Genomic DNA, 57,671 nt, shown 5'->3' with positions numbered 1-57,671 from the left:
CCGGAGGAACAATAGCATTAAAGCCAGCAGTGGCAAAATCCACATGAGATTGATCAACAGTCCAACAGCAGCTCGACTCTTAGCAGAGGAAACTTCGCCAAAATCAACATTTTTCTCTTTGAGTATGTTAATTAACTCTGTGTTTTGTGCCAAAAGTGCCACCTGTTGCGGTGGCGTATTCTCCTTTTGCCCCTTTAGATAAACCCTTGCTAGCTGTTCGGTTTCGTCAATCTCTACTTTTTCAACTTGTCCCGCCTTCGCTTTTTTGAGCAAATCACCATAATTTAGAGAGGTGCTCTCAGCTTTTTGTGCCAAAACGGGAGTACTTACGAAAATTCCTGGCAACATAATCAAACTAGCTGCGAACGCACCAACCCAAGCAACGCGTTTTGAAGACTCCCTTTTTACCAATGCTTTTTTTCCCAAATTTGTCATAATAATTTACCCTTTGTCTGCTGGCACAAGTTGAGCGCTGGTTTTATGCCTATTCTTCTAGCAAAAATTGTAATAACTGGAAATTACACTTTTCTTATCTAGTCTAACTTCCATACAAAACCATTCCCAAATTTATTTCGGCTATTGCATGAAGTTGAGCAACCTGGATAAATATTCTGGCTCCTGACTTTTGACCAAAGAGGCACGGGAGCAGAGGGAGAAAAATTCTGGAATTCCCCTGACTTTAAGGGCTTCATTTTAATTTGACACATTCCGACACAAATCGTTAAAATAAGCATAGTCATAACGATTTCGTTTTAAAAAAGTTTGTTGATAGTAGCTAGTTAATAGTTTGTAGGTTAATTATGGTTAGAATTGTTGGCATTGGTGGTAGTTTAAGGCCCAACTCCTATACCCAGCTTGCTTTAGAAGTAGCAGTGCAAAGGGTTGAAGCTGTGGGTGCAGAGGTAGAAATTCTCGATTTACGGCAGTTGCAGCTACCATTTTGCACTGGTGCAAAGGAGTATCCAGAGTATCCAGATGTTCAACGGTTGCAAGATACAGTCAGTCGCGCTGATGGGTTAATTTTAGCGACACCTGAGTATCATGGTGGGGTTAGTGGTGTCCTGAAAAATGCCCTGGATTTGATGAGTTTTGAGCAATTGTCGGATAAAGTGACAGGACTAATCAGCGTCTTGGGTGGTCAGTCTAATAGTAATGCTTTAAATGAGCTCCGGCTAATTATTCGTTGGGTACATGGTTGGGTGATTCCTGAACAAATTGCGATCGGACAAGCTTGGGGTGCTTTCAGTCCTGAAAACAAGCTAGTAGATGAGAAACTCTCTCAAAGATTTGATCAATTTGCTCAGAGTTTAGTTGATAATACTCGCAAGCTGCGGGGCGTAAATTAGTTGTAGTTGTTGTAGGGTGTAGGGTGGGCAAAGCCTTGCCCACCCACCCCACTTAACTCAACTTAATGGTGGTGATGGTGGTGATGGTGATCCCCAGCTAGTTGGGGATTAACTGCCAAACTTTGTGACAACAGCTCTGCAATATGAGCATCAGCCCATTGTCCCGCCATAGCCAAAAATTCTGGATGGTCGTTGACGCAAGCCATTTGCACGTAGTTCGTACCAGGATGCTGTTTTTCTAAAGCATGGATGATGTGGTGGACATCTAATAAAGTTTCGTGGTTTTCTGTGGCAAAGCCAATTGGCATAAAAATTACCACTTTTGCACCTAATTGAATTAGGTTATTTGCTGCTTGTTGGGCGTTTGGCTGTGTCCAATCAATTAAGGGCGTGTCATGATTGAGCCAACCCACTGAGATTAAGGGATAGCGGTTAATCAACTTATCCCGAACTAAATCGTACATTGCTTCACTTTCGGCAATCCCAGAAGTAAAGCCTTTGGCTTTGTGCGGACAACCGTGATTCATTAACACAATGCCGATTTGAGAAGGTAGATAAGCTGCGGCTAACTCAGCAATTTTCTCCTCAACCAGATGAGCCATCAAATCGATGTAAGCTGGTTCGTTGAAGAAAGAAGGAATGTAGCGCTGTGCTTTAACCCAGTGTTCTTCACCATCAGTCAACTCAACAAGAGCATTATTAACTTGCTCGATCGCAATACCACTGGTAAAGATAGAATCAACAACCAGCAATGGGTAGATTAGCAGCTTATCAAAGCCTTGGTTTTTGATTTCTGCCAGGACTTGATTAGGTAGGAAAGGGGCGCAGAAGTTGAAAGCCTTAAAAACTTGAACATTCTCACCCCATTTTTCTTGTATATGCTTCTCGATCCCAGCCCGTTGCTGTTCAAAGATGGTATTATGTGGGGAGATAAAATCATGGTGTGTGTGTCCCCACTCGTGGCGGTCAAATAGCGCCAAAAGTTTTGCCAGAGGGGGATAAATCCAGGTTGGTACTGGTGCAAATTTTGCTGTCAGTAGATTTAAAGCCTGTTCGTTATAGTTGGCGAAATCTTCGTAGCTTTCGACTTCGCCGTAGCCCATAAGCAATACGGCTACACGGTCTTTACCTGATAGATGCTCGTGGGTGTGTTGTACTTTTTCCGGCGTGGCAACCACAATTAGTTCCTCAATATAACCAGAGTGCAGAAAAATTCTGAGTTAGGGAATAGTTTGCACATTTTCCCTACTTATAACTGATTATCCCATCCAGGGGGATAGGATAGGTGGGAAAATCAAAATAATACATCAAAAGATATACAAGATTTACGTGGGGCATTCGGTATTGGGCATGGAAAATTGAACCAATACGCCATCTGTATATATTGCTGAAATAACGAAAGCGGTTAAAATGCCGAAAAGCTGCATTCTCTGTGAAATTAATTTGGTGCAGCTTTGTGTAAAATGCGTCTATCAAGATTTAAGTCTTCAACAATTCCCAACATCAAGTTGAGAGATTCAAAATATTCTCTTAAAGGCGCAAAGCTAAACATACTTTTATGTAGATTAGGATTAAATATATTATTTTCTACTGCTTCATCTGATATTTTGGATGCTATGCCGCAGGTTTTACGAAACGCTCTGCGAACGTGTCCTTCGCTAATAGACCGCCACAGCAGATTTAAGTTATTAATAGGAAAAGCTGCTAGTACAATATACATCCGCAATTTTTAGAAGAGACAGATGAGTATAATTATTTGCCCTGGAATTCATGAGTCAAACTTAACTGAAAGCTTTAGAGTAGAATTGTTAGATTTAGTTTCTAATAGCGCGATCGCTTATAATGCCGCAAATATACTGATTTATCCGGGTAAAGATGTTTTGATTCTATCAGCATTTCATATCTTCCAGTTTTTGCGCGTTAGCTTGGGCGATCAGCTAAAATCGCCAATTATATTCATTAGCTTTAGTGCTGGCGTAGTTGGGGCAATAGGGGCAGCACATTTATGGCAACTCTTGGGTGGTCGTGTCAAAGCGTTTATTGCTATAGATGGATGGGGAGTACCACTACAGGGAAATTTCCCTATTCATCGGATGAGTCATGATTATTTCACCCATTGGAGTTCATGTTTGCTAGGTAGTGGGCAAAATAACTTTTATGCAGAGCCAGCAGTTGATCATTTGTCCATTTGGAAATCTCCCCAAACTGTACAAGGCTGTTGGGTAGATTCATCCATTGGGATTTTTCCACCCAAAGGTGATCTCACAGCATCTGAGTTTTTGCTTATGCTGTTAAAGCGCTATGAAGCAAATTAATCCGGACAATGGAGTAAGTAAACAGGAGTTAGGAGTGAGGAGTTAGGAATTATTCTCCCCTCTGCCCCATACCCCATGCCCCATGCCCCATCTACCCAAAGCAAAGTATCTAAATGTTTCCAACTGAACCAACTGCTGTTAATAACGGGTTTGGCGCACTGCTAAAAAACCGTGGTTTTATGCTCCTGTGGATTGGGCAACTGCTGTCCCAGTTAGCAGATAAGGTCTTCTTCGTTTTGCTGATTGCTCTGCTGGAGAACTACCCACCGCTTCGGGGGTTGGCACGAAACTCTATGTATTCAACCTTGATGTTGTCGTTTACAATACCAGCAATTTTGTTCGGTTCTGCTGGTGGTATCTTTGTTGACCGCTTACCAAAAAAGCTGATTCTGGTCGGCTCAGATGTCGTACGGGGAATATTAACGCTGTGTCTTCCCTTGTTACCACGAGAGTTCTTGATTCTGTTAATCCTAACTTTTGCCATTTCCACGGTGACGCAGTTTTTTGCACCAGCTGAACAAGCAGCCATTCCCTTATTGGTGAAGCGAGAGAATTTATTGGCAGCCAATGCACTGTTTAGCAGCACGATGATGGGAGCTTTAATTGTTGGCTTTGCTATCGGAGAGCCGATTTTGAGTTTGGCGAAAAGCTTGATGGGAGAAGAATACGGTCAAGAGCTTGTGGTTGGTGGATTATATATATTATCGGGTGCTATTATCCAGCCAGTTAGGTTTAAAGAACCCAAACGACCGACGGAGCATCGGGCATCAAATCACCCTTGGGCTGAATTCACCGAGAGCCTGCGCTATCTCAAGAAAAACCCTTCGATTTTGAACGCCATGCTGCAACTGACAACTTTATATTGTGTGTTTGCAGCTTTAACAGTGCTGACAATTCGATTAGCCGAGGAGTTTGGTCTCAAAGAAAAACAGTTTGGCTTTTTCTTGGCAGCAGCAGGGGTAGGTATGGTATTTGGTGCGGCGATTTTAGGTAACTGGGGTGATAAATTGCGTCAAAAGCCTCTACCTTTAATGGGATTTTTGATGATTGCACTAGTTTTAGGAGCGTTCACTTTTACGCACAACTTATTGCTGGCGTTAGGACTCTGTGCATTTTTGGGTGTAGGTGCTGCCTTAATTGGTGTACCCATGCAAACTTTAATTCAACAGCAAACACCACCTACGATGCACGGTAAAGTATTTGGCTTTCAAAATCATGCCGTCAACATCGCTCTGGCGTTACCTCTGGCGATTACTGGGCCATTAACTGATGCTCTGGGCTTGCGATTTGTGCTTGTAGGAATGAGTATTGTTGTCGTAGTTGTCGGTGTTTGGGCTTGGAAAAATACTCGCACAGTCTTGCAAGACGTAATTTAATTAATGTAGGCTAATAGTCTAACTTTATATTTAATATATAAAATTCTTAGAATTTGATTGTACTTTTCAATTAAAATGAAATCTTAACTACAGAATTCAGCATTTATTTTAGCTATAGTCTGAGGTTTGGCCGTGCGATCGCTTTCCCAAATTAGTCTGCCACAAACTGAGAATCACAAACAGTCTCGTACTTCTAGCCCACCAGTTATGCCCAAACGTGCATCTGGCGGTTTTGCTCTGCTTGACAGCCTTCAGCGCCACGGCGTTGATTATATTTTTGGTTATCCGGGTGGGGCAATTCTACCAATTTACGACGACCTGTATAAAGTGGAAGCAACTGGTGCTATGAAGCACATTCTCGTGAGACACGAACAAGGCGCAGCCCACGCTGCTGATGGTTACGCCCGTGCCACAGGAAAAGTAGGAGTATGCTTTGGCACTTCTGGGCCAGGAGCAACGAACTTGGTGACAGGCATCGCTACAGCCTACATGGATTCAATCCCGATGGTTGTGGTTACAGGACAGGTAGCACGTCCGTCGATTGGTACAGATGCGTTTCAGGAAACTGATATTTACGGGATTACGCTACCAATCGTGAAGCACTCCTATGTAGTGCGTGACCCCAAAGATATGGCGCGAATTGTCGCCGAAGCGTTCCACATCGCTAGCACTGGTCGTCCGGGGCCAGTTTTGATTGATGTCCCCAAAGATGTAGCTTTAGAAGAATTTGACTACATACCTGTAAAACCAGGTTCAGTGAAGTTACGCGGTTATCGTCCCACGGTGAAGGGAAATCCCCGGCAAATTAATGCCGCGATCCAGTTGATTACTGAAAGTCGCCGTCCGCTATTGTATGTCGGTGGTGGTGCGATCGCAGCTGGTGCCCATGAAGAAGTAAAAGAACTAGCTGAATTATTCAACATCCCTGTCACCACAACCTTAATGGGGATCGGTGCCTTTGACGAACATCATCCCCTAGCTTTGGGAATGTTAGGGATGCACGGCACCGCTTACGCTAACTTTGCCGTTAGTGATTGTGACTTGCTGATTTGCGTTGGTGCTAGATTTGACGATCGCGTGACAGGCAAGTTAGATGAATTCGCCTCCCGCGCCAAAGTAATTCACATCGACATCGATCCGGCAGAAGTCGGCAAAAACCGCATTCCCGAAGTGCCCATCGTCGGCGATGTGCGGAATGTGTTGGTAGACTTATTGCGTCGCTGCAAAGAAGCAGGCGTTAAGGCTACACCGAATCAAAATCAAGAGTGGTTAAATTTAGTTAACCGTTGGCGCGAAGAGTATCCTCTAATAGTGCCGCAACATCCCGACAGCATTTCACCTCAAGAGGTGATCGTAGAAGTCAGTAACCAAGCACCCCAAGCTTTCTACACCACAGATGTGGGACAACATCAAATGTGGTCAGCACAATTCCTGAAGAATGGCCCAAGGCGTTGGATTTCTAGTGCTGGTTTGGGAACGATGGGTTTTGGCTTACCTGCGGCAATGGGCGCTAAAGTGGCGTTTCCTGATGAAGAAGTCATCTGTATTAGCGGTGATGCCAGTTTCCAAATGTGTTTGCAGGAACTTGGTACACTTGCACAGTATGGGATAAATGTCAAGACGATAATTATCAATAACGGCTGGCAAGGGATGGTACGCCAGTGGCAGCAAGCCTTCTATGGTGAGCGTTACTCATGCTCAAACATGGAAGTAGGGATGCCAGACGTAGAGTTGTTAGCAAAAGCTTATGGGATTAAGGGCATGGTAATCAGCGATCGCAGTGAATTGAAAAATGCGATCGCCGAAATGCTAGCACACAAAGGCCCAGTGATCTTGAATGTCCACGTCACCAGAGACGAAAACTGCTATCCAATGGTAGCTCCTGGTAAGAGCAACGCTCAAATGGTCGGCTTGCAGAAGCAACCGCCGAAAGCAGCAGCAGAGCCAGTTTATTGTAGTCACTGTAGTGCAAAGAATGCTCCCACCCACAACTTCTGCGCTGAGTGTGGGACGAAGTTGTAACGCTTTTTGATAATTCTGACTAAAGAGGCCGGGGAGCAGGAAAGGGGAGAAAGATGCTGGAATTCGCCCTACTTACTGCCCCCTTTTTTCTTGCGTATACGTCGCTAAATCAACAATTGCGAACCCCAAATCAACAATTGCGAACCCCAAATCAACAATTGCGAACCCCGAATCAACAATTGCGTTCGCTGAATCAACAATTGCGAACCCCGAATCAACAATTGCGTTCGCTGAATCAACAATTGCGTTCGCTGAATCAACAATTGCGAACCCCGAATCAACAATTGCGTTCGCCGAATCAACAAATGCGTTCGCTAAATTAACAAATGCGTTGGCGTAGCCCGCCGCAGGCATCGCCAAAATAACATTAGATAGAGGAAATTAGAACATCTAATTCCCTCGCCTTTATAAGCTACGGTGTACACACAAGTCGAATTACCCCCCTTAATCCCCCCTTGTAAAGGGGGGAAAAAAGAAATCTATCTAGTTCCCTCCCCTTTACAAGGGGAGGGTTAGGGTGGGGTAAAAGAACTTTTCAAACATCCTCTTAGGCAACGGTGGCGTACACAAGTACTAAAAACCTTACTCGCTCAAGGCAACCTAAACTGTTTTTATACGCGGATAAATATATTATCTGCGTATTTTTTATCAAAAAAGATTCATCCCAATGTATATTTCCGCATTCTTTTGGGAATCATAAATCGAGGAAGAATTACAAACTGTAAGGTATGACTTCCTGAAATATCACGTAACTTTTAAAGGATAATTATGTCTAAACGCAAGTTGCCCAAAGGACGTAGCACCAGTTCAGTTGCTCTAGAACCAGAAGTTGCGATCGCAGTTATTGGAATGTTTTCCGCAGCTGCTGATGGTGAAGGTATAACCATAGAAGAACAATACGGTTTGAGTGAAATGTTGGGTGCTGTTTCCCAATTTGAAGATTACTCTGATGAAGACTATGAAGAGTTGACTAACAAAGTCGCCAGCTTGCTAGAGGAAGAAGAACCTGAAGTTTTAATTGAGCAGGCGATCGCATCCCTACCGAATAAAGGTTATCGCGAAGCTGCATACATCACCGCTATCTTGGTGGTAGGGATTGATGAGGAAGTACCCGAAACTGAACAAGATTATATCTCTGAACTTCAGGAAGCCTTGAAGATTTCAGACAAGCGAGCACAAGAACTGATAGACGAAGTATTCGGGGCAGATGAGGAAGAAGAGGAAGAAGAGGAAGAAGGAGAGGAAGAAGAGGAAGAGGAAGAATAGTGTTAATTTCTTCCAGTCAAACTGACGTTAAAAAAATGCTACACAAAGGTATTATCATCAAGTAGTTTTAAGAGCTATGTGATGACCATAAAAATTTCTCTTAGCTTAATGCTGCTGTTTATGGGGACTCAAATTAGTGTTACCCAGTCAGCAGCTAAAGCACAAACCCCAGTTGCACCAACAACCACCACAAAATCAATTTGCTCTACTCGACTGGGAACAGCTATAGATGCTGTAATCAATCGTCCTTTATTTAGTCGGGGGCGCTGGGGAATTTTGGTGCAACCCCTGTCAACCGGGACAACTCTTTACAGTCGGGATGCTCAGAAATATTTTACTCCCGCGTCTAACCTCAAGCTGTTGACAACGGCAGCTGCATTGCAGCAGTTGGGTGCTAATTTTCGGATTCGCACCTCAATTTATCAGAATGGCAATGGTGTTTTACGTGTTGTCGGTAGGGGAGATCCCAGCTTAAGTGATACTCAACTACAAGCATTGGCACAGCAGCTAAAACAGAAAGGTATTACCCAAATTCAGCGGTTAATAGCTGATGATAGTTATATTCAAGGTGATATTGTTAACCCCACCTGGCAATGGGAAGATGTGGAGTCAGACTATGGCGCACCAGTCAGCAGCTTTATTCTAAATCAAAATATTTTTAGCTTAAAACTTGTACCACAGGCTGTAGGTAAATCTTTACAAGTGCTGTGGACTGATGTTGGCGAGGCGAAACAGTGGCGGACAATTAATCAGTCAGTAACCGTTGCCCAAAATCAACCAACCTACGTTAACGTTACCCGCGACTTATCAGGAACAGTATTACGAATTCAAGGACAACTGACAACAAATTCTGAACCGTCTTTAATAGATTTGCCTGTAGTTGACCCTAATTATTACTTCTTACGGCGCTTTCGTACTGCTTTGGCAACAGAAAAAATTACCTTGGGGCAAACATTAGTAGTAAGTGGTGGTGTTAATCAAGAAGAAATAGCATTTGTAGAGTCGCCACCTTTATCTGAATTATTAATGGAAACTCTTCAGAATAGTAATAATCTTTATGCTGAAGCACTGCTGAGAGCATTAGCTATAAAAAAAATCAGAGTTAAAAATCAGACTAGCGCTGATGTAGGTTTGGAAGTTGTGAAAGCAAGTTTAACTCAATTGGGAGTTGATCCAGCAAATTATGTTTTAGTGGATGGTTCGGGTTTATCACGTCGTAACTTAATCACACCAGAAGCTTTTGTGCAAACTTTGCGAGGAATAGCAAAAACACCAGCAGCATATGTGTATCGCGCATCTTTACCAGTAGCTGGGAAAAGTGGAACCCTAAAGGGCCGCTTTCAAGATACACCTGCTGAAGGCATTGTGCAAGCAAAAACAGGTACTTTAACGGGTGTAATTTCCCTATCTGGATATATAAATGCGCCTAAATATGAGCCGTTGGTTTTTAGTATTATCGTCAATCAATCGGAGCAACCTGCAACAGTTGTGCGCCAAGCAATTGATGAAATTGTTGTGTTATTAACACAGTTACAACGTTGTTAACAAATGTTTAGAGATGCAAAAATTTGCGTCTTTAGATTCGCCTACTCTGGTAACCAGTTGAAGCGATCGCAGTATAGGATGTATCGGTAATAAACAGATTCACTCAAACCTTGTAATCCCACAACTTCAAGTTGTGGTAGTGTCAATAATTCGGAGTCCCATGATTACTAAGTCGCATTCAACGCTGTCAATTTCGGCAATTTTAGGTAAATGTCCCCAATGTTGAAAACCAAATGTTTCAAAAAGTTTTAAACTGGGTTGATTGTGGGCAAAAATGAAGCAGACTAGAGTTTTTAAACCCAAACTAGGACTTTCGCTAATTGCTTGTGCTAATAGTTGTCGTCCCAAACCACACCGATGAAAGTTAGGGGCTATGTAAATACTAATTTCGGCAGTTGTACTATAGGCGGGCCGCCCATAAAAGGATTGGAAACTAAGCCATCCAGCAATTACTCCCTTTACTTCGATTAGCCAAAGTGGGCGTTGTGAAGGCGATCGCGCCTTAAACCAAGTCAGGCGACTTTCCACAGATACTGGCTCTAAATCAGCGGTTGCTATGCGGCTAGGAATTGCAGCATTATAAATTGCCACAATAGCAGGCAAGTCAGTTTCAGTTGCATGGCGAATAGTCATTGCTACCGTCTTAAAGAAAATCTTGAGAAAATATTCAAAAATAATACAGCGTTAACAGCGTTCCGAAAGCCGTAATACAACGTTAGCTGCTACAACGAATAACGCAGCGTTAGTGAGTCAGTACCACAAGATTAGATCAATTATTTTTTACCCCTAGAATATAGATAGGTGCTTGACTTTTATTTCGTTTATTGCGTTTGTGTAATACAATCAAAACAAAATACCAAGCTAACCCTCTTTATGAATACCTTCCTATCTAACCAAAATCTTTCTACTGATTCCAGTCTTATTATAGAGGCCGAAGCTGAAGGCACTAAGCAACTTGAACACATACTCAATCAGGAAAATAATCAACTGAAATTAGTCGCAGCAAACGGCGAAGAAATGACTATTCCTGATTCTGTATTTCATGTATTACGGCAAGTAGTGCAGGCAATGGCATCAGGGAAAAATGTATCTATAGTTACATTTAACCCAGAACTAACAACACAACAAGCGGCTGATTTGTTGAATGTATCACGTCCTTATCTGATTAAATTATTAGAGCAGGGTGAGCTTCCTTACATTATGGTAGGAACTCATAGACGGGTGAAATTTGAGGATTTAAAAAAATATAAACAGCAAAAAGATACTAAACGTAGACAACTGCTAGATGAATTAATAGCCGAAAGCCAAGAGTTAGGATTTTATGAGTAGGGTGTTCTCATTATTTACTGAGTATTATGTATCGTGCTGTGCTAGATTCTTGTGTACTGTTCCCTATGTACTTACGAGATACACTATTGTGTGTGTCTGAGGCTGGGTTATATGTACCACATTGGTCGCAAGAAATACTTGATGGCACGACTCGTAATCTAGTAAATACAGGTAGACTCACAACTACCCAAGCTATGAGACTGGAAGCGAAAATTAAAGAAGCCTTTCCTACAGCACTAATCGCAGTTCCTGATAATATTGTTCAATTAATGACAAATCACCCTAACGATCGCCATGTTCTGGCTGCTGCTGTCACAGCTAAGGCTGATATAATTGTCACTTCAAACCTGAAGCATTTTCAAGATCAGGATTTAGCACCTTGGCAAATCAAAGCCAAATCTCCAGATGACTTTTTAACTGAATTATATAATCTTTATCCACAACAAGTGATTGAGGTATTACAGCGACAGTCTCAAAGTCTCAAAAAGCCACCCATGAGTTTTTTTGAGCTTCTAGAATTACTCAGTAGAGAAGCACCAGGATTTACAAACAATATTAAATCCCAAACTTGATAACCTAACCTGAACCACTAAATGTTACATCTAGTATCGTTGAGCGGGGAAAAACCAACGTGAAAGCACAAGTATTCAGAGGCGTCAATCAACTGTCTTACGAAGATATCCCAGTTCCAACCCTAGAATCAGATGAAGTGCTGGTACAGGTGCGGGTTGTGGGGTTGTGTCAGTCAGATATTAAAAAAATTCGTTATCCACTGTATGAACCGCCGCGCATTTTTGGACATGAAACTGCCGGCACGATCGCAGCATTAGGCAATGATGTTAAAGGTTGGCAAGTTGGACAACGAGTAGCGGTGATGCATCACATCCCCTGTATGCGTTGCTCGTACTGCCTAAATGATAATTTCTCCATGTGTGATGTCTACAAAAACATCTCCACAACCGCAGGCTTTAACGCCAGTGGCGGCGGTTTTGCTGATTATGTCAAGGTTCCCGGACATATTGTCCAAAACGGCGGGCTAATTCCCATCCCCGATCGCATCAGTTTTGAAGAAGCGAGTTTTGTAGAACCGACTAACTGCTGCTTGAAAGCTGTAAAAAAAGCCCAAATTGCCCCAGGACAAACTGTGTTAGTTACTGGTGCTGGGCCAATTGGGTTAATGTTTATCATGTTGGTGAAGTATTTTGGAGCAAAAGCGATCGCCACTGATTTACTGCCCTCTAGAATCGAAAAAGCCTTGAGTGTCGGTGCAGAAGCGGCTTTTGATGCTCGTGATCCCGATTTAACGGCAAAAATACATGCGCTAACTGGTGGACTGGGTGTTGATATTACCCTGCTGGCTGTTCCTAGTGAGAAAGCTTTCTTTCAAGCACTTGATTGTACCCGTAAGGGTGGCAAAATCTTGTTTTTCGCGGAATTTCCCGATGAGGTGGAAATTCCCATCAACCCTAATATCCTCTACCGTCGAGAAATTGACTTGATAGGAAGTTATAGCTCATCTTACCGACTTCAGAATTTATCAGCTGATATTGTATTTAATCAGCGGATTGATGTGCAAGCGTTGATTAGCGATCGCTATCCATTAAAAGATTTATCAGCAGCTGTGGAAGTTGCGATCGCACCCACACCGGATACTTATAAAATATTGATTTATCCGTAAAACAGAGATGAGGGGGATCTCTTCAATTTTGAATTGTGATCTCCCCCTACTCCCTCATCTCCCTGCTAGCCCAAACAAAATGCTTATTACCTTAGTTGCAGTTGCTCTACTAGCTTTTTACGTCGCTTGGAATCTTGGAGCAAATGATGTCGCTAACGCGATGGGAACCTCTGTAGGTTCTAAAGCTGTTACCCTCAAACAAGCACTGATAATTGCTGGGGTTTTAGAGTTTACGGGTGCTGTGTTGTTTGGACATGAGGTAACGGAAACCTTGGCGACGAAAATTGCTAATCCCGCTTTATTCGCTGCTACACCCCAAATATTCGTTGTTGGGATGGTAACGGTGCTAATTTCCTGTGGTGTGTGGTTGCAAATTGCCACATCGCGCGGTTTACCTGTATCCTCTTCTCATGCAGTTGTTGGTGCGATCGCTGGATTTAGTTGGGTAGCTTTGGGAGTAGGTGCTATTGATTGGTCATCAATTGGCTTAATTAGCATTGGCTGGGTTTTGACGCCGTTAATTAGTGGTGCGATCGCCGCTTTATTCTACAGTCAAATCAAGCACTGGATTTTGGATCAACCCAATCAATTAGTGCAGTTAGAAGAGTGGATTCCCTGGTTGAGTACTCTACTGCTAGGTGTATTCGGCGTAATTGTATTACCATCGCTGACTGAACCGCTAACTAATTTTGTAATTGAGCTTGGTTTTCCAATCCCTGCTTACGACATCCCACTCTTAACGGGTGCAATCGCAGCAGTTGGACTCACAATCATTAGTTGGCGACAATTGGAAGATTTGGGGGAAGTGGAGGAAAAATTCCCACCCCAGACTCAGGAATTACCATCAATCCAAAATCCAGTTGAGCGCTTATTCGGACGATTCCAACTGCTAAGTGCTTGCTTTGTAGCCTTTGCTCATGGTTCTAATGATGTGGGAAATGCGATCGCTCCTTTAGCTGCGATCGTCTACATCAATCGCACTGGTAGCGTACCTACAGATGGGATCACTATCCCCATTTGGATTTTAATCCTTGGTGGTGCTGGTATTGTTGGTGGTTTAGCTGTCTGGGGTAAAAAAGTCATTGCCACTATTGGCGAAAATATTATTGCCTTACAACCTAGTAGTGGATTTTGTGCCGAACTTGCTACTGCTACCACCATCCTCATCGCCTCCCGGCTAGGTTTACCAGTTTCCACATCCCACGCTCTCGTCGGCGGTGTAGTTGGTATTGGAATAGTGCAAAATATCAAGTCGATTAAGTTCAAAACACTACAAGGCATTGCCGCCGCATGGCTAATTACAATCCCCGTGAGTGCTGGCCTGTGCGCTGCCATCTTTAGCATCGCTCGAATTTTATTTTTGTAAGAATTATTAATATTTTGCTAACTTTTTCCTCTACTGCATCTACTCGCAACCAAACATAAACTGCAACAACGCCATAAAAGCAGGTTTTTGCAGAATTGCTACTGATTCATTAGAATGTTGTGCAGGGGATAGCGTAACTTTGAATTTCCACAGAAAGATACTTTAATCTCTATTTAGAGATGTAAACTGTCACACAAGTTACATTCCACACAAATTTACAGCTACTTTCGCAACTCAGACAATTTTGTGGCGGTAGGGCACGCATCTGCAAGTATTTGATAATTCCTGTTGGCAGCAAAACAATAAATATTTATTTGGAGTGAGATTTCTTTCAAAGTAAAAATCTCATTGGCGAATAATTGATGTAAATTAAACTGATCAAATACTTTTGTCAATGCTGAAGAAAACACCGTAGATTAAGCAGTATCGCAAATTTGATGCTATGCCAAGTTGTATTCAGTATCACAGAATTACGTTGAAATGCGGAAGTGCTGTTAAAATTTTTAATTTATCTGGCAAAATACAGGAAATTAAGATGAGCGCCAAGAAATTGTACGGGAAGCAGCTTTATCGTCAAGGTGTTAGAGGTTAGAAGCTAATGGGGCGATTCGAGAAGCAACCAGAAAACCCGAGAGTCAGAGGCGAGCTATCTAGAGCAGCAGAAAATGCTCTTTGGGCTGTAGTTGAAGACTTAGAAAATCTTCAGCAGAATGTCCTGAGAGTGTTGCAAGAAGACGTGAAGCGGCTTCAGTCAGAAAAAAATCGGTTATCTGATGACATTCAAAGCTTGCTAGAGGAAAAAGAGCATTTACAACAAGTGCGCCAAATTACTGAACAGCAAGTGTTAATTCGTCAACTGGCAGAAGTTCTGGCAAAGCATATATCTTCACAATTGCAATCCTCTCTGGCGACTTTAGCTAACCAAACCATAGAGGGCAAGTCTTATGATCAAGCTGCGCTAAAATCCGCCCAAGTCAGCAGCAATGTTGTAGTAGGTGAAATCAATGAAAAAGTTGAACACATGTTTGACAACTTGGATGACACCGTTACTGTTACCTTTAACTCGCTGCAACAGGAGCTGAAGAACTATCAAAGTAATCTTTCCCAACAGTTGTCACGGATGTATAGCCAGCAGCAGCAAGGGGAAACGATTTTGGCGGAGTTTGTTAATCGCCTGCATGGAGAACTAGAAAAAACTATAGAAGAAACTTCACGCAAACCAGCAACAGCAGGTACACCTACTGTTTTGCAGTTTACTGAGCCAGAGAAAAACAGTTCTTTTGAGACATCCCCGCCACCGTTTGGCGAAGTAGTAAAAAATTCCCCTGAGCCAATTTCCCCGATCCCTAATAAATTTTTAGAAAGGGAAACTAAATCAGAGCCGACGATTGTTAAAGAAAACGCCGCGAACCCAATTTCTGTCCCCAGCAAGGACTTGTTTCAAAAGGAAACTAAATCAGAGCCGACGATTAAAGAAAACGCCGCGAACCCAGTTTCTGGCCCCAGCAAGGACTTGTTTCAAAAGGAAACTAAATCAGAGCCGACGATTAAAGAAAACGCCGCGAACCCAGTTTCTGTCCCCAGCAAGGACTTGTTTCAAAAGGAAACTAAATCAGAGCCGACGATTAAAGAAAACGCCGCGAACCCAGTTTCTGTCCCCAGCAAGGATTTATCCCAAAGGGAAACTAAATCAGAGCCTCCTGCTGCTGTCGTTTTGCCACCAAAGGACAATGCTACCGAACCAATTTCTATCCTCAATAAGGACTTATCGGAAAGCGAAACTACATCAGAGGCTGCGATCGCATCCGTGCTACATCCGAGAGCAATACAACCTTCACAAAAGAGAAACCCTGCTGATCCAATTTCTGTCCTCCGCAGGAACGGATCACACAGCAAAGCTAAATCTTCACCTTCTACTGCGCTAGAGTCGCCGGGATCAAAACCTCCACAACCGCGATCGCCTAATTCCTCAGGCTTATCACCCATCCAAAAAACCGGTTTCTTGCTGATTGTCTTATCGGCAGTGGTATCGTCGCTTTACAACATAGCCATCAAGGTAATTTTCCACGAGGGTTCCCAGATTTTTGGAGTATTAGAGGTAGAGCGGTTGCTACCACCGACTTTAGGCAATATTCTGTTAATTTTGACACTACGATTTATGGTAGTAGTACCACTGATGGTACTGTTGTCTCCTATATTGCATCCAAGACTGTGGCAAGATCTGGAAAGCTTGGCTAATTCAGTCCGAGGAAATCCCACATCTGCTAATGCAGCTACCAAGCAGATTTTGCTGTTCTCGATTGTGAGTGGGTGCTTTTTGTTTTTGTCTCAAGTACTCATATACATTGCGATCGCTCAAGTCACAACTGGAATGGCGATCGCCCTATTCTTTGTCTATCCGATGGTTAGTGGTTTATTGTCGTGGTTTCTGTTTCGCGATCGCCCTACCATATTCCGTATCGGTGCGATCGCCGCGATTTGCTGCGGTGAATTGTTGGTTTTAGGGGGTTCTGCCACGATCGGCACGAGTAATATTTCAATGGGAAGCAGCACCGCTATTCTTTCGGGTGTGGCTTTTGCTGCCTATATAATTCTGACGCGGGTTTGTGCTAGCAAACTGCATCCCGTGACTTTTACTTTAATTAACTTCGCTACTATGTTGTTATTGAGCTTTATCTGCTTGATGCTACCTTTTTGGAACTTGGTAGTTGACCCCTCTAAGATGCTGGAACTGGTTTTAAGCGCGTTTATTTTGGGTGTGCTGACTCTTGCAGGCTATTTGCTTAACAATGTTGGTATTAGTAAACTAGGTGGCTCACGAGCGGCGCTCATCGGTGGTACCATCCCAGTTTTAACCGTGATTTTCGCTGGGTTAATCATTCAAGAAAATTTGGATTTTGTGCAAATTCTGGGAGTGTTGTTAGTAACCTTTGGCGCGGCTGCTTTCAGCTTTGAAACAATGCGAAATCAGGTTAAATCGTCTAGTCCCACGAATTAAATGGCTTCAATCAGTTTAGCTGAACTGCCCCACGGATAAATCCGGGGGGTTCTAACTCCACTAACTTCTCTAAACTAATGCGATCGCAGGTATTCTATATATTTTAGATCCTAAATTTCTATATCTATCAAGACTTACGCATTGAAAACCTGAAACCCTGATTCCCCCTTAAAAAGCTACGCTATGTCTCCCCTAAGAGCAAGCTCTTAGGGGTTGGGGATGGGGTGTTAGGGACTTTTTTTTGCAAGAAGTCTATTAGACCTCTTGCAAAAATCCTTGAATCACCCCTCCCCAACCCTCACGCCACTTGCTTCAAGTCGGCAGAGCCGCCCAACGCAGTGGCTCCCCTTATGAAGGGGAGGGGGCAAGATTTAAAGTTTCCCCCCAATATATCGGGGAGCCACTGCGTTGCGGTGAGGCAGTCGCTCAAAGGGGGTTTCCCCCATGAGGAACTGCTGAACCCGAAGGGAGGTTCCCTCCGTTGTAGCAAGTGGCGTGGGATTAAGGGGGGTTTATTCGACTTATGCAAGAGGTCTATTGATTATTAATAATATATTTTATGAACTTAGCCTGATATAGGTGAGGAAAACACCTATATATAAGCAGTAATCAGAATAACTTGACTTGTAATATATTTTTATGAATTTTGCCTGATACAGGTAGGGAAAACACGTATATATAAGCAGTACGAGTAATACTAACTCAAGCAAATGAGCGTGAGTATTTGCTCAGAGGAAAGATTTACAAGGAGTTACAGCGATTGCAACACGTTTTTGAACTTGGAGATGAAAAAGCAGCACCGCGAACTAGACTAACCCCTTTTTTAAGCGTGAGGGATTATTGTCGCTACATGAGTATATGGAGCGATCGCCCGTGAAAAGGCTAATAAAATTATTCTCCGGTAACCTCTGCGATCGACGCAAAATTTAAAATGCCTCATTTCTATGCTCTTGAGCTTGACGAGATGGTATCTTTAAGTAGGTCGGCGTAAATATTTGTAGTTGAGATGAGGCAAAGGCAGGAGACAGAAGGTAGAAGGGAAAAGGGTTTTAGCTCTATTCATTTTTATTCACATAGTTACGTTTATTTGTGCCTTTCTAGTTATTTCTGGCATTTTATAGGAGTCAATTTAGTCTACAATTGCCCAGATGCCTGGAAAATGATTGCTTATATCGTAGCTTGCTGCGGATTCTCCTGCTTTTATGGCAATAAACTGTCCACGCCATTCAAGTCCTTCAAACATCTAAAACAGCGGGGTAAAAATATACTTGAAAGTAGCCAAGGAATTAGTTAAATGATCAAATGATAATATTCTTTCATGAAAAAAATATAAATCCCTTGAGAAAAATTATCTAAATAATTATCAAGTGGAATCCAATCTGTTTTATTATATATCTGGCTAATAAGTAAAATTTTAGCCGATTAGCATTATCAAGAAAGCCTGATGGCTATGCGATTAATTCGGACTGAATCGCGGCTTTCTGTGTCAGCCCATCAACAGAAAAGGATAAATGAAACTGCAACTGAGTAGGATATTTAGAAATATCATCAAACTTTGATTTAGGCGAATGTAACTTACTTAAATACGGTTCATTTCTCAAATCAAAAAAACATAAACTTCTGCAAGAGAGAAAAACAATGATATGATCAATAACGATATTTGAAAAACTAGCAGGTATTTTGAAATTGGAATTATTTGCTCTAGTTGAAGTCTACTATCTGCCCTCAAGCCTATGGCCTATACTGCCTAGATATGACTTGAGATTGTGAAGGAGATGATAGTTAAGAACGCTCCGTGTGGCTCAACCTCTGAATGTGACTACACCTGATAAGCGATTTCTTTTTAGACCAATCCCAATTATTTCTAGCTACCTGTGTACTATAAATAATTCGCCAAAGCTGAATAAAAACCATCTTTTTCGAGTAAGAGATATTCTAAATGAACCGCACAAACTAATTCTTACTCCGAGTCGGCATAGTGCCATAATTAGATGTAAGCGGCTTGACATTGTTGCTCTTGAAAGATGAGAAAACCCCAGAAAACTTAAAGGCTTTGTAGATTACTAACAACACAGTTGACTTTTGGGAAGTTAACCGCCGTCCAGCTGAACTTTGTGATGTCTATAATTTTCCGGTCAGATGCAGGGACAGTTACAGTAACAACCACTCTCATCTGCCTTTGTACCAGAGAATATGCGAAAATGGTAGTTTGCGCTACCACCGATTTCATAGTTATCGCATACTAATATAGTTTGAAGTAAAGACATTGCCTTCAGCCAAGTGTATACTACCTATTTTCATTCGATTAAAAACTGTATAAACGTGCTATTCAATTGTCTGTAATATGAGTAACGACATAGATCTGATCAAACGTCTTGACCCCAGTGCGATGGATCAGATCATGCTTTATCTGGCTTTTAGTGCCATGCGGACGAGTGGGCACAGGCATGGGGCATTTTTAGACGCAGCCGCAACGGCAGCAAAGTGTGCAATTTACATGACCTATTTGGAGCAGGGACAAAACCTGCGGATGACAGGGCATTTGCACCACCTAGAGCCAAAACGGGTAAAAATTATTGTAGAAGAAGTCAGACAGGCACTAACAGAAGGCAAACTGTTAAAAATGTTGGGTTCTCAGGAACCTCGCTATTTGATTCAATTGCCTTATGTCTGGCTAGAAAAATATCCTTGGCAACCGGGGCGATCGCGCGTTCCTGGTAGCAGTCTGACAAGTGAAGAAAAAAGACAAATTGAGCAGAAACTGCCAAGTAATCTACCTGATGCCCAGTTAGTTAGCTCGTTTGAGTTTCTGGATTTGATTGAGTTTTTGCACAAGCGATCGCAAGAAGACTTGCCACCCGAACACCAAATGCCTTTGAGTGAAGCCTTGGGTGAGCATATCAAGCGCCGTCTGCTCTACTCAGGAACTGTAACACGCATTGATTCTCCTTGGGGAATGCCTTTCTACGCTCTTACCCGTCCTTTTTATGCCCCAGCAGACGATCAAGAACGCACTTACATCATGGTGGAAGATACCGCTCGATATTTCCGAATGATGAAAGATTGGGCAGAACGGCGACGAAATGCCATGCGCTTGCTGGAAGAACTTGATATCCTCCCAGAAAAAATGCAGCAGGCTATGGAAGAATTAGATGAAGTTATCCGTGCCTGGGGAGATAAATATCACCAAGACGGAGGTATTCCAGTGATTTTACAGACGGCTTTTGGCGAAAGAGAAGACTAGTACCGCAAGGCGGAAGTCACTCATTCAAAAGTCAAAAGTCAAAAGTATTATGGAAGGGCTTTTTAGGGATTTTAAATGGTTGCTCTATTTACGCCGTGACGTACTAGTAACGCTACGCGAAATTCAAAATTTGAAAAGCTTAGAAAGTAAGCTTTTCACTGGTTTTGTACCTTGCTTAAAAGTCTTGTCATTACCCACATTTTTGTAACAGTCAAACTGTTGCACTGACCGAATCCCGCCAATAAGTTAAGTTCTTAGCTGATAGCTAAAGTCTAATTAAGTGGACTGAAATTTTCCCTTTTACATTGGATAAACATGTAGATGGCTGAAAATTTTATATTTAGTCATCTTGAGAGGAATGCAAGCTTATTAGCCTCGAAATTTATTCCGAGGCGGAATGGTAACGAAGTAGAAGATTTAAAAAATGTTAGTAATCATAAAGCTTAAAAGTAGGGGCATAGTTCGTCTATTTACACTGTAAATACTCTACTAGAGCATCGATTCACTAATCAAAAACCTAACCCCCCACCTCCCTTGAGCAAGCCAAACTCACCTCTATGCTATGCCTAACGGCAGGCTCACGCCAAGGTCGAGGGGTTGGGGAAGAGGTTCTTCCAGGAAGGATTACTGAATTGGTGTTCTAGTTGTATAAAGGTCACAAAACTGCTTGTGACTTTTGTCTTGTAAGTATTTAGTTTGCATAATTTCCAAGCAAAGGGCAATTATGGCAGGTTTTATATACAAAAATAAAATATTGTTGTTCAAGTCATAGTAGAGTGGGCATTATAATGCCCACTCTACTAATTAACCTGTATTTTCAGTCAATTACAATCAGGATTTACGCAAAAATGCAGTGAAAGCCTTGATTTACCGTAGGGGCAATTCATTAATTGCCCTTACATTTCGTACTTGATGCGTAAGTCCTAACAATTACAAAACACTGTAATTTAATTAGTGCCAGGTTGCGTTGGAACAATCGGTTGCGTTGGAACTGGGGTAGTTTCGAGACTTGGGCTTGAACCCGTAGGTATTATAGTCTGCGGTGTAAACGAAGATGAAGCACCAACAACACTATCACTAGCACTGATACAAGTATCTAACACCTGAGCAGGGGGAAGGTCGATTTGACTACCCAAGCCAACTACACACTGGCCAAAGCGCACGGGCAACAAACTACGTCCACAGTAATCTAAAACTGCCGGATTAACTGCTTCCTTAGTACTTGAACTGACGCCAACTACACAGGTGGCTAACTCCTCAGGACGCCGGGCCTTCCCACAATAAGAAAGCGCATCTGTCGCGGCAATTTGAGTTTTCTTATTAATTTTAACCACGCAAGAAGCCAAATCCCTTGGACGCAGTGCCGCTGCACAACCTTGTGATGCAGTTTCTGCCGTGACGCCCACTTTTAGGAGGCGACCCGCACAGACACTATAATCATTGCTGTAGGAGGCAGCAACAGCCATCTGAGGTAAGCTGGTTAACCATCCAGCTATAGCCAAAACTGATACTGTTAAAATCCTGGAGGTGGAACTGGCTTGTTTGTTCTTACCTCTATTAACCACTTTTTTGCTGTGTGACATTGCCATTCTCCAAACACCCAAGGTTATGCTAACTCAAATATTTTAAAAATCCTCTGCAATTAAAGAATTTCAGCAGCAGCAAGGTATAGACATAATTAATTATGCCCAAAACTATGTTAGTATAACTGTTTGAAAGATAAGTAGGCAACGTAAAAAGTATTTCAGAGTAAGAATACTGCGTGAACCAATCTGATGATTGAGTAGCCTACGAAACTAAATAAACACAAAAAACTTATTGGCAGGAGTCCGGCGGGGCACGTCGGAATTCAGGCTTGGAAGCCAGTATGTCGGGTTTACCGACTTAAAGCAACTGGCATAAAAGTTGATGCCTCTACTTTGGTAGGATACGTCATACCAAAGCAAGCAGCTTCAAAAAACCAAGAATCCCTTGATGATAAATCAGGGGAATGTCAGAATGGAACGTCTGGGTAAAGTTTAAACAGGATTAGATTAAGGAAACTCATGTCCCGATATAGAGGGCCACGCCTCAGAATTGTACGCCGCTTGGGCGATTTACCAGGATTGACTCGTAAAAGCGCCAGACGCGCTTACCCACCAGGTCAGCATGGTCAGAACCGCAAGAAGCGCTCTGAGTATGCTATCCGTCTAGAAGAAAAGCAAAAGCTCCGCTTCAACTACGGTTTGACTGAAAAGCAATTGCTGCGCTATGTGCGGAAAGCCAGACGTGTTACTGGTTCTACCGGACAAGTGCTGCTGCAATTGCTAGAAATGCGCTTGGATAATACGGTTTTCCGCTTGGGTATAGCCCCGACTATCCCCGCAGCTCGTCAACTGGTGAATCACAGTCACGTAACTGTTAACGGTCGTGTGGTTAATATTGCCAGCTACCAATGCCGTCCTGGCGAAGTAATTGCAGTCAGAGATCGGGCACAATCACGGAAGTTGGTGGAAGCTAACTTGCAATATCCCGGTTTGGCCAACCTCCCCAGTCATTTGGAGTTTGACAAAAATAAGTTGGTTGGTAAAGTCAACAGTGTTATTGAAAGGGAATGGGTGGCATTACAAGTTAATGAACTACTTGTGGTGGAATACTACTCACGACAAGCGTAAGCAGTTAGGAGAGACGCGATTAATCGCGTCTGTACAGGAGTTATGAGTTATGAGTTGAAAGACGATAATTCCTAACTCCTAACTATTTTCATCCGCCAATTTGCGACATAGTTCGCGTATATGTACCTACGATGCCAGAATCGCGCTCTTTAAAATTAATTTCTGGCTTGATTCCGAGTAAATGCCTCACCTGCTCTTGTAATTGAGCAGTGCTGATACCAGAACGCAGAGCGGTTTTTAAATCTATTTGACCAGTTTCATTCAATAAACAGGGACGCAGCCAGCCATCGGCACTTAGGCGCATCCGGTTGCAACGATCGCAAAAACATTCTGACATTTGACTAATAAATCCCAGTGTCCCCTTCGCACCGGGAATTTTAAAGATATCAGCAGGGCCAGCACCACGAACTTGAGATTCTGTCAAGCCCCAATGGGCGCAGATTTGTTGTCGTAAATCGGCTGAAGATACCCAACCGCGATCGCCAAATAAATGCACATTACCAATGGGCATAAATTCAATAAATCGAACGTGCCACTGTTTGTCAATTGTCAGGGCGGCTAAATCTAGAACCTCGTGATCGTTGACGCCAGGAATTACCACTACATTCAGCTTCAGTGGGTCAAATCCGACGTTATGGGCAGCTTGAATCCCCTGCCAGACTTGTTGCCAACGAGAACGACCTTGATTACCGATAATTTGGTCAAAAATGTCGGGATCAAGAGAGTCAAGACTAATATTAATTCGTCGCAGACCTGCATTATAAAGGTTTTGTGCCATCGGAGCCAGCAAAAACCCGTTGGTGGTCATTGAGAGGTCTTGAGTTTGGGGAAGAGAAGCGATCGCACTAACCAAATCCACCACACGCGGACGCAATAAGGGTTCACCCCCAGTCAAACGAAACCGATTAAAGCCGACTGGAATAAATACCTCTTGAATTAGGGTGAGCAACTCCTCATCAGTCAACAGCTGTTGCTTGAGAATATAGTCCAGTTCTACTCCCTCTGGCATACAGTATTGACAACGAAAATTGCAGCGATCAATTAAGCTAATGCGGAGGTAGTCTACCTGGTTCATCGTTTTATTTTTATTCTCTGTGATCAATTAAAGACTTCACAAAGGTGGCTTACTCCTTCATTCTATATTTTTGTAATTCAAAATACCGTACTCCCCCTTGAGTGAGAGTTCACAGATTGTGGCATAATAAGCCGATCGCATCCACTAGTTAGTCATCAATCGTGCAAGACACCGACTCCATCAACGACCTTGCTGCTGCTTTACAGCAGCCAGCAGATATTACCTTTGAACTGCCCGATCCAGAAGATGAACAGATTCTAGAGTCAGATTTTCAAGAGCAGCTAGAAATAGCTTGGCAGGTATGCGATCGCTTTGATTTGCAAACTGAAATCTGGCGGGGACGAATTTTACGGGCTATCCGCGACAGAGAGAAAGTTGGTGGTGACGGACGCGGTACTGGCTTTCTGCGATGGCTAAAAGAGCGGGAAATCAGCAAAAGTCAAGCTTATGCCTGGATTCAATTGGCGAATAGTGCCGATACTCTGATCGAAGACGGTAAACTTGATCCCGGATCTGTGAACAACTTCAGTAAACGGGCTTTTGTTGAAACCTCCAAAGCATCGCCCCAAGTGCAACAGATGGTGAGTGAAGCTGCACAAAAAGGCGATCGCATTACCAGGCGAGAAGTGCGACAACTCAACGATGAATGGACAGCCATGTCCTCAGATTTGCTACCGGAAGCAGTCAAGGAAAAAGCAGCAGATAACACTCTTCCCCCACGCTACATCGCCCCACTGGTGAAGGAAATGGAAAAACTGCCAGAATCGCACCAAAAGTTTATCCAAAAGGAAATTGCTGCTAACCCAGATGTGGATACCCTCAAACAAGTAACCACCGAAGCGCGTAACTTGGCGAAATATCTCAAAGGGGCGGCTCAAGTGCAGGCATTGACGCAGGAAGATGTTGACATTGAAACAGCCTTAGAAGAAGCGCAAAGAGTCGGTTGTTTGAGCATTGCTGCTGATTTGGTCAATCAAGCATCCCAAATTGAACAAACGATCGCTAAACTTTACATGACTTGGAAACGGATCAGTAATTTAGCAGATCGATTATATGTAGATACTGGCGCAAGTACACCCAACTTGCGATCGCTCCTCACTTGCTTGGAACCTCTGGGTGGTGAAATCATGGAATTGCAACTTAGTGGTGCGACGGAACACACTATTCGTTTGCAAATTCAGGAGACGAGTTAAGAGTATGATTTCGTTCCCATGCGGAACATGGGAATGCCCATCTGGAGGCTCTTTCTCTAGTCCAATTCGGCAAAGCCTCTAGATATAGCCATTTTCAATCCGGTGAGGTACAGGTATGCGAATAGACCTAACCCCCTAACCCCCTTCCCGAAGCGGGAAGGGGGAAAAATTCAAAGCCTCTGACACCACATGCAACAAGAGTGGATCGTCGGACGCTAGTCATCTTTCAAGTCCCTGCTGACTAGCGTAGGCGTAGCCCGGCTTCGGCATGGCTTATTCTTTTCCTACTTCCAGCACTACATTTATTGTCTAATTTGTCAATACGTAAGCTATGTACATTAGCCCTTTCAAGGTGAAGCTTTGTACTATGAAATAAATGATGTTTTAACCCAATTTTGGTATTTTGGCGATTGCGATCGCTTACAGCTATTTTCAGGTAAATAGACCACGCGGTAGGGGCACAGCAATGCTGTGCCCCTACGATAGATGTAGGTTCAAATACATGAAAACTGCTGTAATTTACAGTCAAAAAATTTGGAGTTTAATGGATAAATTCTTTGTTCAATTCCAGCCGATGCCTGAAATGCCGTAAAAGCCTTGATAGTACATATGCTCACCTTGAAAGGGCTAGTTATGTATAGCAAGGGACTGGGGACTAGGTGAAAAGCCTTTTTGTGTCTAAGTTTTATCATCTGTTAATATCCTAACCACCTTGGCTGTTGCTATACATTTACGATTTCGGCGTACGCATTTGTTATTTTGGCGTACGCATTTGCTATTTTGGCGTTCGCATTTGTTATTTCGGCGTACGCATTTGCTATTTCGGCGTACGCATTTGCTATTTCGGCGTACGCATTTGCTATTTTGGCGTACGCATTTGCTATTTTGGCGTACGCATTTGTTATTTCGGCGTACGCATTTGCTATTTCGGCGTACGCATTTGCTATTTCGGCGTACGCATTTGCTATTTCGGCGATGCCTACGGGTGGTCACTGAGCTTGTCGTACCCCTACGGAGAAGCAAGCTACAGCGTCTTGTAGAGAAGTGCTGGCTACGCCTACGCAATTGCTGATTGCGTTCTATCCTAAAACAACTTAAGACAAAGACCTCTTAGAGGTTTTACTACCAAAACCTGTCCTTTTCCAACTCAAAGAGGGACAGGCTTGAACTTTAGTTTAAGGTAGGGAGAATCGAAGGTTGGGTTGAGGAACGAAACCCAACCTTCGCGGTTTATGGTTTTTAACGCTAACCCAAGCGTATTGGTTTATCGAACTCATGTCTACTTAGCAGCGCAAGATGCAGTGTTGAGCCAAGAGTTATGAGGCGTCGCCGTGGGTACTTGAGCAACCAAAACCACGTTCCCATTGGCATCTATAACCCACCCTTGAGCTTCCACAATTTGAGTAGATTCATTGACAGAATTAACTTTCGGTGATTTTTTTTCTGTGTTTCGCTGTGCCTGAACAACCGCTCTTTTCGGAATACCGCCAGCACGATTCTGACTTTCTGGAGAGAGTGTGATCCAATCTGCCAGCACCGCATCATCAGCTATCAATGGTTGCGTGGGATCGGCTATTAGTCCTCCACGCCCAGTCCTAATAAATGAACTCCTGGCTATTTTTGTACCAGAATTACAATCAGCAACAATTTGCTTTGAAGCATCAACCAGATTTACGGGTAGTTCCACTAATCCCCTACTGGGGTCAGCATCTGGTGAGTTAATTTGTACTTTGCCGTTTAATCCAAACTCGGAACTGGCAGTAATGTCACTATAATTAGTCGGTTTTTCTCTATATTGCGTGCCTATGACAGCAAGAGCGTCGATTTTGACATTACCACCATTGCCACCGACAGCATTAGCACTAATATCGCTATTTTCACTGGGGACAGCGAAGATGAAGCCATTAGGTACATAGATGGTGATATTACCGCCATTTCCATTACCCCCTGCATTAGTGGTTATTTGACTGTTGCGCCGCATTCCTAATCCTAATAAATCCCGCACGTGTAGCGTAATATTTCCGCCCCCACCTGACTCACTATTAGATGTGAGTTTTCCTTCGTTGTCCAGCAGGATGGAACCAGCAGTTACATTTAGCTCGCCAGCTGATCCTAGATTGGGTGCTCCTCCTTTATAGGTTACATCTTTTAAAAGTTCACTGCTCACAGTTATTGTCGCCCCGTCTCGGACAATCAATTGCCCTGTGATGATTGTAATTTTCCCTGCCTCTCCGGAACCAAAAGTCCTAGCCAACAAGCTGCTGGCATTGCCTCTTGCTGAGGTTCCAATTAGCTCTACCGACTCAGACGCGTTGACAGTTAAATCCCCTCCTTTTCCTTTAGCTGATAGAAATTGGCTCAAATCGGGAAAATTGCTCATTCCAGTAGAGCCTACTGATATCTCTGCCCCATTTTGTACATGCAACCTCGCAGTAGTGATCGTAATGTTACCTGCATTTCCTTCACCAAAAGTTGTACTAAACAGTCCGCTCAAACTACCCTGTGAGGTTTTATTACGGATCACCTCTACAGATTCAGAGGCGTTTACAATTAAATTTCCCCCCGAACCCGTGCTCTTAGTAGAAGTAAGTACTTGTGCGCCATCCCGAACAATTAATTTTCTAGCAGTAATCGTTAAATCTTCGCCTTTTTGGTCACCCCTAGTCTGACTTATCAAGGACACATTGGAACCCTTTAGTTCTACTGTGCTACCGTGAAGCTTGATATTACCGCCTCCCTCGCCACTGGTATCCACAATTGATGGAATATCAGAACCGTTAGATGTTCGCTTGGTGAGTTGAATGTTCTGGAAATTCTGGACATTTTCATATCTTAAAGTCCAACCTTGGTTCGTTGGGTTGAGACTAACCAGACTATTACCAGCGACACTTCCTAGCTCAATTCGTCCCGACGCTGCTGTTAAATTTCCGCCTTCTAGGGTTATGTCACCGCCTACAAGCGCTAAAGTTTTGCCTGGTTTTACTTGTAAACCAACAGCCTTAATTGTGCCATCTAGATTTACTTGATTTACTTGGGATTGATTGCTGATAGGATTTGCAACTGCTCCAAATTGTAAGCCGATGGGAACACTTACTGTTAGCAGGGGTGTTGTTTGGCTATTTGTAGCACTAAACTTAGTACCATCGGCAAAGTTCAGACTACTTGCCGTACTTCCTAAAAATGATCCGCCAATTTCTAAAGAAGCATTCGGTCCAAAAATAATCCCGTTCGGATTGATCAGAAATAGATTAGCTTTGTCTTGGGCTTTAATAATGCCATAAATATTAGAAACATTATTACCTGTTACTCGGCTAATAATGTTCTGAACATCGGCAGCATTGTTAAACTCAGCCGTAGTTTTATCCAGTACAGAAAACTGATTAAAACTGTGGAATAAATTGCTTCCCACTTGGGTTCCACCATCAATAATTGTAATGTTACCCTGCTTGTTAACACTAGATATAGTAGGTAAAGTAGCATCCGGAGTGATTTGTGCAATAGCTGAGTTTACAGAGAAAGCTATTGCACCGCCAATTGAAACTCCTAGCGCTTGAGACCAGCCCCAAAGATTAGTCATATCAGAATGTTGCACCCTTCAAAAGCTGAAAATCGGTAATGAAGTACTTATATAGGGTAGGATTTGTACAAAGGCTATTATGTCATCCTGAACAAACCCGAATTTAGCGAAGCATCTTGGAGATTATTAGCTTCTTTATTGTTCAGTTATTGATACTTTACACAATATTGTTTTCACGGCATAATTATACAATAAAGCTTCGTCTAATCAAAGATGGACATAATAAACAATGGTTCTTTCAGTACGTATTATGCTTAAATTTTAATCAAAGTTCGTAATTTGCCTTGAAAACCAAGACTTACAGGCAGTCTTAGCTTCACTTTCATAATAAAGCCATAAACCCTAAGAATAACGACTGCTATTGTTGTCCAGTAAAGGTTCCAAGCTGATTTACAGACGTATTTAGCATATTATGTACTGAAGAGCCTAAACAATTATCTTATCAATTGAATTGTTAACAAGTGATATGAGTGAAAATAAAGTTAAACTATTATAAATTACTTATAATAAAATCGATATTATTATAAGTAATTTAATTATCTTTATTTTCAATAACTTGAGATCATCGCTACTAAGTTGACTATAGGGTTATCATGGCTTCGGGCAAGGACAATCATCTATGTGACCCGCACACCAACAATCCAATAGCACGATATGCTTACCTGGAATTAGCAGTGAATGATTAGTATCTCCACCTGGGAGTTTAGTTGGGTCGATACTGCACTGAATTTCCAGGACATCATCTCTAGATATATTATACTTTTCGAGCACCTTGCTCAAGTTAGAGTTTTTAAGGCTATCACGTATTTCTCGCTTAATCTCGTCTCCTAATTGCTTTAATGCTTCAGAGTCTAAGACTTTTGGCTGTGCTTTTTGAGATTCCATAAATTTTACTTTCCTTGCAGATTGGTAAATGTGTGAACTTATCTTGTGATGTCCTAAATGAATGTGACTTCGTATTAGTACAGTTTGGCAATGTAAGGAATCAATAATACAGAGTCGAGAGTGACACGAAAGCATTAGCATTCTAAAGCTCTTGTGAACTCCGATAATTATGACTTCAGCTTGGCTAGTAATAATTACGTATTGTGTTACAAAACTTCATATATTTCTGTTGGATTTCATTAAAGCATTGATGAATCTGGCTACTGACCATTAATCACTCAAGAGGATTGAGTAATTGATACCTCCTCAACTCTGACACTCTACTTACGATTTGGATAAACCCACAAGCTAAAGCCTTACCATTACTCATTTCATCTTTCTCATCCCGCCAGAAAATCAAATATGTTTTTTGTGTGGGTGTTGAGGATGATGGAATCTGCGATACCTTTCCTGCGGAACGCTACGCGAACGGTGGGCTACGCCAATGCACCCACAGCTTAAATTTATTACAAGGGGCGATCGCTTGTATAAAGGTCATTCCAGCGATGTCTACGACGGGCTATGCCAACGCACCCATAGCTGATAGTAGGAGGTGCGATCGCTTGTATAAAGGTCATTCCAGCGATGTCTACGACGGGCTATGCCAACGCACCCATAGCTGATAGTAGGAGGTGCGATCGCTTATATAAAGGTCATTTCAACGATGTCTACGATGGGCTATGCCAACGCACCCATAGCTGAGTTTAGTAGAAGGTGCGATCGCACTAACAAAAATTACGAGAATCTCAATTTTTAATTAGCAGCGCAAGATGCAGTGTTGAGCCAGGAGTTATGGGGCGTCGCCGTGGGTACTTGAGCAACCAGAACCACGTTCCCATTACCATCTATAACCCACCCTTGGGCTTCCACAATTTGAGTAGGTTCATTGACAGAATTAACTTTCTGTGATTTATCTTCTATGTTTCGCTGCGCCTGAACAACCGCTCTTTTCGGAATACCGCCAGCACGATTCTGACTTTCTGGAGAGAGTGTGATCCAATCTGCCAGCACCGCATCATCAGCTATCAATGGCTGCGTGGGATCGGCTATTAGTCCTCCACGCCCAGTCCTAATAAATGAACTCCTGGCTATTTTTGCACCAGAATTACAATTAGCAACAATTTGCTGCGAAGCATCAACTAGATTTACGGGCAGTTCCACTAATCCCCTACTGGGGTCAGCATCTGGTGAGTTGATTTTGACTGTGCCATTTAATGAAGGGTTTTTCTGAGAAAATGCCGTGATGTCATTTGTTGACAGGTTCTTTGGGTTTCTTTCGCCTGTTGGATCAAGCTTCTCTACGTCTGCACCTGTGCGCGGCACAAACCCAAAGATGTCCTTAGCGGTGATTGTGATTTTACCACCTGAGCCAGAGAAGGCATTGGCAGTGATATCGTTATTTCCCAAAGGAGCAGCGACGAGAAAGCCATTAGGTGCTTTGATGGTGATATTACCGCCATCTCCACCAAGTCCTGTCGTACCTGCGTCAGTGGTTATTTTACTTTCGCGGCGCATCAGTAATAAGTCCCGCACCTGTAGCGTAATATTCCCACCTTTACCAGACTCACTATTAGATGTGAGTTTCCCTTTGTTGTCCAGAAGTATGGAACGAGCGGTTATATTTAAATCGCCTGCTTTCCCTAAGTTATTTGGATCTCCGATATATATTACATTTTTTCTAGCTTGGCTGCTCACAGAGATTGCAGCCCCATTCTTGATAATCAATTGCCCTGTCGTTAGCGTCAAGTTTCCACCATCTCCAGGCCCTTCAGTTCCAGAAAACAAGCCACTGAGCCTAGAACCATTTGGTGAGGTTCCAATTAGTTCTACCGAGTCAGAGGCGTTCACTATCAAGTTTCCTGCTTTTCCTGTATTTGCTGGTGTAAGTTCGTTAAGAATATACTTATATATCCCCTCAGAGCTTGTTGATATTCTTGCCCCTCCTTGGATACGCAACTTTCCAGTATTAATTGTGATGCTGCCAGCGTTTTTATCGCCATAAGTTGCACTAAATAATCCACTGGATATTAAATCACTACCATCTCGGAAGAGAGGAATGGAGGTGCCGCCGATTAGTTCTACGGAATCTGAGGCGTTTATGGTCAATTGACCATACAATTGTGCTCCATCTCTGACCACCAAGTTTTTAGTAGTGACATTTATGTTTCCAGAGTTTCCGGTGGAGAAACTCTGAGCAATCAGTTGGGCATCTTGTCCAACTACTACAGACTCTGAGGCGTTCACTGTTAAATCCCCTGCTGATTGCCCTCCAGAGGGATCAACTACAGTTAGCGAACTGCCAGCTACCCACACAAGCCTGCCTTGCACGTGGATATTGCCGCCACCCTCTCCATGAGTATCTACAATAGATGGAATTTTATTTAACTGGATTAGTTCGACATTCTGGAAATTTGGAACATCTTTATATCCAAATGCCCAACCTTGGTTCGTTGGACTTAAACTGACCAGACTATTACCAGCGACGCTTCCTAACTCAACGCTTCCGTCGTTTGCTGTGATATTTCCTCCATCTAGCGTTATATCACCGCCGATGAGTGCCAAGGTTTTGCCTTGCTGCACTTGTAGACCAACGCCTTGTCTAAAGATATTAACTGCCCCATCTGGTTGTGCTTGGGATTGATTGCGGATGGGAGCCGCAGTTGTTCCGAATTGTAAACCAATGGGAACACTTACTGTCAGCAGGGGTGTAGTCTGAGGAGATATAGCACTAAATTTTGTCCCATCAGCAAAGTTCAAGCTACTCGCCGTACTGGCCACAAATGAACCGCCGATATTTAAAGAAGCATTTGACCCAAAAACAATGCCGTTAGGATTAATCAGAAACAGGTTGGCTGTGCCGTTAGCTTTCAGAATGCCATCTATATTGGAAATAGAATTGCCTGTTACCCGACTGATGATGTTTTGAATATCTTTTGCATTGTTAAAGTAAACTGTCCTTCCCGCAGAGACAGAAAACTGTTCAAAGCTGTGGAACAAATTTGTACCACGAACTGCCCCACCATCAATCTGGTCTGTAGGCTGACCATCGATTAGTTTTGGTGTAATGATTGAACTTTCAGATCCAAGTGTGCCATCCTTTTGTATTTGGGCTAAGGCAAAACTCTCAAAAAAAGTCAGCACTCCAGCAATTGCTAAAGTACTGACTATCCCTAACTCCCAGCACCAACTGCTTCGGTATCGAAACATCACAAACTTGCACCCAAAAAATAAGAGTATATTTAATCACTGCTCCTTGCTAATTAGGTAGAGTCATACTTGAGATTATTTCTGTAGCCTAATTAGTAAATGCAAAGTTTAGCATTTTTATACTCACTAGAATAAACTCTTTATGGTACGAAGACTAAATTATTTAGCAGTTACAACCGTAAGGGTTGCCAGTTGGGCAAGGGATACACCAGGAATTTTGCATTAGTACAATTTCCTGTTCTGTGCCTGCATTACCAGATTTGATTTTATTTGGATCAAGATTGCACTGCCACTGAACTACCAGAGCTCTATCATCTAATACTCCGTACTTCTCAAGCACTGCATATAAGCCAGCGTTATTAACGCTTTCAAGCAGTTTCTGTTGAACTTCGTCTTGTAACTGCTGTAATGTTTCAGGGTTCACGACTATTTCCATTTCCTACAGGATGTGTATAATTGTTGCTTCAGCTTGGCTAATAATAATTACGCTTAGTGTCACAAAACTTAATATTTAACTGCTGGATTTCCTCTAGGCATTGCTGATCTATAAGGGACTTCCAAATAAAAAAATATCTAACTACTTCTTGCGGGGTGGAGAGAAGTCTGAGTGGCGGAAATCTTTGCTCAAACTTTCCGCAAAATCTAAAATTTGGACAGCTTCCCCGACTAATTCTTAATCCCTGTGGTGGCAATACCCTGAATAAACTGACGCTGACCGATGAGAAATAGTACCATCACTGGAACTGTCGCGATCGTCACTGCTGCCATCATCAAAGGCCAATTATTCGTAAATTGCTCTTGAAACTCTGCCAACGCCAGCTGCACCGTCCTTAATTCGGGACGTGTGGTAAATACCAGAGGCTTAAACAAATCATTCCATTCGCCGATGAAGGTGAACAAAAACAGCGTTACCAAAGCCGGACGGGCTAAAGGTAACATCACTCGCCACAAAATTTGCAGTCGGTTCGCCCCATCTATGGCTGCGGCTTCCTCTAACTCCACCGGAATTGTCTGGAAATACTGACGTAACAAGAAAATCCCAAAGCCGTTGACAGCAGTGGGTAAAATCAGCGCCCCATAGGTATTTATCAAGTGTCCCCACTTCAAAACCAAAAAGATGGGAATCACCAATAACTGAAAGGGAATCACCAATGTTGCTAAAACCACCAATAGCAGTGCTTGGCGTCCCCGAAACTTCAGCCGTGCTAAGGCGTAACCAGCCAAAGCAGAAGTGACAATCTGAAACCCCGTCACAGCGATCGCTACCAAGGTAGAATTAGCAAACGCCAGCAAAAATTTTCCCTGTTGCCATGCAACGCGGTAATTAGCTAAAGACCAGTTATTTTTGGATAAATTTCCCAGACTGGCGGCGGTTGGTGCAAAGGAGGTGAAAAAGACTACAAACAGAGGGAGTAGAACAACAAATGCCCCTAGCAGTAAGACTACTAGGCTCAAAAAATCCCCAGATTTCAGATTTGGGTTTGGTTTGGGCATAACTTGAGCTGCAAAGCATTTATTTCGCTAGTACTAGAACATTGCCCCCAGCAACAATTAATCTATAAACATAGTCTACTTGTTAAGTTAAATTTAACCACAGTGATTATTACCCTCAGTTCATAGGGGAAATTGAATACTGGTATCAAATAATTCAATTTACAGGAGTAAACATACCATGCAGCAGCTTACAGACGAATTTAAAGAATTAGATTTCAAGAGCGAAACATACAAAGATGCTTATAGCCGGATTAATGCGATCGTGATTGAAGGCGAACAAGAAGCCCATGAAAATTACATCACACTAGCCCAACTGCTGCCAGAATCTCATGATGAATTGATTCGCCTATCGAAGATGGAAGGTCGCCACAAGAAAGGATTTGAAGCTTGTGGGCGCAATTTGCAAGTAACTCCAGATTTGCAATTCGCCAAGGAGTTTTTCTCTGGACTACACCAAAATTTCCAAACAGCGGCGGCATCCGGTAACGTCGTTACTTGTCTGTTGATTCAGTCTTTGATTATTGAATGTTTTGCGATCGCAGCATATCAAATTTACATCCCTGTTGCTGATGATTTTGCACGTAAAATCACGGAGGGAGTAGTAAAGGAAGAATATAGCCACCTCAACTTTGGAGAAGTTTGGTTGAAAGAACACTTTGCAGAATCCAAAGCTGAACTTGAACTTGCAAATCGCCAGAATTTACCCATCGTCTGGAGAATGCTCAACCAAGTAGAGGGTGATGCCCACACAATGGCAATGGAAAAAGATGCTTTAGTAGAAGATTTTATGATTCAGTATGGTGAAGCATTGAGTAACATCGGTTTCACGACTCGCGATATTATGCGCTTATCAGCCTACGGACTCATAGCCGCTTAATAAAAAGTTAGAAGCGGAGCTGGTAATGCTCCGCCTCCAGTGAGGAATGATCAGTAAAAAATTATGAATCGTACTCCTAACTCCTAACTACACGAAATTCACAAGCGCTCAAGACAGCATAAGCATAATAATCACTACATGTTTGGTCTAATTGGACATCTGACTAGTTTAGAACACGCTCAAGCGGTAGCTCAAGAATTGGGATACCCAGAATATGCCGATCAAGGGCTAGACTTTTGGTGCAGCGCCCCGCCGCAAATTGTTGATAGCATTATTGTCACTAGTGTAACTGGGCAACAAATTGAAGGACGGTATGTAGAATCTTGCTTTCTACCGGAGATGCTAGCTAGTCGCCGCATCAAAGCTGCAACACGCAAAATCCTCAACGCCATGGCCCATGCACAGAAGCACGGTATTAACATCACAGCTTTAGGCGGATTTTCCTCGATTATTTTTGAAAATTTTAAGTTAGAGCAGTTTAGCCAAGTCCGTAACATCAAACTAGAGTTTGAACGGTTCACCACAGGAAACACGCACACTGCCTACATTATTTGTAAGCAGGTGGAAGAAGCGTCAAAACAACTGGGAATTGATCTATCAAACGCGACAGTTGCTATATGTGGAGCAACTGGTGATATTGGTAGTGCAGTTACACGCTGGCTAGATGCGAGAACAGATGTCAAAGAACTGCTGCTAATAGCCCGTGATCAAGAACGTCTCAAAGAGTTGCAAGGCGAACTGGGGCGGGGAAAAATCATGGGTTTGACAGAAGCACTACCCCAAGCTGATGTTGTAGTTTGGGTTGCGAGTATGCCCAAAGGCGTGGAAATTGACCCCACGACTTTGAAACAACCCTGTTTGTTGATTGATGGTGGTTATCCTAAAAACTTAGCGACGAAAATTCAATATCCTGGTGTACACGTGTTAAATGGTGGAATTGTAGAGCATTCCCTGGATATTGACTGGAAAATTATGAAAATAGTCAATATGGACGTGCCAGCCCGCCAGTTGTTTGCTTGTTTTGCCGAATCAATGCTGTTGGAATTTGAGAAGTTATACACGAACTTTTCGTGGGGGCGAAATCAGATTACCGTAGACAAAATGGAGCAGATTGGTCGGGTATCAGTAAAACATGGATTTAGACCGCTGCTGGTTTAAGGTTAAGAGTTAAAAGTTAGGAGTTAGGAGTTAATAACTTTTATAAGTCCACACCTTTTAAAACTTTACTCCTCACTGATAACTCCTCACTCGAAAAAACTCCTCACTCATAACTCTGAAAAACTCATAACTCGTAACTATAACCCCTACGATGGCAACTACCGAGCGTAAACCGCTACTGTTAGATTTTGAAAAACCCCTAGCAGAACTCGCAACCCGAATTGATCAAATTCGGCAACTTGCAGAAGAAAATGGCGTCGATGTTTCTGGTCAAATTCGTCAACTAGAAGCACGCGCCATGCAACTGCGTGAGGAAATTTTCACTAGTCTATCCCCGTCCCAGCGATTGCAAGTCGCTCGTCATCCGCGTCGCCCCAGTACTCTCGATTACATTCAGGCTATTAGTGATGAATGGATGGAATTGCATGGCGATCGCTGTGGTGGTGACGATCCGGCTTTAGTTGGTGGTGTCGGTCGTCTGAGTGGGCAACCTGTGGTGATGTTGGGTCATCAAAAAGGTCGCGATACCAAAGACAATATTGCCCGTAACTTTGGAATGCCTTACCCTGGCGGCTACCGCAAGGCGATGCGGTTGATGGAACACGCCAACAAGTTTAGTATGCCAATACTGACCTTTATCGACACACCAGGAGCTTGGTCTGGGGTAGAAGCAGAACATCAAGGTCAAGGAGAAGCGATCGCCTACAACTTGCGGGAAATGTTTTGCTTAGATGTGCCAATTATCTGCACAGTCATTGGTGAGGGCGGTTCTGGCGGCGCACTCGGTATTGGTGTAGGCGATCGCCTCCTGATGTTTGAACACTCCGTTTATACCGTTGCCACTCCCGAAGCCTGTGCTGCCATTTTGTGGAAAGATGCCGGTAAGGCTCCCCAAGCCGCTGTTGCTCTGAAAATTATTTCCCACGACCTAAAAAAGTTGGGAATTATCGACCAAATATTACCTGAACCCACTGGTGGCGCTCATTCTGACCCTTTAAAAGCCGCTACTACTCTCAAGCAAGTGCTGCTGGAAAATTTGGACGAACTCAATCGTTTAACCGCTCCAGAACGCCGCCAACTGCGGTATGAAAAATTCCGCAAAATTGGTGTTTTTACAGAAGTTGCCCACTAACAGCACTACATAATCATTGATTAACCAAGCAGCAATGTTATAATTGCCTATGTGCTTAAAGATTTTTAACAATCTAGCCATAGGCATTTGCATGTTTGGCAAATATACTCAAGTTGATTGAATAGCTTTTGTATTATTAAGTAATCTAATTTGAGTGGACGGTGTGATTTTACGGGCGATGATTTGTTGTCTTTACTGGAAAAACCCATAAGATACCGACTATTGCACTGCATTATAGCAGTTGCTGAATGAAAATCATCAGATTTTTAGATTCCTTTAATCTATCCAAACCGAGAAGTGTGAATAATGGGGTGGTAATAGGCTTTGGGAACTGCCCAAAAATTGGGAGACACCATGAGTGTTGAGCAAAAACGACGCGCCCTGATTACTGGGGCCAGTAGTGGAATTGGGAAAGCAACGGCTTTAGCCTTTGCAAAAGCGGGAATAGATGTGGCTTTAGTCAGCCGTTCTTTGGATAAGTTGGAGGCGGTAAGAGAAGCTGTACAGCACACTGGGGTGGAAGCGAAAGCTTACGCTGTAGATTTAGCGCGGGTCTTTGAAGTCAAAGAAAAGATCCAAGCGATCGCCCTTGATGGTGATATAGACATTCTGGTAAACAGTTCTGGCATAGCCTATACAGCTACTTTGAGTCAAACCCCCCTAGAGGACTGGCAGCAGGTAATTAACTTGAATCTTACCAGCGTGTTTCAGTGCATTATGGGGATTTTGCCTTCAATGCGCGATCGGGGTACAGGCACAATTATCAACATTGCCTCAATTGCCGCCAAGCAACCGTTTCCCGGTTGGGGAGCATACAGCGTCAGCAAGGCTGGTTTAATTGCCCTCTCTCAAACCCTGGCACAAGAAGAACGCAGCTACGGCATTCGTGTCACGGTTATTTGTCCTGGGGCAGTCAATACCGAACTTTGGGACACAGAAACAGTCCATGCCAACTTAGACCGTTCCAAAATGTTAACCCCGGAAATTGTGGCTCAGTCAATTCTTTATACAGTTCTGTTGCCACAACAGGCAGTTATTGATGAATTGACCCTGATGCCCAGCGCTGGCGCACTCTAATTGCGAAGTTAGGAGTTAGGAATTAGAATTTTTAACTCATAATTCATAACTCATAACTAAATTCAAACTATAACCAAGACTCAATCATGACTATTGCTAGTTCCAACGGTTCCAATTATTCTCAATCACCTCTGATTCCCGATTTGGCAGAAGCCATAACTCCTAGACCCGATCGCAATACTAATAACGGGCGACAAGCGGATGTATTCCCGCCCAAAGAGGAACAGATGGAGGAAATGAAGGATGCGGTGCGGACACTAATATTGGGAGTTGGCGAAGACCCCGAACGCGAAGGACTCCTCAAAACACCCAAGCGAGTGGCCGAGGCAATGCGGTTTCTTACCAGTGGCTACAACCAATCCCTTGAAGAACTCGTTAACGATGCCATCTTTGATGAGGGGCATAACGAGATGGTACTAATTAGAGATATTAATTTCTTTAGTCTGTGCGAACATCATATGCTGCCGTTTATGGGTAGAGCACACGTTGCTTATATCCCCAACCAAAAAGTTGTGGGACTGAGTAAACTGGCCCGCATTGTTGAGATGTATTCCCGCCGCTTGCAAGTACAGGAAAGGTTAACCCGCCAAATTGCCGAAGCAATCCAAACCATTCTAGAACCTCAAGGTGTCGCCGTTGTGATGGAAGCTAGCCATATGTGTATGGTGATGCGGGGCGTCCAGAAACCAGGTTCTTGGACTGTCACTAGCGCAATGGTTGGTGTGTTTCAAGAGGATCAGAAAACCCGCGAAGAATTTTTTAACCTGATTCGCCATCAAGCAGCGTTCTTTTAAGGAATGGGGAATGGGCATTAGGCACAAGAGGTAGAAGGGCAAAGGGGAAAGACTTACTACAATCTTTTCCTCTGCTCAAGAACTGCTCCCCAATTTCTCAAACAACTTGGCTACTTTATCTAAATCTTTATTTCCAGGTGAACGTTCCACACCACTAGATAAATCAACGCCGCTAGGATTAACTTGACTCAGGGCTTCCAAAATATTATCTGCTGTCAGTCCTCCAGCCAAAAACCAAGGGCAACTAGGGCTAAATTGTTCTAGTATCGTCCAATCTAAAGTTTTGCCTGTACCACCCAGTTGTTGCGGATGGTAGGCGTCAAGTAGTAAAGTATCCACGTATTTTGTGTAATTATCTGCTGTGTCAAGATGCTCAAGACTACCAATTCTGAGCGCTTTAAGAATTTCGATATTGGATAAAGATTGACGTAACTGGTAGCAAAAATCTGGTGATTCATCTCCGTGTAACTGGACACCAGTCAACCCAGAATCAACAACAATCTGACTGATTTCGGGGATACTAGTGTTGGCAAAAACACCAATTGTGTCAATATTTGCCGGGAGTTCTGCCACTGCTGCCCGAATTTGGGATACCGTAACGTAGCGAGGTGAGGTTGGCACACAAATAAATCCTAATGCCGTTGCGCCCAGAGAGGCGATCGCTATAGACTGCTGTGGTTGAGTGATACCGCAAATCTTAATACGCATGAAAATCTAACAAATTTAAAATAATCATTTGAAAAGTCTAAACTATCTAAAAAACTTTTGGGCCTTGGTAATTTTATAATCTTGTAGGTCTAGATAAATTTTCTATTTAGGAGACAAAAGCTTGATTTCATCTATTTTACTAGCAGCCGCTGCATCTGTTCCGGCAACACCTGCGTGGAATCCTACAGTCGGTATCATTATCAGCATCAGCAGCTTAGTAGTAGTTTTACTAAGTACTAGGATTGAAAAACCCTTAGTTGGCCCCAAGTTCCCTATCCTGCCGATCAGTGTTCCAACATTCGTTGCAGCGATGGCTTTTGGTCATGTTATCGGTATTGGTATCGTTTTAGGACTGACTAACATCGGTCGTCTATAGTTTTGCGATGACAGCAGCGTTATAAGTAACGCCACGATCAATACAAAACTCCTAAAAACGATTTTGGGCAGGGGGGAGTAGGGAAGAAATAACTTATGCCCGATGACGCCACTTGCTTCAAGCCGGGAAACCCGGACAACGCAGTGGCTCCCCCATGCCCCACTCCAGAGTTTTGCTCACAGGCATTAATTGTCTATTCTAGAAATAAGAGCATTTCGTCACTCGGCACTACCGAATTGATGCTCAATATAAATGTGTATACAACTATGTGTAGTATCTCGGTATAAAAACTACTGACGATATCTAGTTTTAGGACAATGTAATGCAAACAAATTGGAAAATTGGGTCTTTATTTGGAATTCCCCTGTTTTTAGACCCGTTATGGTTTGTGATTTTAGGGTTGGCAACTCTCAATTTTGGGGTAGCTTATCAGGAATGGGGGAATGTCATAGCTTGGAGTGCTGGAATAGTTATGGCACTGTTGCTATTTGGTTCGGTGTTGCTACATGAGTTGGGTCACAGCTTGGTAGCCCGATCGCAAGGCATTAAAGTTAATTCAATTACTCTATTTCTGTTTGGCGGGATTGCTGCTATTGAAGAAGAATCTAAAACTCCTTTCAAAGCCTTTCAAGTAGCGATCGCTGGCCCTTTGGTGAGTATCATACTATTTTTCCTACTCCGGCTGGTAATTACCGTGATATCTGATACTAGTCCACTCAGTGTTATGGTTGGAGATTTGGCGAGAATTAACTTGGTGGTGGCTCTATTTAACCTAATTCCAGGCTTACCTCTAGATGGAGGGCAAGTGTTAAAAGCAGCACTATGGCAAATAACAGGTAATCGTTTTCAAGCCGTACACTGGGCTGCAAAGGCTGGGCAAATATTGGGTTATGGTGCGATCGCTCTAGGATTTGTTGTAGATTTTTTGACCAGAGAGTTAGTAGTTGGTTTGTGGATTGCGCTGTTAGGTTGGTTTGCTGTCCGCAACGCTAATAGCTATGACAATGTGACTACACTGCAAGAAAGCTTGCTCAAGGTGGTGGCGGCTGATGCGATGACCCGTGACTTTCGTGTTGTTGATGCTGACCAGACATTGCGTTCCTTTGCCGATTTATACCTTTTGGAAACCGCTCCCTCACAGGTTTATTTTGCTGCTTCTGATGGACGTTACCGGGGTCTAGTTTCCATTGACGATTTGCGTTTAATTGAAAGGAGTCAATGGGAAACCCAAACCTTGCATAGCATTGTGCATCCCCTGACAGAAATACCCACTGTTGCTGAAGCAACAACGATAGCTGAGGTAATTAACAAGCTAGAAAATGAGCAGTTACCTCGAATTACTGTGCTTTCTCCCGCTGGTGCCGTAGCTGGTGTAATTGACCGGGGAGATATTGTGCGATCGTTGGCACAGAAATTAAATTTGCGAATAACGGATGCTGAAATCAAGCGGGTTAAAGAGGAAGGTAGCTATCCGCCTGGGTTGCAACTGGGAGGAATAGCGAAGTCCATTACAAATTAAGTGTCATACGCTCGTCATAGTTTTGCAATAGACACGTCAAAAGCGTGTGTGATATTTAATTTGGTATTTGGTTACAAAATGCTTTTTTTGGGTAAAAGGTAGGACTTCCTACCTTTTTTATTTTTTAACCTGAGTTCGCCGTCAGAAAATGTCCCAAAACATTAGACCTCTTGCAAAAATCCTTGAATCACCCCTCCCCAACCCTCCCCTTATAAAGGGGAGGGGGCAAGATTTCAAGTTTCCCCCCAATATATCGGGGGGATTAAGGGGGGTCTATTCGACTTATGCAAGAGGTCTATTAGACATAAAGCTTTCGGGTGAAAAACCTACTCTTGTGTTATCAACAAGGTTCTCATAGCCAATTAGTGTCTGATTTTAAGATGCTCCACATTATCAAAGATTTTCAGCTTTATCTCGTCAATGTTTAGAGCGGCATATTCCTGAGGCACAAAAATTATCTTCTAAAATTACCGCTTGGGAGCAACAACGCAATCTTCAACGCACAAGTATTTATTGGGGCTTTAAAACTACCGATGCACGGAGAAAGAGAGTTAAAAATAGGGCATGGAGATGTCTACCAGTAAGAAAGTGTGATGAAATGGGCGATTTAGGTAGTAAATTCAACACTAGACTATGAGGCATACTTTCTCTTTTTGGTTGTAGACTGAGTGCTTCTTGACTCTACAGTGAACTCTGGAATTTCTTGGAGTTCAGCTTCACTCAAACTATACTGTTCACAAACTAAACTTAAGCGATTTCCTGGGGTTTTCACAGCATTAACAGAATGGGTTAAATCACCTTGAAAGTAAAGTAAAGTATTGATTTGTGGCTTAATTTGCCCAAGTTGACGTTTGTGCGATCGCAATACCAGTTCTCCCCCTTCCATATCCACAGGGACTCGCACATAGAGGACACTGACAACCGCAGGTGGTTCAATGGTTTTGGAGTAGGAACGCAAGGAGCGATCAATATGCGGATCGACACGGGAGCCTTCTTTTAGCTGTAAAGGATTAAGATAAAAAGCATTACAATTCGGCTGGAGAGCCAAATCTAGGTAAGGCTTGAAGTAGGGAAACTGCTGTTCTACTTTTGCTAATCCAGAACGCTGAAATACTACAGAAAATCCTTTGGTGGCAACAAAATCACGGTTGAGGTTGTTGATAGCAAAGTAAGAACAAGCTTGAATTTCTCCCCACAAGTTATTTAGGTAATCGCTGGGGAAGGCGTTGGATTGTTGTTGATAGTGTTTCACGATGGATATGGGGAGCGTACAGAACTAGCAGGGGTTAAAGATTGTAGCGTAATTTGTGACTGGGGAAAAGGTTAAAGACTATAGTAAAATCCTTTTAAACTGAAATAAACAGTTAGAGCGATGAGAATTGATGATTGCAATGCAGCAAAGGCACTCAAGCGATTTTGGATTTTAGATCAATATGAGTTCAACTTTCCTTCAACTCTTCCCTCTCCGACGGGCGAGAGGGACGTTTTGCGTAGTAAAACCTTCTTAGAGGTTTTTTATTTGCAAGTCTCTTAACATACAGCAGATTGTAAGTTAATGAAGTACAAAAATACCCCTCCCTAACCCTCCCCGATAGATTGGGGAGGGAACTAGATTGGGAATTTCCCCCCAATACATCGGGGAGCCACTGCGTTGCGGAGGTTCCCTCCGTTGTAGCAAGTGGCGTGGGATTAAGGGGGGTAAGGATGTACTTCATTTAGATGCAAAATGCTGTACTTGCAAAAGTACAGTTACATAAGATGCACTCATGTAGCCGTTATCTGCGATCGCCTATAGTCATCTACAATTTGTAGGTGGCACAAATGACGTGATTACAAGGTTTTCAGACATAAGTTTTGAAAATTAAAGAAAAAAATAATTACTAATTGCCTAAAAAGTCCGGTTTTTTTGGCTTTGTGATGATAAATAAAAATAATAGCGTTGAATGTCATGCTTCCTTCTGCGAAGGACTACTGAAATTCTTTGCTGCTTTCAGGATGACTACTAAACATCGAACAACATCTGCCGCCAATCAGTTTTTTGCTGGGAATGCTTCTGCGCCACAAACCTGGAGATGCAGCTATATCAAAAGGCTCTACCATAAAACTTGCTCTAAATGTATCTAAGTAGGGGTTGCTGATAAAGTGTAAAGATGTCACGCTATCTGGGAGCAAATTTTAAAGCAATTGTAAAGGACTTGGTGCCATTTTGGCAGGTTTTTATCCGAAAGATGGGATATTAGTAGATTGTACAAATCTTTATTGTTATTCACAGATTAGTTACTATCTACCGAGAACTGCTAAGTACAAGCAAATACCAACACAGATAAGTTTAAGTAATTTAGTGAAGTAGGAAATAATACATGGTATTATCACTGTCTTCTCATAACGTTATCCAGTATCTGCAAGATGCGGGGCTGTGTAATTTAGAAGATGGCGCATCAGACAAATCTGAGTTGCCAGGAAGTAGTAAGAACAATTTCAATTTACTAGCGACTCTAGCAGATAATCGCAAACTGCTCATTAAACAAGAACGGGACGTTAATAACAAAGACGCCGCGCCCCATGATTTGTTTCAGGAGTGGCTGTTTCACCAGTTGCTCCAGCAGTTTCCAGTTCTTGGCAATATTTCTGCGATTGCACCATTGGTAGTGCATTTTGACGAAGAAAATTCTATCCTCGTCCGCAATTACCTAAGTGAATATCTGGAGCTTGCGATATTCTACCACAACAATGATATTTTTCCACAACAAATTGCTTCTGCGATCGGTACTACTTTGGCGGGACTCCATCGGGCAACATATAACCGCCGAGAATATAAGGATTTTATGGCAACTGCTCCCCAAGGAGAGTTTCGCTATGGCTTTTACAATCCGGCGCAAGGGGTAGAGTCAATTGGGCCAGAGATTTTTGGAACGGTTCCCACGGATGCGCTGAAATTCTATCTACTTTACCAGCAGTCGGAGAGTTTGGAATCAGCGATCGCAGATTTGGCATACGACTGGAATCCTTGCTGCTTGACTCACAACGCTCTGAAATTGAACAACATTTTGGTTCATTCCAAATGGGATAAACTAGACAATTGCTTAATACGACTAATTGATTGGGAAGCTTGTTCTTGGGGAGATCCAGCCTTTGATTTAGGAACTTTACTAGCAAGCTATTTAGGAATTTGGCTCAATAGCCTCGTAGTAGACCCTACCATTGAGTTAGAAGAATCTCTACATCTGGCGTTGACACCTTTAGAGATTTTACAACCTTCAATTGTTGCCCTAATTAGGGCTTATATAAATGCTTTCCCGATGATTTTGGAATACCGCAGCGACTTTATTTTGCGCGTTATTCAGTTTGCGGGGTTAGCACTGATTCATCAAATTCAGGATATGATTACCTGCCGCAAATCCTTTAATAATGCTGATATCTGTATGCTGCAAGTGGCTAAAAGTTTACTCACTATGCCGCAGCAAGCTATACTGACTATTTTCGGGATATCAGAGTCAGAAATCCTGAATCCTGTGGCAAAAATCCATAAACTTCCTCAGCCTGTAAAGGAGCCACAGCTACTTCGGATTTATTACGAAAAGACTCGGCTTCGCGGTTGTTAATGGCAGGGAGCAGAACAATTTAAAAGCTGGGTTTAAAATAAAGTTAGACATTTTTAATGGTTCTGCGTGTTATTTCTCCCCTATCAAAATCTCAGAAGATTTTGCCCCAGAGTGGTTTTATAATTTTGGATTTTTAAATTTGAGCTTTGAATGGATTAATGCTAAATTACTCTATCAATCAACCGCTAAATTCTCTATTTGATATTGCTAAGAATATCCAGATTGAGTCAAATTTTTGTATTTACCATCCCAATTATCAACCCTTTGCTCTGCCAACTAAAATAGCTGACAGATTTCAGCACAATTCTGTAGATTTACAACAGAAATATCTCACTCTCCTGCTGCGAAACTTTCTTTATGGAATTTATTACAATGGCTCCCTGCAAAGTACTTTGGCAGTCAATACTAGTAGTAATAATCACCCGTCAAAGCATAATTTAGCAGATAATTCCATTTTTGAAATTGATTGGGACTTTTACGAACATCTGCACGCCAGTAATCACGGCATCGGTTACTTTGACCCTCGATGGCAGGTATTGCGGAAAGAACCTGATGGTACTATGGCAGTGACTAAAGGCGGTTTAACACTTTATGTTGAGCCAGACTGCCATCTAGAATCCAGTAAAAAATCTACCAAAGCGGGTGAGATGGTAGCAATCTGGATGCCCAAAAATCGACTACAAAATGGCTCTTACTTAGCAGTTAGTAATGTCGGACAGGAACGCCAGAGCAACCCCGATGCTGATTTGGGAGCAGGGCGAATTTACTTTAACTTTACGCCATCTGGTGCGATCGCTCTCATGGAAAGCCTGACACTGCAATTGAATGCAGCCTCGATTCCTTTTAACTTTCAGGTTCTTCATAATCCCTGTGCATACGGACGCTATGATTCGGGGCTACTCTACTTTGAACTCCCCGACTATCCAGCAATTCGCACAATCCTTCAGGCTATTTATCCAAAAAATCAATTCCATTTCCAGCCCGAAATTCCCTTGTTTACCAAATTTTTAGCACCAGGGTTAGGTTTAGCCGAAGAACCAATCCAAAAATTTGCAGCACAGGAAAGTTTTGGGATGAACCGCTGCCAAATTGTCGCTAATGCTTTATTAGAAGCTTGGCAAAAAGGTAAGAATGCGATGGAGGAGCGGATGAGGATGATTGACCAACACTTTACGCAACACCTAATAGATTTACAGCATCCTTATCTTAATCCAAGTTCTAAGGATATATATTACCCCTTAAATTGATTGACCGGGAATGGGGAGGTAGAGGGGCACAGGAGAATGATTTATAACTATAAATTGGTATAAATTAAGATACATGAATTAGTCTTTGATACTCGTGGACGAGTGTTTGGACTCCATTAATGAGTCTTTGATACTCGTTAATGAGTCTTTGAACCTCATTAATGAGTCTTTGATACTCGTTAATGAGTCTTTGATACTCGTTAATGAGTCTTTGATACTCATTAATGAGTCTTTGATACTCATTAATGAGTCTTTGAACCTCATTAATGAGTCTTTGATACTCGTGGACGAGTCTTTGATACTCGTGAACAAGCATAAAAACTCTAATCTTTTTTGCGCCTCTACCCAATGCCCAATGCCCCATTCAAAATTCTACAATTACCGGGGTATGGTCGCTGGGTTGGGTTAATTTTCTGGGTGCAACATCGATAATACAACTTTTAGCACGCTCATACAGCATAGGTGTGAGATAGTGATGGTCAATCCGCCAACCTAAGTTCTGACGGAAGGCAGCGGCGCGATAATCCCACCAGCTATAATTTCCACCTTCTGTGGTGAATTTGCGAAAAGCATCGGCAAATCCTAGTTCCAGAATATCCCGTAAGGCTTGGCGCTCTTTTTCTGTTGCCATAATGTGATTTTCTGTACTCACTTGCTCGTGAATATCCTTATCTTCCAGTGCGATGTTGAAGTCACCGCACACACAAATCGCAGGTTGTGACAGCACCAACAATCGCAAATACTCGCGTAGCGCTATCAACCAGCGCAGTTTGTATTCATATTTTTCAGTTCCGACTGCTGCGCCATTGGGAACATATAAGTTAACAATCCGAACACCATCAATTACACCTGTAATTACCCGCTTTTGCTCATCCCATTCAGGGTGTAAATCGGTCAAAATCGCCCTAAACCCGCTGCTTACGTCTAGAAGTGGCTGGTGGCTAATCAGGGCTACGCCGTTATAGGATTTTTGTCCAGATATATAAAGGTTATAGCCTAACTGCTCAAAAGGCGATCGCGGAAACTCGGCATCTACAACTTTGGTTTCTTGTAAGCAGAGAACATCAACCGGATTGTTAGTTAACCAATCGGTAACCTGTTCGAGGCGAGTGCGAATTGAGTTGACGTTCCAAGTAGCGATTTTCATTAGTTAGTTATCAAAGTTTTTATAAATTACTAATTACACATTATGTAATTTTTGTACAATTACTTAATATTTATAATTTCTGTTCCATTTCCCAATTTCGTTTAAACGAAGCTTTAATGATTTGATCCCATTGAAGATTTTAGTATTATCAGCTACAAAATATTCAATTTTGTAAGTTATGCTACCAAATATTCTACATCATTATGATACCCAAGACAGATGCAACAAGTAATTGATTTGCTATAGGCTAAAAGCAGAGATTTTAGTTGACTTTTGCCGATTGTTCTTAGATTTGTTGGTAGAGAATTTGCGGTACGGTTAGCCGTTATTGCCCTTTTGGTAGCCTATTAGATTAATTTAAATGTCAAAAGAGTAAGTACAAATTCTCTTTCCTCATACAATAATCATGTAACTCCTTATTGGATGAGGATAATTTCATAGACTGAACCAAAAAAACTTATGAAAATCGCTCAAGTTGCCCCCTTATGGGAAAGGGTTCCACCTCCAAATTATGGAGGAATCGAACTGGTAGTGAGTCGCTTAACTGATGAACTTGTTCGTCGCGGTCATGAGGTAACTTTATTTGCCTCTGGCGATTCTCAAACTTTGGCTCATTTACAAGCAGTTTATCCGCAGGCATTGCGCTTAGACCCAACTGTCAAAGAGTATGCAGTGTATGAAATGTTAGAACTGAGCCAAGTTTACCAAAGTGCTGCCCAATTCGATATTATCCATTCTCATGTAGGGATTTCGGCACTACCTTTAGCGAGTTTGATAACAGCAACTTCTACAGTACACACCCTGCACGGTAATTTTACAAAGGACAACCGTCATGCATTTAGCTACCACCAAAAGCAACCATACGTCAGTATTAGTAACTCGCAGCGTCAAATCGATCTGAATTATATTGGCACGGTTTATAACGGAATTGAGCTAGCAGATTACCCATTCGTAGCCCAACCATCAGAACCTCCATATTTAGCATTTTTAGGTCGTTTTTCGCCAGAGAAAGGACCACAACATGCGATCGCTATTGCTAAACAGAGTGGTTGGCGCTTGAAAATGGCAGGAAAGGTTGATCTTGTAGATTCTAAGTTTTTTGAACAAGAGATTGTCCCCCATATAGATGGTCAGCAAATCGAATATCTAGGCGAAATTAACCATGCCGAAAAGGCTGAACTTCTGGGCAATGCAGCCATAACTCTTTTCCCGATTAACTGGCAAGAACCTTTTGGGTTAGTAATGATTGAATCAATGGCAGCTGGTACACCAGTGATTGCCATGAATTTCGGCTCCGTACCTGAGGTAATTGCTCACGATAAAACAGGTTTTATCTGCAAAAGCTATGCAGAAATGGCAGCCATGATTCCATTAGCTTTGGAACTCAATCGTCAAACCTGTCGAGAATATGTAGAAAACAACTTTACTGTTAGCCAAATGGTTAACGGATATGAAAATGTTTACAGACAAATTATTAAAGACCGCATAGAATCGAATGGCCGCATTCATGCAGCTAACATTCAGTTTTAATCAACTGCTTTTTTATCCAGTTTAAACAATAACTTTTTTTAAGGAGAATATTAGTATGAGTACGAGAGCCGACACGTGCCCATGCTGCGGTGGTTCCCTGCTGCGTCATGCCCGTCATGGTGAACTATATTGGTTTTGTCTGTCATGCCGACAAGAAGTACCGCTATTAACTGTTACTCGCTTGGCGAATGTAGAAACCCGAAACACTGGAGTGGTTCCTCAGCCAGTGGTGAATTCTTAGTTTGACGGCATTTTAGATTAATAAAAGTCTACTAGAAATTAAGACTGATTTGTTTAAACCTATCAACTAGCTTCAACTGATAAAATCAGGTGGAGTTAATTGATAGGTTTAAAGCTTTGTTAGCAGCATTACTTTATGGTCAAGAAGATTTCCGCTTAGAGGAAGTTGCTGACCCCACTCCGGCGACTGGCGAAGTTGTGATTCAAGTGGGGGCGGCAACAACTTGTGGTACAGATTTGAAAGTCTGGCGGCGTGGTGGTCATGCCAAAATGCTAATACTGCCGACATTGTTTGGTCACGAAGCTGCTGGGCGAATTGTTGCCTTGGGTGCAGGGGTTACAAATTGGCAATTAGGCGATCGCATCGTCGCTAATAATTCTGCCCCATGCCATCGGTGCTTTTTTTGTCAACGTCAAGAGTATTCATTATGTCCGAATCTGACCTGGAATAATGGAACTTTTGCGGAATACCTGAAAATTCCCGCAGCTATAGTAGAGCATAATTTGTTACAAATTCCCGATGAGTTGCCGTGGGAATTGGCAGCGATGACAGAACCTCTAGCTTGTGTGTTGCATGGTGTAGCCCGTTCTAACGTCAAAGCCAAAGATAAAGTAGTCGTCTTAGGAGATGGGGCGATTGGGCTGATGTTTGTGGCAACGTTGAGTAGTCAAGCTGAGGTGTTGCTGTGGGGAGGTAATAACCACAGGCTAGAAATTGGTCAAAAATTGGGTGCAACCCAGACTTTTAATTATCATCAAATCCCAGATATTCCCAGTGTGGTGAAAGAACTCACCCAAGGATGGGGCGCAGATGTGGTGATTGAAGCAACTGGTGTACCGAGTGTTTGGGAAACTGCGATCGCCTGCGCCCGTCCTGGTGCAACAGTCAACTTATTCGGTGGATGTCCACGAGATACCAGCATTACTGTCAATACAGAACAGCTACACTACAGCGAACTGACCATCAAAGGCGTGTTTCATAATACACCAAAGTATGTGCGGGAGGCACTGGCACTGATCGCTAGTCGCAAAATTCCCTTTGAGTTACTTATTAGTGAACAGCGGCCATTAAAAGATTTAGAACAGGTGTTTTTTGAGATGAAGGCGCGTCAGGTAATTAAGGTAGCGATGATTCCTTAGTACAGTATTTCATTAATTGGCAATACCCTGCAATGTCAATGCATCGGCTTACATTGTTAATGCATTGCTTTGGAATGTTATAGCTATCGCCTGGTGGTTTAGAACATAAACTGCTCATAAAAGGCCGATACCAAGAGACTTTCTAGCTTGTTTGCTGTTATAGCAACAGCCAAGGTGGTTAGGACATTAACAGATGATAAAACTTTGACACAAAAAGGCTTTTCACCCAGTCCCTAGTCCCCAGTCCCCAGTCCCTTGCTATAAGAGTCCCTTGCTATAATACTGACTTTCTACAATCGATTTATATCTTTTGTAACTAACCTCCAGCCTTCAGCTTGGTCAATTAGCTTCATCGACTCTAATTCGAGATTGTTGAAAGCAGATGCATGAAGCAGGAAATAGGGTTGGCCGTTGTAGTGCCAATAATATTCCAGTTCGCCAACAGAAGCGGGAATGATGGTGCGATCGCTATAATAATCCAACGAGGGACGATGGTAGGGAAAAGATGTGTAAATCTTCCTCGTAGCTGGATTTGCCCGCACGATCATGGCGGCGACTGGTTTAACTGGATAGGCTTCAGACAATTCCCAAACCCAGTAGTTAGATTTCATTAACAGCAGCAGTGAAATATAACTTCCCCAAAATAAAATCTTCAGAAATTGCCCGTCGCCTCGCTCTGCCAAAATAGCTGCTAAAGTCATAGTTAAAGCTACTGCGGCAAAAATCAGTTGTAAGTCTGTTTTCGGGGTTATACCCCAACTGAAGTAAATGCTACCAGCAGAAGCGACTACAGCAAGGATCGCCAAACCAGCAACCCAAGCACGGGGATAGGATGAGAGTAAAGGCGAATTTTCTGTCTCTGATAACTGGATACCAAAAGCTAAGGCTAAACTAGGGTAAATCGGGAATAAATACCAGGGAACTTTGGTAATCATGAAAGAAATTACCAGCAGATAAACACCACTCCACGCCATTACTAGTTTTGCCCAGCTAAGGTTACGATTTTCCCAGGTTAAGCGGACAGTTTGCGGTAAGAATAATAACCACGGCCATGTGTATTTAAGAAGTTCAATAACATAGTACCAAGGTGGTTCAGAATCCCCTTCTACAACAGAGCTAATTCGGTCTAGTGATGGGTTCGCAAAGCCAATTTGAGCAAAAGTGTAACCATAGTGAATTAGTTGGGCACCGTACCAACCAGCTACAGGCAGAATACCAATTAAGATTGCTATCCACAGATAATAACAGGTGAGCAGTCGTGGCGTATCCCAAAACAGAAATACGATCGCGATCGCACCTAGTAATACGCCTAGCAATCCTTGAGTCAGGCAAATCAGCCCAAAACTAACACCAACACCAAGGCAATAGCGTAAATCTCGGCGCGATCGTAACACGCACAACATCATTAGCATCAAAAAACTTACCATCGCCCCATCCAACATTGCCAGCCGCCCATGACGCACCACAGGTAACATTGTTAGATAAATCAAGGCGCTATAAATCGCTGCCCAACGTTGGCGAAATATCTCTCGAGCAATGCAATACAGTAAAGGTACAGATGTCGCTGTTAAAATTGCTCCAGGTAGGCGCGTTGTCAACTCATTTTCGCCTCCTAGAGAATAAGCCCAAGCTATTAGCAAATGCATCAAAGGCGGCTTGTTATAATATGGTTCGCCTCCTAGCGTTGGATAAAGCCAACGCATTGAACCTGCTGGAGCGTGCCAAATTTCACGAGCAACCTGTGCCACAGTCCCTTCATCCCAATCTCGCAGCGGCAATCCTCCCAGATTGATGCTAAACAGTAACACTGCTGCCAACAGCAATACTATTAGCCATACCCAATCAATCCATTTGCCAACCGTGCGATGCTGTTTTTCTAGATGACTCCAAATAAAGCTTCCTTCTTGCATATTCTATGTTAATCATTTTACTTGCTGGTTTGATTACATAGAGACCAAAGCAAATCTCCAATGTTGCACCCAGTAACAACGTATGTTATTAACAATTGCTAGTTTCCAAGATTAACTCAACTTTTTCTAATTAGCGCTATTTTTTGAAAAATTTATCTTGGTTATTTAAAGAACATTTCATCTGATAAATGATAAAAATAATACAATATCTAAACTATTTATTACCTCTTCGGTAGTCCGTAGATAAACTTATATTTTGTTTTTAATGTGACGATTAGTTTATTTTTTATTTGGCTTAATTCAGAAAAATATGAAATAATTCTTACACATTTTCAGTAGCCTATTGAACATTTAAAATAATTAGTTGTTATCTTTGTATATAGTATTTGCTAACATAGTTAAATCTTCCACTTTGTTAGGATCCTACCTATAAATAAATTCTGAGGCTAATATTGCATTTCTTTCAAGAGGACTAAATACAATATTTTCAGCTTTCAAAAATAATTTATGATTATTATAGAGATGATTATTAATTAAAATTATTCCAAAATAGCAAGTTTTAGTATTTTAAATTTCATTAAGCAATTATTTCATTGAAATATGTGTGCTATACAATTTGCTAATAGCATTTTTTTGCCAAAAAAACACTAAAAAATTATTGGAGCCGATCAATGAATTTACCTGTTGTTGTGGATGTTACTCTTGGCTTAGTTTTTATTTACTTGATTTTGAGCTTGCTGGCTTCTGAAATTCAGGAGTTGATTACCACATTATTACAATGGAGAGCTAAACATTTAAAGAATTCAATTGAATTACTTTTAGCAGGTGGTAGCGAAAGTGAAGATTCAGATATTATAAAAGCAAAAAACTTGGTACAGCAACTTTATAGCGATCCTTTGATTAATACATTGAATCAACAAGCTAAAAATCAAGTAGAAAAGCAGTTACGAGAAGGAAGGAAAAATATTGGCAAAAAGAAAGCACTAGGAGAAAAACAAAGTGGGCCTTCCTATCTTCCTTCGGAAACATTTGCAATTAGCTTATTAGATGCCTTAAAAATTCCCCAGTTAATTAATTATGTGAAACATCCTAGTGATGAATCTCAAACTAACTTGCACATGATATTAGAATCTTACAAAGAACTTAAAATAGGAATTAATGATCCCAATAGTGAAAGTTACAAAAAGATTAAACAAGTTTATGGAGATTTTGACCAAAGTTTTATAGATTTTGTTAATAACGATTTACCTGATTACGTACCTAATAATTTAATTACGAGTCTTGGTGTGATTGCTAAACGTAGCAGGATAAAGATTGACAACCTCACAGAAGAAGCGAATCAGTTTAAAAATGAAGTTGAAACATGGTTTGATCGCTCTATGGATCGAGCCAGTGGTGTTTATAAACGCAATGCTAAAGGAACTGCAATCATAATTGGAATATCAGTTGCGATATTAACCAATACTGATACATTTCACCTTCTAAAAAGACTGTCGCGGGATTCCGTTATCCGCTCTACCATTGCTCAAAGTGCAAGTCAAAGAATCGATTATATCCAAGACAAAAATGCCCTAAGTGAAATCGAGAACCTATTAGAAAATGCTTCTATACCCATTGGATGGCAAAATATCCATCAACAGTTTGAGCCATTAGATACTAAACAGCAAAATAGTGTTTACATCAGTATTTGGCAGGGTTTTAAATTAATTTTTGGTTGGATAGTGAGTGGTTTAGCTATTGCTATGGGTGCGCCTTTTTGGTTTGATATCCTCAATAAAGTTATTAATGTGCGGAATACAGGGCCAAAACCTACTGCGTATACTAAGGATCAACCGTCTCAGAAATAATCAACTTAAGCCTGGGCGAATGGAATTCGCGGCTACACAAACTCTCGTCCGCCTCCGCAAACTAAAACAAAATCAAGGTTTTGAAACTAACAGAGGTGGGTAAAGCTTCGTTTAGACGCGGTTTCTAACCGCCCCTTTAACTTAAAAAATAAAAATAACTTGGAGTTTTAATTCTTTATTTTGAAGAGTAATCTCAATTTGCTTGATGAATTCTCGAAAGTAAAATCGTCGCTCTGTTTCCGACAAATCTAACCAAAATTGTGGTATGGAAACAGCTTGAGCTACAGAACGTAAGTTAACTGGGGGAAGAGTCGCCAACTTTGCTTCGAGTGCAGAAATTTCTGTGCGGAGTTTGTAAGCCCTTAGTTTTGCTGTTTCAATATCTAAAATTCCAGTTTCAATTAAAGTGGGTAACTGAGTAAGTATTTCTTGCTGACGAGCGATCGCTTGCCCTAAACTATTCTTCACTACATCCAATTGAGGAAAATTCATCCCCGCTACAGCTAAGGGTAAGTCACGGCAAACCGTTTCAATTGTATGTTCTAAAACCTCTTGGTAGGGAATAGCCTTACACTTGGGGCGTTGAGGACAGCTAGTAGAACGTAAATAAAGATACTCCTTATCTTGATTGCGTTGAGTGACACGAGTAACTGTCATGTGTGACTGACACTCAGCACAGACAACCAACCCAGCTAAAGAACGTGGCGCACTAGCAGTTCGGGATGGTAAACGGCTGTTACGGCGTAAAAGTCGATCAACTTGGGCTGCTTCTTCCTTAGAAATTATCGCAATATGGGTATTGGAGATAATTTCACCATTTTGGTAAGCTGTATTACCCCGATAAACAGGATTAGTCAGCCAGCGTCTTCCTGTGGTGACAGAGATTTTCTTGCCGTATTTTTTCGCCAAGTGACGAACTGAACCCCGCAGAGAACCATAGAGTAAAAAGTGTTCAAAAAAATCTTTGACTACTGGTGAAGTACTGCGATCAATAGTATATTTTCCCTTACCTCTGCGATAGCCGTAGGGAACTTTGCCGGGTGGCGGTGCAACCTCAAGACGATTACGGGCGTGTCCTTCACGGATGCGACGACTACGTTGTTGACGTTGGATTGCGTGTAGCAAATTCAGTAAGTTAGCGCCCAGAGGGTAGTTTTCGGAAGTGTAGGGCTGTTCTATGGCGATGATCGCTACTCCCATTGCTTCGAGTTTATGTAAGCGATCGCTAATTTCCTCTACAGTATCCCCTAATTCTTCCAACCGACGAATCAAGAGATAATCTGCTGCTTCAGTTTGGCAATCGGTAAATAATTGTTGTAATTGCGTTCGCGTAGCGTGTCCAGAAGACTCTTGCTTACCCAAATCTTCATAAACTTGATCCACCTCCCATCCCCAATCAGCTTGATCGGGAGCAGATTCTAATAGCAGATTAGTATAAGAGTAAGCAATGATTTTCATTTGTCATTTGTCATTGGGCATTGGCAAAGAGAAGGCAGTTATTGCAGAAGGCAGAAGTTCTTTAATTTTGAATTTTGAATTTTGAATTGATTTCTCCCCCTTACTGCTGACTCAACTCAATAATATTTCCATCAGGATCTTGAGTGAATAGGGCAGCGCGACCGGAAGCGCTGGCTTGAATGGGATAATTATGATTGAGGAATTGCTGTTTGGCAGCGTCTAAGTCAGTTACTGAGAAGGCAACGTGAGGATTGCGTCCCCATTTTTCGTTTGGGTTTTCAGTAGGGACAGTGGTTGCGACTATCAGGTGAATTTGATAGTTGCCGACTTGATACCATGCACCAGCGTAGTTTAGGGAACGATCTATTTTAGATAATCCCAATACTTTGCCATAAAAGTGTTCGGAGCGTTCTAAGTCAGTGACAAGAATTGCTGTATGGAGACTTTGGGTAATCTGCATTGTTGGTAAGTGCGATCGCGTTTATCTAAATTTTGACGTAGTTTCAACCCTTGCGGGGAGTGGGGAAGCAAAATAGCAGGGGAGAATAATAATAACTGATGCTCCATGCCTAATAACAAACTAAAAAATGAGGATAAATGATGGATGATCAATTAAGTCATACGGAAATGAGTGTTGCACGGGGGATATTACAAGATTACGATCCTGCACAACACGCATTGAATCACTTGGAAAAACACAATGGCAAAGTTGAAACCGCTTTTGAGGATTTGTGGATTGAGAAAAATGGACAACCGTTGATGCAGCAAAGTAAATCACTTTGGCAAGTAACACTAAAGGTATTGCGTGAGGAACTCTGTGGCGATGATGGTTTTCGCGGCCAACTTAAAGATTACACAAAGAATCCAGGGAGTTCGCCCTTGCTGACAGGGTTGATTATCTCACTTGTTGGTGTAGCGACGGCACACGGTTTGCCAATTGATCCAGCGATCGCAACTGTTATTGTTTTATATATCCTCAAAATCGGCTTGAATATTTTTTGCGAATATACCGAACCATCCATTGGCAATTCTGCAACTCTAGCGCCAGGAAACTGATGTGATACTTTGCAAATCATTGCCCTGGATGCTTTGTGTATAGTCTAAACGTTAGAGATTACAGCTTTCAGACTCTAAATGACACAAAGCAAGGCACAGGGACAAATAAAGAGTCACTGTACAAGTGCGTAAGTCCTGGTAATCTCTTGCAATGCGATAGTATCGGCTGACAATGCGATAGTATCGGCTGACAATGCGATAGTATCGGCTGACAATGCGATAGTATCGGCTGACAATGCGATAG

The 57,671-nt window shown here is 42.3% G+C and carries 49 protein-coding genes and 1 pseudogene (1 of these 50 running past the window's edge); 31 read left to right on the top strand and 19 right to left on the bottom strand.

Features of this window, described 5'->3' with window-relative positions; all coding sequences use genetic code 11:
- A protein-coding gene (gene ftsH, locus V7K35_RS17690) for an ATP-dependent zinc metalloprotease FtsH (protein WP_335080519.1) crosses the window boundary here: on the bottom strand, nt 1-435 show its 5' end (the start). The gene continues 1,455 nt to the left of window position 1, outside the view; 435 of the gene's 1,890 nt are visible here — the first part of the coding sequence; it begins with the start codon at nt 433-435; its stop codon lies beyond the left edge, outside the window.
- A gap of 365 nt (nt 436-800) precedes the next feature.
- On the opposite strand from ftsH, the gene V7K35_RS17685 reads away from it, so the two are divergent.
- Complete coding sequence (locus tag V7K35_RS17685) at nt 801-1,346, top strand: NADPH-dependent FMN reductase (protein ID WP_273765199.1); 546 nt, start codon at nt 801-803, stop codon at nt 1,344-1,346.
- 62 nt (nt 1,347-1,408) lie between these two features.
- On the opposite strand, the gene V7K35_RS17680 is transcribed toward V7K35_RS17685, so the two are convergent.
- The gene (locus V7K35_RS17680) at nt 1,409-2,524 is read right to left on the bottom strand and encodes a ferrochelatase (RefSeq protein ID WP_335080518.1); all 1,116 of its coding nucleotides are present in this window, start codon (nt 2,522-2,524) and stop codon (nt 1,409-1,411) included.
- 260 nt (nt 2,525-2,784) lie between these two features.
- Nucleotides 2,785-3,066, bottom strand: a complete 282-nt coding sequence (locus tag V7K35_RS17675) for a DUF3137 domain-containing protein (protein WP_335080517.1) — start codon at nt 3,064-3,066, stop codon at nt 2,785-2,787.
- A gap of 22 nt (nt 3,067-3,088) precedes the next feature.
- Here V7K35_RS17675 and V7K35_RS17670 point away from each other — a divergent pair, with 22 nt between their 5' ends.
- The 6 genes from V7K35_RS17670 (at nt 3,089) to dacB (ending at nt 9,870) form a co-directional block, all read left to right on the top strand.
- Entirely contained in the window at nt 3,089-3,661 is a 573-nt protein-coding gene (locus V7K35_RS17670; RefSeq protein WP_335080516.1) for a hypothetical protein, read from the top strand.
- 113 nt (nt 3,662-3,774) lie between these two features.
- The gene (locus V7K35_RS17665; protein ID WP_335080515.1) at nt 3,775-5,037 is read left to right on the top strand and encodes an MFS transporter; all 1,263 of its coding nucleotides are present in this window, start codon (nt 3,775-3,777) and stop codon (nt 5,035-5,037) included.
- Between the two features lie 132 nt (nt 5,038-5,169).
- Nucleotides 5,170-7,059 (top strand): biosynthetic-type acetolactate synthase large subunit, encoded by a 1,890-nt coding sequence (gene ilvB / locus V7K35_RS17660; protein WP_335080514.1) that lies wholly within the window; start codon nt 5,170-5,172, stop codon nt 7,057-7,059.
- A 53-nt stretch (nt 7,060-7,112) separates the two neighbouring features.
- Nucleotides 7,113-7,382 carry a hypothetical protein gene (locus tag V7K35_RS17655; RefSeq protein WP_335080513.1) on the top strand — a complete coding sequence of 90 codons (270 nt, stop codon included), beginning with the start codon at nt 7,113-7,115 and terminating at the stop codon, nt 7,380-7,382.
- Nucleotides 7,383-7,827: 445 nt separating this feature from the next.
- Nucleotides 7,828-8,325, top strand: a complete 498-nt coding sequence (locus tag V7K35_RS17650; protein ID WP_335080512.1) for a tellurite resistance TerB family protein — start codon at nt 7,828-7,830, stop codon at nt 8,323-8,325.
- Between the two features lie 81 nt (nt 8,326-8,406).
- Entirely contained in the window at nt 8,407-9,870 is a 1,464-nt protein-coding gene (gene dacB / locus V7K35_RS17645) for a D-alanyl-D-alanine carboxypeptidase/D-alanyl-D-alanine endopeptidase (protein ID WP_335080511.1), read from the top strand.
- Between the two features lie 126 nt (nt 9,871-9,996).
- Here dacB and V7K35_RS17640 read toward each other — a convergent pair whose 3' ends face one another.
- Nucleotides 9,997-10,503 (bottom strand): GNAT family N-acetyltransferase, encoded by a 507-nt coding sequence (locus V7K35_RS17640; protein WP_335080510.1) that lies wholly within the window; start codon nt 10,501-10,503, stop codon nt 9,997-9,999.
- 240 nt (nt 10,504-10,743) lie between these two features.
- On the opposite strand from V7K35_RS17640, the gene V7K35_RS17635 reads away from it, so the two are divergent.
- From V7K35_RS17635 to hetR, 6 genes are all read left to right on the top strand, one after another.
- Nucleotides 10,744-11,199 carry a helix-turn-helix domain-containing protein gene (locus V7K35_RS17635; RefSeq protein ID WP_335080509.1) on the top strand — a complete coding sequence of 152 codons (456 nt, stop codon included), beginning with the start codon at nt 10,744-10,746 and terminating at the stop codon, nt 11,197-11,199.
- Between the two features lie 26 nt (nt 11,200-11,225).
- On the top strand, nt 11,226-11,771 hold the full coding sequence (locus tag V7K35_RS17630; protein WP_335080508.1) for a PIN domain-containing protein: 546 nt from the start codon (nt 11,226-11,228) through the stop codon (nt 11,769-11,771).
- Between the two features lie 59 nt (nt 11,772-11,830).
- Nucleotides 11,831-12,877, top strand: a complete 1,047-nt coding sequence (locus tag V7K35_RS17625; protein ID WP_335080507.1) for a zinc-dependent dehydrogenase — start codon at nt 11,831-11,833, stop codon at nt 12,875-12,877.
- Between the two features lie 79 nt (nt 12,878-12,956).
- Nucleotides 12,957-14,243: an inorganic phosphate transporter gene (locus tag V7K35_RS17620; RefSeq protein WP_335080506.1), complete on the top strand. Its 1,287-nt coding sequence runs from the start codon at nt 12,957-12,959 to the stop codon at nt 14,241-14,243.
- 598 nt (nt 14,244-14,841) lie between these two features.
- Complete coding sequence (locus tag V7K35_RS17615; protein WP_335080505.1) at nt 14,842-17,241, top strand: EamA family transporter; 2,400 nt, start codon at nt 14,842-14,844, stop codon at nt 17,239-17,241.
- 2,344 nt (nt 17,242-19,585) lie between these two features.
- Nucleotides 19,586-20,485: a heterocyst differentiation master regulator HetR gene (gene hetR / locus V7K35_RS17610; RefSeq protein WP_273765150.1), complete on the top strand. Its 900-nt coding sequence runs from the start codon at nt 19,586-19,588 to the stop codon at nt 20,483-20,485.
- A gap of 947 nt (nt 20,486-21,432) precedes the next feature.
- Here the strand turns inward: hetR and V7K35_RS17605 are convergent.
- On the bottom strand, nt 21,433-22,074 hold the full coding sequence (locus V7K35_RS17605) for a hypothetical protein (protein WP_442939740.1): 642 nt from the start codon (nt 22,072-22,074) through the stop codon (nt 21,433-21,435).
- A 456-nt stretch (nt 22,075-22,530) separates the two neighbouring features.
- On the opposite strand from V7K35_RS17605, the gene rpsD reads away from it, so the two are divergent.
- The gene (gene rpsD, locus V7K35_RS17600; protein ID WP_298911415.1) at nt 22,531-23,139 is read left to right on the top strand and encodes a 30S ribosomal protein S4; all 609 of its coding nucleotides are present in this window, start codon (nt 22,531-22,533) and stop codon (nt 23,137-23,139) included.
- 88 nt (nt 23,140-23,227) lie between these two features.
- Here rpsD and moaA read toward each other — a convergent pair whose 3' ends face one another.
- Nucleotides 23,228-24,214 carry a GTP 3',8-cyclase MoaA gene (gene moaA / locus V7K35_RS17595; RefSeq protein ID WP_335080503.1) on the bottom strand — a complete coding sequence of 329 codons (987 nt, stop codon included), beginning with the start codon at nt 24,212-24,214 and terminating at the stop codon, nt 23,228-23,230.
- A gap of 161 nt (nt 24,215-24,375) precedes the next feature.
- On the opposite strand from moaA, the gene V7K35_RS17590 reads away from it, so the two are divergent.
- Complete coding sequence (locus tag V7K35_RS17590; protein ID WP_334793912.1) at nt 24,376-25,407, top strand: hypothetical protein; 1,032 nt, start codon at nt 24,376-24,378, stop codon at nt 25,405-25,407.
- A 1,279-nt stretch (nt 25,408-26,686) separates the two neighbouring features.
- Here the strand turns inward: V7K35_RS17590 and V7K35_RS17585 are convergent.
- Both V7K35_RS17585 and V7K35_RS17580 read right to left on the bottom strand, forming a co-directional pair.
- Nucleotides 26,687-28,984: a two-partner secretion domain-containing protein gene (locus V7K35_RS17585; protein ID WP_335080502.1), complete on the bottom strand. Its 2,298-nt coding sequence runs from the start codon at nt 28,982-28,984 to the stop codon at nt 26,687-26,689.
- A 591-nt stretch (nt 28,985-29,575) separates the two neighbouring features.
- Nucleotides 29,576-29,869, bottom strand: a complete 294-nt coding sequence (locus V7K35_RS17580; protein ID WP_335080501.1) for a hypothetical protein — start codon at nt 29,867-29,869, stop codon at nt 29,576-29,578.
- Between the two features lie 413 nt (nt 29,870-30,282).
- Between V7K35_RS17580 and V7K35_RS17575 the strand changes: the two genes are divergently transcribed.
- On the top strand, nt 30,283-30,531 hold the full coding sequence (locus V7K35_RS17575) for a hypothetical protein (RefSeq protein ID WP_335080500.1): 249 nt from the start codon (nt 30,283-30,285) through the stop codon (nt 30,529-30,531).
- 130 nt (nt 30,532-30,661) lie between these two features.
- Here the strand turns inward: V7K35_RS17575 and V7K35_RS17570 are convergent, their stop codons facing one another.
- The 3 genes from V7K35_RS17570 to V7K35_RS17560 form a co-directional block, all read right to left on the bottom strand.
- The gene (locus V7K35_RS17570) at nt 30,662-33,115 is read right to left on the bottom strand and encodes a two-partner secretion domain-containing protein (RefSeq protein ID WP_335080499.1); all 2,454 of its coding nucleotides are present in this window, start codon (nt 33,113-33,115) and stop codon (nt 30,662-30,664) included.
- A gap of 163 nt (nt 33,116-33,278) precedes the next feature.
- A complete protein-coding gene (locus V7K35_RS17565; RefSeq protein WP_335080498.1) occupies nt 33,279-33,551 on the bottom strand; it encodes a hypothetical protein in 273 nt (90 codons plus the stop codon).
- A 230-nt stretch (nt 33,552-33,781) separates the two neighbouring features.
- Nucleotides 33,782-34,609, bottom strand: coding sequence for a carbohydrate ABC transporter permease (locus V7K35_RS17560; RefSeq protein WP_335080497.1), 828 nt, complete (start codon nt 34,607-34,609; stop codon nt 33,782-33,784).
- 178 nt (nt 34,610-34,787) lie between these two features.
- Here V7K35_RS17560 and V7K35_RS17555 point away from each other — a divergent pair, with 178 nt between their 5' ends.
- The 5 genes from V7K35_RS17555 (at nt 34,788) to folE (ending at nt 39,647) form a co-directional block, all read left to right on the top strand.
- Nucleotides 34,788-35,486 (top strand): aldehyde oxygenase (deformylating), encoded by a 699-nt coding sequence (locus V7K35_RS17555; protein WP_335080496.1) that lies wholly within the window; start codon nt 34,788-34,790, stop codon nt 35,484-35,486.
- Nucleotides 35,487-35,624: 138 nt separating this feature from the next.
- On the top strand, nt 35,625-36,644 hold the full coding sequence (locus V7K35_RS17550) for a long-chain acyl-[acyl-carrier-protein] reductase (protein ID WP_334963816.1): 1,020 nt from the start codon (nt 35,625-35,627) through the stop codon (nt 36,642-36,644).
- A 151-nt stretch (nt 36,645-36,795) separates the two neighbouring features.
- Nucleotides 36,796-37,776 carry an acetyl-CoA carboxylase carboxyltransferase subunit alpha gene (locus V7K35_RS17545; RefSeq protein ID WP_185586002.1) on the top strand — a complete coding sequence of 327 codons (981 nt, stop codon included), beginning with the start codon at nt 36,796-36,798 and terminating at the stop codon, nt 37,774-37,776.
- 354 nt (nt 37,777-38,130) lie between these two features.
- Entirely contained in the window at nt 38,131-38,853 is a 723-nt protein-coding gene (locus tag V7K35_RS17540) for an SDR family oxidoreductase (protein ID WP_335080495.1), read from the top strand.
- 86 nt (nt 38,854-38,939) lie between these two features.
- Entirely contained in the window at nt 38,940-39,647 is a 708-nt protein-coding gene (folE, locus tag V7K35_RS17535) for a GTP cyclohydrolase I FolE (RefSeq protein WP_334796838.1), read from the top strand.
- A gap of 75 nt (nt 39,648-39,722) precedes the next feature.
- Here the strand turns inward: folE and V7K35_RS17530 are convergent, their stop codons facing one another.
- The gene (locus V7K35_RS17530) at nt 39,723-40,355 is read right to left on the bottom strand and encodes a phosphoribosylanthranilate isomerase (RefSeq protein WP_335080494.1); all 633 of its coding nucleotides are present in this window, start codon (nt 40,353-40,355) and stop codon (nt 39,723-39,725) included.
- Between the two features lie 121 nt (nt 40,356-40,476).
- Between V7K35_RS17530 and psaK the strand changes: the two genes are divergently transcribed.
- Both psaK and V7K35_RS17520 read left to right on the top strand, forming a co-directional pair.
- The gene (gene psaK / locus V7K35_RS17525) at nt 40,477-40,731 is read left to right on the top strand and encodes a photosystem I reaction center subunit PsaK (protein WP_335080493.1); all 255 of its coding nucleotides are present in this window, start codon (nt 40,477-40,479) and stop codon (nt 40,729-40,731) included.
- A gap of 322 nt (nt 40,732-41,053) precedes the next feature.
- Nucleotides 41,054-42,250 (top strand): site-2 protease family protein, encoded by a 1,197-nt coding sequence (locus V7K35_RS17520; RefSeq protein ID WP_335080492.1) that lies wholly within the window; start codon nt 41,054-41,056, stop codon nt 42,248-42,250.
- A 546-nt stretch (nt 42,251-42,796) separates the two neighbouring features.
- On the opposite strand, the pseudogene V7K35_RS17515 reads toward V7K35_RS17520, so the two are convergent.
- From V7K35_RS17515 to V7K35_RS17505, 3 genes and pseudogenes are all read right to left on the bottom strand, one after another.
- Nucleotides 42,797-42,892, bottom strand: a pseudogene (locus tag V7K35_RS17515) (CRISPR-associated endoribonuclease Cas6); the annotation flags it as partial.
- Nucleotides 42,882-43,502: a 2OG-Fe(II) oxygenase gene (locus V7K35_RS17510; RefSeq protein ID WP_335080491.1), complete on the bottom strand. Its 621-nt coding sequence runs from the start codon at nt 43,500-43,502 to the stop codon at nt 42,882-42,884. The pseudogene V7K35_RS17515 and the gene V7K35_RS17510, both read right to left, overlap by 11 nt.
- A 716-nt stretch (nt 43,503-44,218) precedes the next feature.
- Nucleotides 44,219-44,350: a hypothetical protein gene (locus V7K35_RS17505; protein WP_335080490.1), complete on the bottom strand. Its 132-nt coding sequence runs from the start codon at nt 44,348-44,350 to the stop codon at nt 44,219-44,221.
- Nucleotides 44,351-44,610: 260 nt separating this feature from the next.
- On the opposite strand from V7K35_RS17505, the gene V7K35_RS17500 reads away from it, so the two are divergent.
- The 3 genes from V7K35_RS17500 to V7K35_RS17490 all read left to right on the top strand — a co-directional run bounded on the left by V7K35_RS17500 (nt 44,611) and on the right by V7K35_RS17490 (nt 47,508).
- A complete protein-coding gene (locus V7K35_RS17500; protein WP_335080489.1) occupies nt 44,611-45,852 on the top strand; it encodes a phosphotransferase family protein in 1,242 nt (413 codons plus the stop codon).
- A 158-nt stretch (nt 45,853-46,010) separates the two neighbouring features.
- Entirely contained in the window at nt 46,011-47,099 is a 1,089-nt protein-coding gene (locus V7K35_RS17495; protein WP_335080488.1) for a T3SS effector HopA1 family protein, read from the top strand.
- 106 nt (nt 47,100-47,205) lie between these two features.
- On the top strand, nt 47,206-47,508 hold the full coding sequence (locus tag V7K35_RS17490; RefSeq protein ID WP_335080487.1) for a hypothetical protein: 303 nt from the start codon (nt 47,206-47,208) through the stop codon (nt 47,506-47,508).
- Here V7K35_RS17490 and xth read toward each other — a convergent pair.
- A complete protein-coding gene (gene xth / locus V7K35_RS17485) occupies nt 47,464-48,246 on the bottom strand; it encodes an exodeoxyribonuclease III (protein WP_335080486.1) in 783 nt (260 codons plus the stop codon). The two genes, V7K35_RS17490 and xth, sit on opposite strands and share 45 nt — an antisense overlap.
- Nucleotides 48,247-48,705: 459 nt before the next feature.
- Between xth and V7K35_RS17480 the strand changes: the two genes are divergently transcribed.
- From V7K35_RS17480 to V7K35_RS17470, 3 genes are all read left to right on the top strand, one after another.
- A complete protein-coding gene (locus V7K35_RS17480) occupies nt 48,706-49,776 on the top strand; it encodes a glycosyltransferase family 4 protein (protein WP_335080485.1) in 1,071 nt (356 codons plus the stop codon).
- A gap of 55 nt (nt 49,777-49,831) precedes the next feature.
- Nucleotides 49,832-50,017 (top strand): hypothetical protein, encoded by a 186-nt coding sequence (locus V7K35_RS17475; RefSeq protein ID WP_335080484.1) that lies wholly within the window; start codon nt 49,832-49,834, stop codon nt 50,015-50,017.
- 116 nt (nt 50,018-50,133) lie between these two features.
- Complete coding sequence (locus V7K35_RS17470; protein WP_335080605.1) at nt 50,134-51,156, top strand: zinc-dependent alcohol dehydrogenase; 1,023 nt, start codon at nt 50,134-50,136, stop codon at nt 51,154-51,156.
- A gap of 290 nt (nt 51,157-51,446) precedes the next feature.
- On the opposite strand, the gene V7K35_RS17465 is transcribed toward V7K35_RS17470, so the two are convergent.
- Nucleotides 51,447-53,066, bottom strand: a complete 1,620-nt coding sequence (locus V7K35_RS17465; protein ID WP_335080483.1) for an ArnT family glycosyltransferase — start codon at nt 53,064-53,066, stop codon at nt 51,447-51,449.
- Between the two features lie 671 nt (nt 53,067-53,737).
- Here V7K35_RS17465 and V7K35_RS17460 point away from each other — a divergent pair.
- Nucleotides 53,738-54,913, top strand: coding sequence for a hypothetical protein (locus V7K35_RS17460; protein ID WP_335080482.1), 1,176 nt, complete (start codon nt 53,738-53,740; stop codon nt 54,911-54,913).
- A gap of 141 nt (nt 54,914-55,054) precedes the next feature.
- Here the strand turns inward: V7K35_RS17460 and V7K35_RS17455 are convergent, their stop codons facing one another.
- Both V7K35_RS17455 and V7K35_RS17450 read right to left on the bottom strand, forming a co-directional pair.
- Nucleotides 55,055-56,371 (bottom strand): recombinase family protein, encoded by a 1,317-nt coding sequence (locus V7K35_RS17455; protein ID WP_335080481.1) that lies wholly within the window; start codon nt 56,369-56,371, stop codon nt 55,055-55,057.
- Nucleotides 56,372-56,471: 100 nt separating this feature from the next.
- Nucleotides 56,472-56,831 (bottom strand): VOC family protein, encoded by a 360-nt coding sequence (locus tag V7K35_RS17450; protein WP_335080480.1) that lies wholly within the window; start codon nt 56,829-56,831, stop codon nt 56,472-56,474.
- Between the two features lie 140 nt (nt 56,832-56,971).
- On the opposite strand from V7K35_RS17450, the gene V7K35_RS17445 reads away from it, so the two are divergent.
- Nucleotides 56,972-57,427: a hypothetical protein gene (locus V7K35_RS17445; protein WP_335080604.1), complete on the top strand. Its 456-nt coding sequence runs from the start codon at nt 56,972-56,974 to the stop codon at nt 57,425-57,427.
- Nucleotides 57,428-57,671: the final 244 nt, after the last annotated feature.

Source organism: Nostoc sp. (assembly GCF_036917275.1).
Lineage (GTDB): Bacteria > Cyanobacteriota > Cyanobacteriia > Cyanobacteriales > Nostocaceae > Nostoc.
The sequence above is the reverse complement of the archived record's forward strand: the minus strand, read 5'-3'. Positions and strand labels throughout refer to the sequence as shown.

Bases quoted from the DNA above. Each gene is read 5' to 3' on its own strand.
- V7K35_RS17615 (WP_335080505.1), top strand. From the start codon at position 14,842: ATGGGGCGATTCGAGAAGCAACCAGAAAACCCGAGAGTCAGAGGCGAG.
- xth (WP_335080486.1), bottom strand. From the start codon at position 48,246: ATGAAAATCGCTACTTGGAACGTCAACTCAATTCGCACTCGCCTCGAA.
- V7K35_RS17665 (WP_335080515.1), top strand. From the start codon at position 3,775: ATGTTTCCAACTGAACCAACTGCTGTTAATAACGGGTTTGGCGCACTG.
- V7K35_RS17550 (WP_334963816.1), top strand. From the start codon at position 35,625: ATGTTTGGTCTAATTGGACATCTGACTAGTTTAGAACACGCTCAAGCG.
- V7K35_RS17630 (WP_335080508.1), top strand. From the start codon at position 11,226: ATGTATCGTGCTGTGCTAGATTCTTGTGTACTGTTCCCTATGTACTTA.
- V7K35_RS17520 (WP_335080492.1), top strand. From the start codon at position 41,054: ATGCAAACAAATTGGAAAATTGGGTCTTTATTTGGAATTCCCCTGTTT.
- V7K35_RS17465 (WP_335080483.1), bottom strand. From the start codon at position 53,066: ATGCAAGAAGGAAGCTTTATTTGGAGTCATCTAGAAAAACAGCATCGC.
- V7K35_RS17605 (WP_442939740.1), bottom strand. From the start codon at position 22,074: ATGGCAATGTCACACAGCAAAAAAGTGGTTAATAGAGGTAAGAACAAA.
- V7K35_RS17685 (WP_273765199.1), top strand. From the start codon at position 801: ATGGTTAGAATTGTTGGCATTGGTGGTAGTTTAAGGCCCAACTCCTAT.
- V7K35_RS17565 (WP_335080498.1), bottom strand. From the start codon at position 33,551: ATGGAAATAGTCGTGAACCCTGAAACATTACAGCAGTTACAAGACGAA.
- V7K35_RS17580 (WP_335080501.1), bottom strand. From the start codon at position 29,869: ATGGAATCTCAAAAAGCACAGCCAAAAGTCTTAGACTCTGAAGCATTA.
- moaA (WP_335080503.1), bottom strand. From the start codon at position 24,214: ATGAACCAGGTAGACTACCTCCGCATTAGCTTAATTGATCGCTGCAAT.
- V7K35_RS17675 (WP_335080517.1), bottom strand. From the start codon at position 3,066: ATGTATATTGTACTAGCAGCTTTTCCTATTAATAACTTAAATCTGCTG.
- V7K35_RS17455 (WP_335080481.1), bottom strand. From the start codon at position 56,371: ATGAAAATCATTGCTTACTCTTATACTAATCTGCTATTAGAATCTGCT.
- V7K35_RS17445 (WP_335080604.1), top strand. From the start codon at position 56,972: ATGGATGATCAATTAAGTCATACGGAAATGAGTGTTGCACGGGGGATA.
- V7K35_RS17640 (WP_335080510.1), bottom strand. From the start codon at position 10,503: ATGACTATTCGCCATGCAACTGAAACTGACTTGCCTGCTATTGTGGCA.
- V7K35_RS17620 (WP_335080506.1), top strand. From the start codon at position 12,957: ATGCTTATTACCTTAGTTGCAGTTGCTCTACTAGCTTTTTACGTCGCT.
- hetR (WP_273765150.1), top strand. From the start codon at position 19,586: ATGAGTAACGACATAGATCTGATCAAACGTCTTGACCCCAGTGCGATG.
- V7K35_RS17555 (WP_335080496.1), top strand. From the start codon at position 34,788: ATGCAGCAGCTTACAGACGAATTTAAAGAATTAGATTTCAAGAGCGAA.
- V7K35_RS17655 (WP_335080513.1), top strand. From the start codon at position 7,113: ATGCTGGAATTCGCCCTACTTACTGCCCCCTTTTTTCTTGCGTATACG.
- V7K35_RS17650 (WP_335080512.1), top strand. From the start codon at position 7,828: ATGTCTAAACGCAAGTTGCCCAAAGGACGTAGCACCAGTTCAGTTGCT.
- V7K35_RS17460 (WP_335080482.1), top strand. From the start codon at position 53,738: ATGAATTTACCTGTTGTTGTGGATGTTACTCTTGGCTTAGTTTTTATT.
- V7K35_RS17540 (WP_335080495.1), top strand. From the start codon at position 38,131: ATGAGTGTTGAGCAAAAACGACGCGCCCTGATTACTGGGGCCAGTAGT.
- V7K35_RS17480 (WP_335080485.1), top strand. From the start codon at position 48,706: ATGAAAATCGCTCAAGTTGCCCCCTTATGGGAAAGGGTTCCACCTCCA.
- V7K35_RS17570 (WP_335080499.1), bottom strand. From the start codon at position 33,115: ATGTTTCGATACCGAAGCAGTTGGTGCTGGGAGTTAGGGATAGTCAGT.
- V7K35_RS17670 (WP_335080516.1), top strand. From the start codon at position 3,089: ATGAGTATAATTATTTGCCCTGGAATTCATGAGTCAAACTTAACTGAA.
- dacB (WP_335080511.1), top strand. From the start codon at position 8,407: ATGACCATAAAAATTTCTCTTAGCTTAATGCTGCTGTTTATGGGGACT.
- V7K35_RS17585 (WP_335080502.1), bottom strand. From the start codon at position 28,984: ATGACTAATCTTTGGGGCTGGTCTCAAGCGCTAGGAGTTTCAATTGGC.
- V7K35_RS17530 (WP_335080494.1), bottom strand. From the start codon at position 40,355: ATGCGTATTAAGATTTGCGGTATCACTCAACCACAGCAGTCTATAGCG.
- V7K35_RS17505 (WP_335080490.1), bottom strand. From the start codon at position 44,350: ATGGTAGAGCCTTTTGATATAGCTGCATCTCCAGGTTTGTGGCGCAGA.
- V7K35_RS17560 (WP_335080497.1), bottom strand. From the start codon at position 34,609: ATGCCCAAACCAAACCCAAATCTGAAATCTGGGGATTTTTTGAGCCTA.
- V7K35_RS17495 (WP_335080488.1), top strand. From the start codon at position 46,011: ATGCTAAATTACTCTATCAATCAACCGCTAAATTCTCTATTTGATATT.
- V7K35_RS17635 (WP_335080509.1), top strand. From the start codon at position 10,744: ATGAATACCTTCCTATCTAACCAAAATCTTTCTACTGATTCCAGTCTT.
- V7K35_RS17545 (WP_185586002.1), top strand. From the start codon at position 36,796: ATGGCAACTACCGAGCGTAAACCGCTACTGTTAGATTTTGAAAAACCC.
- rpsD (WP_298911415.1), top strand. From the start codon at position 22,531: ATGTCCCGATATAGAGGGCCACGCCTCAGAATTGTACGCCGCTTGGGC.
- V7K35_RS17475 (WP_335080484.1), top strand. From the start codon at position 49,832: ATGAGTACGAGAGCCGACACGTGCCCATGCTGCGGTGGTTCCCTGCTG.
- folE (WP_334796838.1), top strand. From the start codon at position 38,940: ATGACTATTGCTAGTTCCAACGGTTCCAATTATTCTCAATCACCTCTG.
- V7K35_RS17500 (WP_335080489.1), top strand. From the start codon at position 44,611: ATGGTATTATCACTGTCTTCTCATAACGTTATCCAGTATCTGCAAGAT.
- V7K35_RS17450 (WP_335080480.1), bottom strand. From the start codon at position 56,831: ATGCAGATTACCCAAAGTCTCCATACAGCAATTCTTGTCACTGACTTA.